We start from the raw sequence: 46,280 nt of genomic DNA on the forward strand, positions 1-46,280 counted from the left end.
GTGGAATCGGTGAGCTATTCCCAGCGTACAGCCAACAGGCTGGTGCAGCTCTTTGAAGAATATGGAGATAAACTGTTCGCTTCCGGCGATGACAGCGGCAGCTCAAATTCGTCAGCGCTGACGAATTTGACCTACAGTACGGTGATAATCTCGTCCGATTATTGGCCTCCAGGGTCGAGATGCATTTTAACAATAAGGTTGCTTGTAAAGATCCTTTTTTTTCAATCCACTTTTTCGAGCCATTGTAACCCAGCTTCTGTTGCCAAAGAACATGAAAAGTTGTCTGGAAAACGTGAAATTGAGGCCAATATAGATATTATCCGTCCTTGTAACGTGCTCATGGTTTAGGGTTTCTGCAATTGTTGAAAAAGCATTATTGAGCTTTTGGATAGGTTTTTTCATAAAAGGTGCATCCTTAGCGGCAAACATCATGGGGCCTGCTCCGATCAGCAGGCCGAAACAAAATTCGGCATTGATATGTTGACTGAAACTCTTGATTACTCTGACAGCCTCAAGGTTCAACTCTGGTTCGGGAAACCCGCAGTTAATAATAGCATACACTTTGACTATGTTTCTTACCCCTTTGTTTTCAGTATAATAACAATAGTAATCTTGTAAGAACCGTGTTAAAATACCCGGCAGGCAAAAAAAGTAGAGAGGAAAAGAAATAATGATAACGTCAGCCTTTGAAAGTGTTTCGAAAGCCTCAAGCAATTGATGGTGTGAAATGCATTGTCTGACGTCTATAAATGTTTTATTGAAGGCATTTGCGTCAATTCGGTTGCCAGCCATTTCTAGGAGTTTCGTAGAGACAGATTGATCTTTCATCTTAGGACTGGCACTGATTAAAACGATATTTTTCATAATAGATTATCCACCCTTCCAAGCTCCATTTTAGTCAATGCCTCAATGATGGTTTCAGGTGTTTCATCGTAGATGATAACCTCAATATTTCTGCGATGTTTTTTTGTAATATCAATAAAAAGCTGTTTATCATCTTCGGAAATTATGCTACCGTAGCCAATAATAACTGACTTGGGGTATGTGTCATACCTGGGCGGATGCATCGTTGAACCATCTGGTCTTATTTCAAAAAACGGCAACATATTGGGCAAGTATCTGTCGATAACATTTTTAATGTTTGCACTGAACTGTCCAAAGATTATGGGGTTTAGATAAATGACCACGTCGCTAGTCATAACGTTTCGGTTGATTTGGGCCATTTTGTCGTTGATAACACATTCCCCAGGTTTTTTGATCCAACAACCAAAGCAACCCATGCAAAAGGCCAGGTCATCCGTTCCAACCTCTAATATCTTGATTTCCAAACCCTGGGTATTCAGAAAAATTTCCAGGAGACTTTTCAGATTCTGATAGGTTTTAGTTTGAAACTCCTTATCCGAAATCAATAGGGCTTTCATTTAACTCACTCCTCAATCCCAACAATGTTTACGATGTCAACATTACAATAACACACTATGTTTCCGCTGTAAACATACCTATTGTTTTGTGGTATAATAATATTATGTTTTTGGAGAGGAAGTATAACCCCTTGGTAAATGAGAGTTATCATCATGAAAATTTAAAATCGGAATTGATTAAGAATGGTTTAAAGCTTTTGGATGAAGAAGGGTATGAAAACTTTTCACTGCGCAAAGTGGCAAAAGCTTGCGGTGTAAGTCATACTGCACCGTACAGGCATTTTAGAAACAAGGATGATTTGATCATTGCGATTACACTTAAGGCTGAGCATAAGTTTAACTCGAGCCTTCAGGAAGCAATTAATAGCTATCCGAATGACATTAAAAGCCAAATCAAAGAAATGGGTTATACCTATGTTAAGTTTTTTGTTGAAAACCCGGAATATTTAAGGTTGCTGTTTCGAAGCGACTTAAAAAAACATTTGAATAATGAAAATTGTAAAATCCTTAAAGATAACGTGCAGCCTTTCGGGACATTCTATAATACTATTGTGCGCTACCAATCGGAAAATCAAAGCAATGATGCAGGCAGTATCACTGACTTAAATGCGTTAGTATTGGCCTGTTGGGGTTTGGTACACGGTATTGCGGTCTTAATTTCCACAAAAGATTTTGTCTATGAAGGCGATTATCTAGAACTTACCCGAAAAATACTTTGGAGCGAAACATTTTTATAATTATAGAACGTCTCTCTTCGAGCCATGGTAAGCGCGCAAGTTCAACTAACACGACCGCCTGGCCTGAAGACTTGGGCGCGTGCAGTTTTCTTTAAAGACATCAACTAAATCTGTGAGGAGAAACCAATTGATTAAAATTACTGGCTTAAAAGTAGTGCTTACGTATGATTTGAAAATGTTGGAAGACATTGTGGCAAAAAGGTTGAATATTGAGTATAGCCGTATAGAGCGCATCAGTATTGCAAAACGAACGGTAAATGCTCGCAACAAACAGGACATTCATTTTGACATGACCGTTGTCGTATGTGTTTCAGGAGATGAAAACGAAGTAATTTCAATGAATAAGGACAAATTTATCTCCAAAGAAATAGAGTTGAATTATACCGTTCCAAAGGATAGAAAACTTAAAGAGCGTCCTGTAGTTGTCGGTTGCGGCCCGGCAGGGATGTTCGCAGCATTGATTCTGGCCAAAGCGGGAGCAAGACCCATTCTGCTAGAGCGGGGCCTCGATGTAGATAGCCGCAAGAGAAAGGTTTTAAAGTTTTGGGGGACCGGTATTCTTGATACCCAAACTAATGTGCAGTTCGGTGAGGGAGGAGCAGGTGCCTTTTCAGACGGTAAGTTGAAAATTGGACAGAAAAATCCACGTAAGATGAAGGTGCTCAGCGAACTTGTGCAGGCCGGTGCGCCGCCTGAAATTATGTATTTAAGCAAGCCGCATATCGGTACTGACCGTTTGAACGAAACTGTTAAGGGAATTAGGGAGCAAGTGATACGCTTAGGGGGCGAGGTGCGCTTTAACGCAACCGTAAAAGAAATACTGTTCAAGGATGCACAGGTAACAGGTGTGCGTTTTGAAGAAGAGGGTAATATAACTGAAGTTTCTACAGACAATGTTGTTCTGGCCATCGGACATAGCGCACGTGATACATTTGAGAGCTTGCTGAATAGCGGTGTTTATATGGAACAAAAATCCTTTGCAGTGGGAGTACGTGTTGAACATTCCCAAGAGATGATAGATAAAATTCAGTACGGCGACTTCGCCGGACACCCTGAGCTTGGCGCAGCTGATTACAAAATGGTAGTGCATCTGCAAAACGGAAGGGGCGTATATACTTTCTGCATGTGCCCAGGGGGGACGGTAGTTGCGGCAACTTCAGAGGAAAACGGTCTGACAACGAATGGAATGAGCGAATTCGCTCGGGACGGTAGAAATGCCAATACTGCGCTCTTGGTAACCGTCGAGAAGGAAGATTTCGGGAGCGAACATCCACTTGCTGGTTGCGCTTTTCAGCGCAGGATAGAGGCAGCAGCATTTACAGCGGGCGGCGGAGGGTATAAAGCACCGGTACAAAGGTTGGAAGATTTTCTCCAAAAGCGCAAAACAACGGCATTCGGGGATGTACTCCCTACCTATTTGCCAGGGACAGAGTTCGCCGTGTTGGATTCCTTTTTACCGGAATATATCACTGATTCACTAAGGCAAGGTATTTTGGAGATGGGCGCCTGGATGCCTGGCTTTGCCTATCCGGATGCATTGCTGACGGGGGCCGAAACTCGCAGCTCTTCCCCCGTGCGCATAACAAGAGGGGAGAGCTTAGAAGCCATTGGCATTAAAGGTCTTTACCCCTGCGGAGAGGGAGCAGGATATTCTGGAGGGATCATATCGGCTGCGGTGGACGGAGTGCTTTGCGCAGAACAAATACTGGGCAGTTAATTCTCTTTCTCATGCATTAACCGCATGGTGGGTGGATGTGGCTCGTCGATTACTCATCCTGCGACGGCGCTAAAGTACGTCACTGGAGGTTGTCATGTGTGACACAATGCTGGCTAAAGCAAAAAAAACTATCTCTAACGAGGTAGTTTTTTTGCTTTAGCGATACTTTGTAATGAAGTTACTGGGCCACATACTTTCGATGGTAAGCGTTTAAACTACAGACAGAAGTATTGATAAAAAGTGAAACCCCATATTTAAGTTGATTATTGGCAACAAATGAATGAAGATTTATTAAATAATGATTGATCAGAAATTTATCTAGACATGGAGGAATGATAATTGGATTATTAGTTATAATAAATAAAGTTGCTGATAAACGGAGGTGGATAATATGACAGTTGCTTCTCAAGTCAAACAAACTCTAGCAAGTTTGAAAGGGGCACGTGGAACTTTAAGAGTGTATAGTACCCAAACGAGAGAGGAAGAAGCAAGGTCTATGTATACAGATGCAATCGTAGTAACCAGTTCAATCATCGCGGATCTGGAAAACAGATTACAGACTCTTGAATTTGAGGAGCCCCAATATAAAGGAAACTAAAAAGGCAGGTATACTTATGAACGAATTGACGCAGATAATATTGAAGTCAATCGCTTTGTTTTTTTTGGTTTGGGCGGCAGTTAGGCTAATGGGTAAAAGAAATATGAGCCAGATTAATCCTTTTAGCTTTATTAGCTATATTGTAATAGCGATCGTGGCGACTTTAATGTCAATAAATCTCATTAATCTAGCTACTGGTTTTATCACATTAATCGTTTGGGCTGCGTTTCCAATTGCTCTCGATTATCTCTCAATCAAAAGCAGATTAATGCATCAGTTAATCAATGGAAAAGAAGCCGTGTTGATAAAGCATGGCAAGATAATGGAAGAGAATCTCATGCGTGTCCGAATGACGGGAGAAGACCTTTTAGCGCAACTTCGCTCTAAAAACGCTTTTAATATGGCGGATGTAGAATTTGCGGTAATGGAGACTAACGGTACTATAAATCCCTACTTTAAATCTGACAAAAAACCAGTTACAATGCACGATCTTGAAAAAATGTCCGCTCCTCAAGCTGAGCCTCAGACTGTGGTTTTAGATGGAAATATGTTAGAAGAGCCTCTGGCGTCCTTAGGTCTTAACCCGCAGTGGCTAAGTACTGAACTTGATAAAATGGGTGTTTCCCTAGAGAACGTATTTCTCGGACAAGTTGACTCATCGGGCGATTTATATGTAGACTTCTTTGACGATGCAGTGGAACTCCCTCAACCGAAGGTGAAAGAAATGCTCTATGCTACCTTTGAAAAAGCCCAGGCGGATCTATTAACTTTTAACCTCCAAACAGAAGATGAGAAAGCTAAAGAAATGTATTCTAAAAATTACCAAAGCCTTGAAGATCTTCTTAATAAATTACGTCCTTACTTATTGCATTAAGAGGTGCTGTATGTCAATTAAAAAGAAAAAAAAGCTTACACCTATCCAGCAAGAATACCAGCAATTTGCCCAAGAAAGAGAGCCTAAACGGCCGATCCTTTTTAACTGTGTTAAGGCATTTTTCGTAGGGGGATTTATTTGTACTCTAGGTCAAGCGATACAAATGATTTTTGTAAAGTATTTCCATTTTTCTCAAGAAGGTGCGGCAAATCCTACGGTGGCCGTAATCATTATCATTACGGTCTTGCTAACAGGGTTCGGTGTTTTTGATCATATTGCCCAATATGCCGGGGCAGGCACTGTTATTCCAATTACGGGTTTTGCCAACACTATGGCTTCAGCTGCTATCGAACATCGAACCGAAGGTTTTGTTCTGGGAGTAGGGGGTAATATGTTTAAACTTTCAGGCCCGGTCATCGTTTATGGCGTCTTCTCTGCCTTTGTCGTTTCTTTATTGGTTATAAGTTTAAGAGCATTGGGTGTGATGTAAATGTTAAAAGGTCATCAAACATGGGTTTTTGAGACAAAGCCAACGATTATTGCTTCAGCCGCGGTAGGCGGACCCTCTGAAGCAAAAGGTCCCCTTGCTTCAGATTTTGACCTCCTTCATGGGGATATCCGACTCGGCCAAGACAGCTATGAAAAAGCAGAACAAAAGCTTCAAGAACAAGCCTGTGAGACAGCCATCAAAAAGGCCAATATGAAAAAGGAAGATGTTCAATTTTTACTGAGTGGAGATTTGATCAACCAGATAGTTCCCAGCAGTTTTTCTGCTCGTACTTTATCTGTTCCTTTTCTAGGGCTTTATGGTGCTTGTTCAACTTCCATGCAAGGTTTGTCACTGGCTTCTCTTCTCGTGGATAGTAAATTTGCTAAGAATGCTTTAGTCTGCGTTTCAAGTCATAATGCAGCTTCGGAAAAACAATACCGATATCCCACAGAGTATGGTTCCCAAAAACCGCCTACAGCCCAATGGACTGTAACGGGGTCTGGTGCCGCTCTAGTTTCTGACCAAGGAGAGGGTCCTAAAGTAACTGCATCGACCATAGGACGTGTGATAGATATGGGCCTTTCTGATCCTTTCAATATGGGTGCAGCAATGGCTCCTGCAGCGGTAGATACCCTTGAGGCACACTTTAGGGACTTGGATCGAGACCCTAGTTACTATGATCTTATTGCCACAGGTGACCTTGGAAGAGTGGGACATAGAATTGCAGGTGACTTATTAAAGAAGCATGGCCTTAACATACCGGAAGAGATCTTTACAGATTGCGGCATCTTGATTTACAACAAAGATCAACCAGTTGTTATGGCAGGAGGAAGTGGATGTGGGTGTGCCGCAGTAACGACCTTTGGGCACTTTCTTAATCGCATGCGCAAGGGAGAGCTAAGGAAGATATTAGTCATTGCAACAGGTGCTTTACTTTCTCCGATGTCCTACCAACAGAAAGAAAGTATCCCTTCTGTTGCCCACGCTGTATGCATCGAGATTTAAAGGAGATGTGTTTAAATGGAAAAATTTATGTGGGCTTTTATTGTGGGCGGCATAATTTGTGTCATTGGACAGTTAATGCTCGACGGATTAAAGCTAACTCCGGCCCATACTACCAGCACATTAGTCGTTATGGGAGCGATACTTGGAGGTCTGGGTCTTTATGAACCACTAGTGAAATTTGCGGGTGCTGGAGCTACTGTACCTATCAGCAGTTTTGGCAATTCTCTGGTAAAGGGTGCTTTAAAAGAATATGAATCCTCTGGTATTATTGGGGTCCTAACCGGTATTTTTCAGATAACCAGTGCCGGTATATCTGCTGCCATAATTTTTAGTTTCATGGGGGCGCTGATATTTAAACCAAAAGGTTAAAATCCCGAATGAAGATGAAAGGAGGTGAAAATATGACTGTTGGAACACAGATGCAACAAGCTATCGCTACAGTTCAAAACGCAGCTGCCACTATGAAGACATTCTCTTTAGAAACTCAGGATCAACAAGCCAAAAAAACATTTGAACAGCTCGCCCAAACGTTTGATACTGCTCTTAATGACTTAAAAGGCAGAGAGCAATACATTCAAAATCAGGAACCTCAGTATAAACAATAAGGAACATACTCTTTAGTAAGAGCAGTACTTTTTTCTGCTCTTATTAGTTTATATTGTAAAATAATAAAATCGAGTCGATATGGTCATCAGATTCAGGTAGATAAGGGCTGTGTTTTAGATTGACGAGAAAAAGACGATCAGCGTTATATGCTCCTCCTACGGGGGAGCATTTTCATGTCTAAAAGAAACGTGACCGTCTTTTGGAGCTTTTGGGTTTAAAGTGGCAGAACTTGTTAATATCAGAACAAGGGTATTGAGAATATATTGAAATAATTGTAAGATTAATTTGAAATAAATGAAGGAGTAGATATGATGATAATTGAAACCATTCTGGATATTATTGGGAACACGCCAATGGTTAGTCTGAAAAAACTTACTGCGTTAAATATTTTCGCTAAGGCAGACTATCTAAACCCTGGTGGAAGTATTAAAGACAGAGTTGCCAAACATATGATTGAACAGGCGGAAACTAGAGGGGTTTTGAAGTCCGGTATGACAATAATAGAACCTACTTCGGGTAATACGGGGATAGGCATTGCTTTAGTCGGTGTTCAAAAAGGATATAGGGTAGTCATTGTTATGCCGGAAAATATGAGCGATGAAAGAAAAAAGATTATTTTGGCATTAGGTGCAGAGCTAATCTTGACCAAAGCGGAAGAAAGTATTGGCGGATCAGTTTTGGAAGTTAAACGACAAAAAGAAAAAGATCCCAATATTTTTGTTCCTCAGCAGTTTGAAAATCCCGATAACCCTCAGATTCATTACCTTACGACAGCTACAGAAATCTGGGAACAAATGGAGGGCAAAGTGGATGTTTTCGTCTCTGGGCTGGGTAGCGGAGGAACTCTGGCAGGAGTGGGAAGATTTATTAAAGAAAGAAACCCAAAGGCTAAAATAATTGCAGTAGAACCTAAAAATGTTTCTGCACTACTGGGTCATGAGCCGGGATTACATAAGATTCAAGGAATTGGTGACGGCTTCATCCCAAAAGTGCTCGATGTAAATCTAATTGATGAAGTAATTGAAGTTACAGACGATGACGCGATTAGTACCGCTAGAGACCTGGCCAGAGTTCAAGGTATACTGGTAGGGACTTCTTCAGGCGCCAATGTTTGGGCTTCTATCAAAATGGCTCAAAAGTTTGGCGCGGATAAAAACATAGTGACTGTTTTGCCTGACAGAGTTGAAAGATATTTTAGTACCTCGCTGATATAAAATCCTTAAGAATCTTTATTCACGCTAGAATCTTGCAGTTCTCCATTTCTAGGGAGAGCAGTCTATTATGTTCGAAATCGAAAGCCGGGAATTGATTTAGCTCCAATTCCCGGCTTTTAGTTCCCTTTGACAAGAACATATGTTTCATATTATAGTATTATTGTCAGGGGGTGTTGATCATAGATGTTTATAATAAGCTTACAGTCTTGTCTGATTCAGCTAAATATGATGTGGCTTGCACCTCTAGCGGTGTAGATAGAAAAGGGAAATTTGGCAGTATCGGAAGTGCGGCGAAAGCGGGTATATGTCACAGCTTTTCTGCTGATGGACGGTGCATATCTCTATTGAAAGTACTCATGACCAATGTCTGCATCTTTGATTGCAAATACTGTGTCAATCGCGTGTCAAATGATATTGAAAGAGTGGCATTTACACCTCATGAACTAGCAGAACTTACGATTAATTTCTACCGCAGAAATTACATTGAGGGATTATTTCTAAGCTCTGGAGTGATTAAAAGTCCCAATCATACGACGGAACAATTAATTAAAGCTCTAGAATTATTACGCAGTGTTTACCATTTCAACGGCTATATTCATGTCAAGGCTATTCCTGGAGCAGATAGCGAGCTTATAACACGCTTAGGACTTTTAGCCGATCGGATGAGTATTAACATTGAGTTGCCTTCTCAGGAGAGTTTGACGCTGTTAGCTCCTAACAAGACAAAGGAATCAATCTTGCGTCCGATGGGACTAATTACTGCTAAGATCCAGGAAAACTGTACAGATCTTGTGAAATACCGACATGCTTCCAAATTTGTGCCCGCTGGTCAGAGCACACAGCTTATTGTGGGGGCAACTCCCGATACTGACCATAAAATTTTAACACTCACTGAAGGGCTGTACAAAAAATACCATCTTAAAAGGGTTTTTTTCTCTGCTTACATGCCAGTCGCAGAGAATTCATTATTGCCTTCTATGGATACAAAACCGCCTCTCCTGCGAGAGCATCGGCTTTACCAAGCTGATTGGCTGCTGCGGTTCTACGGTTTTGAAGCTAAAGAGCTGCTTGATGAGCAAAATCCCAATTTCAATTTGCAAGTAGATCCCAAGTGCAATTGGGCTCTCAATCATCTGGAGAAATTTCCGTTAGAGATTAATAAGGCACCTTTTGAGATGCTGTTACGAGTACCGGGAATCGGCGTGACCAGCGCCCAGCGAATTCTTATGGCCAGGAGAAATAGTCCCATTGATTTTTCGGGTCTTAAAAAGATTGGTGTTGTACTGAAACGTGCGCAGTATTTTATAACCTGTAAGGGAAAGATTATGGACGGTCTGAAAGTGACTTCTGATGGAACTATTAGAGCGTTGATGGCCGATCAGTATAAGCTCCCGTCACCATACCCTGAGCAACTATCATTTTTTAACGAACCTTTCATTACTAGGGAGGATGTGCAACAATGCTTGACGGGACAGATTTGATATATGCTTATGACGGTAGCTTTGAGGGACTAATGTGTTGCGTCTTTGAAAGCTACCAGCGAAAGGAAATTCCCAGCGTCATTAGACCCCCTAGTGTTCAAGAGACTCTTTTTGATACGGCGAAATGGATTGAAACAGACGAACAGAAGGCAGACAGGGTTTATAACTCGATTCCTATGAAGATATCTCCTCAAGCCCAGGAGTTCGTGAAACTGGGTTTTTTAACATGTGATCCCCACAAAGAAATGCTAATCTTTCGCTTCTTGCGTTTGGGGTTTAAGCATGGAGGCAAGGTTATGATGATGCTCACCGATGATACGGTTTGTTCCCTCCAAAAAGCAGTACGCCACTTGACGTCAGAATCTCATAAGTTCAAAGGCTTTGTGCGCTTTTCCGTCTACGGTGAAGTACTTATAGCGGTAATTGAACCCAAAAACTATGTTCTTCCCCTTTTGTCACCGCATTTCTGTGATCGTTACCGTAACGAAAGGTTTATGATTTATGATAAAACCCATGGGATGGCCTTGATTTTTCAATCACAAAAAGCAGAGCTGATTTTTGTCGAAGAGTTAACCTTGCCGGATGTTGATTCGGCAGAGCTTGAATACCGTCGTTTATGGAAACAATTCTACAAAACGATTGCCATTGAAGGCAGGAATAACCCCCGGTGTCGAATGACTTTTATGCCGAAGCGTTATTGGAGTCAAATGACCGAATTTGACGAAATTGTTGGGTTAGCACAATGGCAAGTGGCGGAAACAGGAGCAAAAGAACCACAAACTTCACTTTGCACTCTGGATGCTCGATCTACCTATAAAATTAGCCCGGATTATAAGGTCACAAAAAAAGATTTATTTCATGTTTAATCGCTCAAAAGAACACCTTGCACGTTTTTAATGTGTTAAGGTTTTTTGTTTGCCAAAAATCCTTGAAGACGAGGGGATAAGTGAAAAAATTGGCAAATTAATTCCTGACCAAAACAAGGAATTTAACGAGTTTTGGCGAAATTATAAACTAAAGTATTTTTAAGGGGTTTAAGTTAAATGAAAAGGATTAACTCTCTGCATAAAACAACCTTAATCAGCATTATCGGAGTCTTCCTGTTAGTTGCGTCATCGATGCCTGCGCGGGCAGACAACTTACAGCAGCAATTAAATCAGTCTCAACAACAAGCCAATCAGTTAAATGGGGTTTTGAAGGCTCAAAAAGAAAAAGTTGCCGGTGCAACGACAGAGGTTATGGCCTTAAAACAATCCGTTGAGGTTTTAAATGACAGTATCGATCGGGAACAGGCAAAACTCACGGAGGAACAAAAGAATCTTAAAGATCTGGAAGATCAACAAAAAAAATTAGAAACTAAACGTCAGGAACACATTAAAGCTTTGGGACAAGTCTTAAGAAGTAACTACGAAGATGGAATGACTACATATCTGGCTGTCTTGTTTGAAGCCACCAGCTTATCGGATTTTATCGATCGGGCAGACAAGATTCAGATGATTGTCAGTAATCACGGTAAGCTTCAAGAGGAAATTATTAAGTTGAAAGAGTCCATGAATAGTCAAATGGGACTAATCGAAGAAAAAAAGGTAGCCATTCAGGCTTCAATTGAGGGTAAGACTGAAACACAGCAGGCTGTACAACAAGTTCTATCTAAGCAGCAAGCGGTACTTGATCAATTGAGCAAAGAAGAAAAAGCAGCCCTTAATGCTTCCTTATCGGCTAAAGCAAAGGTTAACCGAATACAACAATTAATTGAACAGGAAAAACTTGAAGCTGAGTATGCAGAAAAAGAGAAGAACTCCCCGGGAACATCATCGGGCGGAGGGGGAGTCGCTGGTACTGTCACTGTTTCGGGCGGAGCAAAACAAGTACTAAACTATGCTTCTCAATTTTTAGGAATAAAGTATGTTTGGGGCGGAACGACCCCCTCACCGGGTTTTGATTGTTCGGGATATGTGCAATATGTATACCGTAATAGTGGCATATCACTGAGTAGAACTTCAGAACAACAGTTTAAAAATGGAGTTTCGATTTCGCGATCAGATCTAAAACCAGGCGATTTAGTGTTTTTTGCCACATATTCTTCGGGAGCTTCCCACGTTGGAATTTACGTTGGAAATAACACGATGATACATTCGTCTTCTGGCGGGGTTTCCTACGATGACATGACTAGTTCTTATTGGGCAAAACGTTATCTTGGAGCTCGGCGTGTTATCGCTCCTTAACAATTAAATCAACTTTGGAGGTTTATATTTGAATGGGCTCAACTTATAGTACTTGAAGGAAGGCGTTTCCTGCGTGATATTGTATCAGCAGGATCGCTTTCTTTTTATCTTGAATTAGAGAGATAACTATAAAAACAAGGCACTCTTCTGTCTAGGAAAGAATAATTGTCGTTACTTGAAAGTATTCATTCGAGTAATTGTATTGTATTGATTGGATTCGAAGATAATATTTATATTTAAGTAATCGACGCAGGTTTTGTGTTAATTTTAGTTTAACCTGTATTTGTTATAAGGGTTAATTGACGTTCCCATTTTATGATATAATTAAGCAGTTTATTTTAGATATATCGACAAATGGATTTAAATAGGAGGATGATTCTTGAGAGTACTTGCTATAAATCCGGGGTCAACATCCACGAAAATCGCAGTTTATGAGAATTATACTTGTCTTTGGAAATATGGAATTGACCACCCTACCAGTGAGATCCAAACATTCTCACACGTAAGTGATCAATATGAATATCGAATCGAGCACATTTTAAAATTATTAAAAGAAAAAGGAATTCCATTGGAATCGTTTGATGGAATAGTTGGCCGAGGAGGTATGCTGAACCCGCTTGTTGGAGGCACTTACTTAGTTGATCAATATCTTGTTGATAGCTTAAAAAATGCGACTAGAGGAGAGCATGCCTCTAATTTAGGTGGTATTATTGCTTTTCACTTGGGACAGAGGATTAATGTCCCTGTCTATATAGTAGATCCCGTTTCCGTTGATGAAATGGAGCCGGTAGCCAGGCTTTCAGGATTTCCGGAGTTAGCTCGGTTAAGCCAATCTCATGCTTTAAATATGAAGGCCGTCGCTCGTAAGGCCGCTTGTATGCTGGGAAAAGCTTATCATGAGGTGAATCTGATTGTTGCCCATTTAGGCGGAGGAATTTCTGTATCACCCCATCGAAAAGGAAAAATGGTTGATGTGAATAATGCCAATAATGAAGGACCGTATTCTGTTGAACGGTGTGGAACCTTGCCTTGTTCTCAACTAGTCAAACTATGCTATTCAGGAAAGTATTCGGAAAAGGAAATGAACACAAAAATCCTTAAAGAAGGCGGTTTGTTCGCCTATCTTGGTACAAAAGATGCTCGAGAAGCTGAGAAACGTATGCATGAAGGAGACTCGTATGCCAAGCTGGTATTAGATGGCTTATGTTATCAAGTTGCTAAAGAAATCGGTGCAATGGCCACGGTGCTGGCGGGTGAGGTTGATCAAATCGTCTTAACTGGCGGGCTTGCTTATTCAGAGTTCATCACTCGAGAAATCATTCGAAGAGTATCCTTTATTTCCTCAGTTACAGTGATCCCTGGAGAAGAGGAAATGGAAGCCTTAGCTCTTGGTGCGTTGCGAGTCCTAAATGGCGAAGAACAAGCATTAACTTATAAATGAAACTTACTTCAGGCGGAGTTTAGCTGAACTTATCTAGGGACTTAGCGCCACTTATCCCCTGACGGCCATGGACGACTGAGTGTCGCTGTAGCCATCGGATAAATTATTAAAGGGTAATGAAAATGGGGTGTATAGAATGCGCTTTAGCGGGTTTGATGCTTTATTCGACAGAGCAAAGAGTTTAGGTAAGGCAAAGGTTGCCGTAGCTGCGGCCGCAGATAAAGAAGTCATGGAAGCTATCAAATTAGCGGTGAGAGAAGAACTAATTACTCCTGTTCTGATTGGCGATGTTGAACAAATCAAACAACTGGCGGTTGAAATCAAATTCAGCTTGGAAAGTGTCGAGTTGATTGATGAGCCAAATGCATTGGAGGCGGCAAACAAGGCAGTTGACATCATTGTTGATGGAGAAGCACATTTCTTGATGAAGGGGCTTATCAACAGTTCGGATTTTTTACGCGCTGTGCTTCGCTCAGAACGAGGACTTCGAACTGGGCGTTTACTTAGTCACTTGGCAGCGTTTCAAGTTCCTGGGTTTTCACGGTTATTGTTTGTTACCGACGGAGGAATGAATATCGCGCCTAGCTTAGCTCAGAAGAAGGAGATATTAGAAAATAGCCTATTATACTTGCAAGGTATTGGAATGGATTTGGTGAATGTAATTCTTTTGGCTGCCAATGAGATGGTGGATTCAAAAATGCCAGCGACAATGGATGCTCAGGCACTAGCTGACATGAGTCGAGCTGGAAAATTTCCAGGGGCAATTGTAGAAGGTCCGTTGGCTCTCGATGGAGCAGTAAGCGCAGTTGCCTTGAAACACAAAGGAATTAGCAGTCAGATTAATGGCGAGGTGGATTTGTTCTTGACTCCTACTATAGAAGTGGGAAATGTATTAGGAAAATCGATGGTTTATTTTGCCGGGGCGACTATGGCAGGGATTATACTTGGAGCTCAGGTTCCTATTGTACTGACATCGAGGAGTGACACTCCAAGAAGCAAGTTTATGGCCTTGACTATGGCTGCTTTAAGTCGAACAATACCCTAAATTGAACCATTATCTTATTGAGATAATCTGGCCTCTTACATTTTTTTGTTATCTGAGTTAAAATGCTTACATGGACAAGGTTTAGTAAAATTTTGATCATTTCCACTAAGGGGGGAGACTAGAGAAGGCATGAAAACATTAATGACAGGCAATGAGGCAATTGCTCGGGGTGTCTACGAATATGGTGTCAGCGTTGCTGCAGCCTATCCTGGTACACCAAGCACGGAAATCCTCGAAAATATTGCAAAATACCCAGAAGTTTACAGTCAGTGGTCGCCAAATGAAAAAGTAGCGATGGAAGTAGGAATTGGGGCAGCTATTGCCGGCGCTCGCGCCATTGTTGCCATGAAGATGGTTGGTGTTAATGTAGCCGCTGATCCGCTTTTTACAGTGGCTTATACAGGAACGCGCGCTGGCTTAGTATTGGTATCAGCTGATGATCCTGGAATGCACTCCTCACAAAACGAGCAGGACAATAGACTATACGCGGCGTTTGCCAAGATACCTTTGTTAGAACCCTCGAACTCCCAGGAGGCTAAGGACATGGTTGGCTTAGCGATGGATATTTCCGAAGCCTTTGATACTCCGGTTATGATCCGGATTACAACTCGCATAGCTCATTCCCAAAGTCTAGTAGAGCTGAACGATCCTCTAGAACGACAGGTAAAAACCTTTGAACGGAACCCACGTAAATACGTCATGCTTCCGGCAAATGGACGCGCACGACGTTTAGTGGTCGAAGAAAGGATGCATAAACTAGCAGACTATACCGAAACGGTGGCCGTCAATTATATGGAACTGCAAGACCCGACTATTGGTATCATCACTTCGGGAATTTCTTATCAATATGTCAAAGAAGCTCTTCCCACGGCGTCCATCCTCAAATTAGGATTAACTAATCCCTTACCGTCAGGCTTAATCAAAGAGTTTGCTGCAAAGGTAGATAAGCTTTATGTTGTCGAGGAATTAGAGCCTTATATGGAAAAGGAAGTCCGTCTTTTAGGAATCAATGTTATAGGGAAAGAACTCTTCCCTCCTTATGGTGAACTCTCCGTTCGTATGGTATCAGAAAAGATCAGCGGCCAACCCGGGATAACGGTGGCCCCTGCTTTTGACTCTCCGATTCGTCCACCTGTCATGTGCCCCGGTTGCCCACACCGAGGAATATTTTTTACCCTGAAACAACTTAAACTCATTGTTTCCGGTGATATTGGCTGTTACACTCTGGGAGCCATGGCTCCACTTGAAGCCATGGATACTACTATCTGCATGGGGGCTTCAATATCTGCAGGCCTGGGAATGATTAAGGCCCATCCAGAAATGGCAGAAAATATGGTTGCTGTGATTGGCGACTCAACTTTTCTGCACTCGGGCATTACCGGACTGATGGATGTAGTTTATAATGGAGCAAATCTAACTACTATTATACTGGACAACTCAATCACAGCCATGACAGGACACCAAGAAAACCCTTCTACAGGCAAGACTCTCATGGGTCAGCCAGCTCCTCAAGTTGACTTTGTTGCCTTATGTAAAGCCTTGGGAGTAAAGCGAATTACTGAGGTTGATCCTTTTGACTTGGCAAGAGTTAAGGAGACAATCAAGACCGAAGTTGCCGTTCCCGAACCCTCAGTGATCATTGCCCGACGTCCATGTGCTCTTATTATCAAAAATACAGAAAAACCACTCCGAGTCCAAGACTGCAACGGTTGTAAAATGTGCTTAAAGTTAGGTTGTCCAGCAATCTCCTTTGATCAGGAAAACAAAACAGCCCAAGTTGACCAAGCCCAATGTACAGGGTGTGGAGTGTGTATTAATGTCTGTAAATTTAATGCCTTGCGAAAGGCGGGTGATGATAATGCCTAAAATAATTAATGTTTTACTCGTGGGAGTCGGTGGCCAAGGAACAATTTTAGCCTCCAAAGTTTTAACTCATGTTGCTATTGCTGAGGGTTACGAAGTTAAAATGTCAGAGATCCACGGTATGGCCCAACGGGGTGGATCAGTAGTAACTCAAGTCCGAATGGGAGAAGGCGTCTACTCTCCGGTCATTGAACCGGGGGAAGCGGACTTCATCGTGGCCTTTGAGCAGTTAGAAGCTTATCGGTGGGCTCATTTCTTAAAAAGAGACGGCGTCATGATCGTTAATACTCAAAAAATTGTACCTTTAACAGTACTCATCGGAGCTACAACTTACCCCGAAAATATCCTTGATGACCTTAAAGAGCGAGTAGGCCGTTGTATCGGATTGGACGGATTAAAATTAGCTTCCGAAGCTGGCAATGCCAAAGCCACGAATGTTGTGCTGATGGGGGTCCTCTCTAAATACATGGATTTCCCAGAAGATTCTTGGAGAAATGCCCTTGTGGAAAGAATCCCAGCTAAGCTGCTGGAATTAAATCAGAGAGCTTTTGCTTTTGGGGTTGCCGAGGCAAAGTAGGACTTATTAAAAGAATAACAGTATTAAAAAAAACGAAGAACTACCTCGTAAGAGATTGTTCTTCGTTTTTTTACCTGTGATGACCTACTTTTCCAGGAGCTATGCTCTGCTCCAAGTATCCTTGGACCTGGAATTTACATTTTGTTATATATTAAGAGTAATTAAAGAGGAATTTGTATTCATTTGTAGAAATTTAGAACATAAAGGCAGGTACAATTTCGTTTCAAATACTTTTTTGGAGTGAATTCATCTTAGTTATTTCGTTAATAAAGGAGTGGTTATTCTTGGCTGGCAAAATAAAAGAAATAATTGACAGAATCATTCAAGAAAGGTCAAAAGGTAATCCTGCTATTGCGGAAATGACAAAAGCCAAATTTATTCTAAAAGGGGTTAATCCAAACAAGTTTAGTAAGTGTTCTGAAGATGATCCGGTAATTATCGAGAAACTTATTACTATTGCCAGACAATTAAATGCAAGAGAAATAGAGGGCAGTAGAAGCAATATGAAATCTGTGTTTTCAGCGAAATCTAGTGAAGAAGAAGCAGTGTTAGATATTAAAAAGCAGTTAGAAGGTATTGGTGTAAAACTACTAATATATTTTGCTTCCTCCAACTTTGACCAGGACAGGCTGAGCAATTCAATGCAAAAAGCATTTAAGGACTGTATCGTATTTGGATGTTCTACAGCAGGTGAAATAGTAAATAGACATTTTTTAAAAAACTCTGTCGTTGCAATGGCTTTCAATTCGAAAATTTTTTCGGATGCTAAAGTGGAAGTGATTGAACAAATGAGCGAAAATCTAAGCGTGGAAGCAGCCTTTAAATCATTCGAACAATATTATCAGGAGAGTTCCTATAAAATGGAAGCATCAAGATATGTTGGGTTAGTATTAATTGACGGTATAAGTATGAAAGAAGAAAACGTAATGGATCAAATTGGTAACAGGACGAATGTCTATTTTATCGGAGGCTCTGCAGGAGATGATCTCAAATATTCAAAAACATTCGTTTATGCAAATGGCAAAGCCTATACCGATTCCGCAGTCCTTGTTTTATTAAAGATGAACGTTGATGCTGAATTTGGAATTATAAAAACTCAAAGCTTTAAAGCCTTAGATCATGTTTTAATCGCAAATAAAGTTAATGAAGCAACTAGAGAAGTCATTGAATTTAATAACAGGCCTGCGATATCGGCCTATGCAAGTGCTGTACATGCATCTTCAGTTGAAGAAGCACAGAACTATTTCATGTCCAATCCTGTTGGATTGGTTATTGGAGAAAATAATATCTTAGTAAGAACCCCACTACTAAGGAATGGGACCAGTATACAATTTGCATGCAAAATACTGGAAGGGATGGAGGTTAAATTACTTGAATCAACGAATATTATTGAAGATACGAAGAATGCTTTAGAAAAGAAAATGAATGAATTTGGTAAGATAGAAGGAATTATTAATTTTCATTGCATAATGCGTACCCTTGAATTAGAAAAAAAGAATTTAGTTAAGGAATATGGAGAATTATTCAGCGGTGTACCGACGATAGGTTTTTCTACTTATGGTGAGGAATATATCGGTCACATTAACCAGACTTCAACTATACTTGTTTTTAAAACTGGTAGCAAACCATCTAATTATCACGAAGTTTTTACCCCCATAGAAACACATAAAAACCTTACACACATGAAACGAGATAACGAAAGATTAATTAATGAAAATAGTTACTTGCAAAAGGAGATATTTGGATTAAATCAACAACTAGAGGAGACAACTGCAGCTCTTAAACAGTTTAATATCATACTAGAAGAAGAAATCAATGAGCGAACAAAAAGAGAGCAAGAAATAACTTATTTAAGCTATCATGATAAACTAACAGGACTTTATAATAGAAGGTTTTTTGAAGAAGAGATTAAAAGATTAGATAACAATAGAAATCTTCCTATTTCTATAATAAATGGGGATGTGAATGGTCTAAAGCTTCTAAATGATACCTTCGGTCATGATAAAGGGGATGAACTTTTACAGAAAGCAGCAGCAGCTATTCAAAGTGCGTGTAGGGCAGATGATATAGTTGCCCGTTGGGGAGGAGATGAATTTGTCGTTCTCCTTCCCAAAACTGACATGGATGAAGTGGGTAAAATAGTTACAAGAATTAAAAACCAGTCCTCAAATGAACACGTTAATGGTATAAGTGTAAGTATTGCATTTGGTTGGGCAACAAAGATAAGACCAAATGAGAATATCCTAAAAGTCCTAAAAAGCGCTGAAGATTATATGTACAAATATAAGATTCTTGAGAATGAAGGAATATAGCTTTTTCATTGTGACAAGGCACGTTGGCGTTACTTCAATGTAAGTGTTTTTCTGCTAAGTTTAGTGCTGAAAATCGTTGAGTTTAACTAGCTAATATCATCCCTCGGGGTGAAATTCCAGTGATTGGGGTAATATGGCTAACCCTCCGCATGGCCTTGGGATCTTTGATTATAGTTTTATAAAGTACATCAATAGATTAGTAAACTGGTTAAAATACAATGATCACGATTTTTGGTCGTGGTCATTTTCTAATAGCTCAAAACGAACGATTTTGGATTTTTTAGAAATATAATGAACCATGTTATATGATGTACAGTGTACATAAAATGACATATGTACATAGTAGTTTCCAGTTAAATTAAAGTCTACAATTGAGGTACAATTAAAGAATTTATTCTAGAAGATTATAGATTATTAATGGGGCTCGCCAAAAAGGTGAGCCCTTATTTTATGAGGAGGAATTTAATGATTAACGAGAACAAGATTAATTATCAGATGAGTTTACATATATTGATGATGCTCAAGGATAGTGTCAATAAATGTTCGCAAAAACCATCAGAATTCCTAAAGGCAGTAGCGTTTTGTTGAACGAGTACGGAGAAACGAACTGATTTTAAACGAATGATCGAAGACTGTAAGGCTGGTAAGATAGACATGGTGGTCACTAAGTCCATTTCTAGATTTGCAAGAAATACCATGGACTGTTTGAATTAGGTCAGGCAATTAAAAGAAAAGATATTGCAGTATACTTTGAAACTGAAAACATCAATACTCTCGATACCACGGGTGAAGTATTGCTCAGATTCTCAGCAGCTTAGCGCAAAATCAAGGATTCTGAGGAAGAAGCTCTGAAAAATAAGTTAGAATAGGAAATGGCTCGATTAGATAAATTAAGCCTTGTGAGTTTTCCCTATTCAGGTCACATCCTGTCCCTGAGGCATGGATAGTGCCAGCCAGAGCCAGGGTATAATGAACATGATAGAAGCTACGACTACCCAATCATCGTTCGCGGATAAGAGCTTTTAATCGATGAGTTAACTTCATTGACTGAGGAAGGTATTGTAACCCTTTCTCGAAAACGGACACTCTAGAGTTAGCTCGTTTTTCTTATCATTGAATTTTCCTCGCATTTATTCCACAAAAAAACCTGTATGGTTAATAAGATACTGGCCTACACAAAATATAGCAGTCGTTTATGAGACGGAAATATGAAAATTATTCTTTACCGATCGTTCTAAAAATGTTATTATTACTATTAACAGGAGGGAAAGTAATGGGACGAAGCAAGGAATTTGAGGAAAGTGTAGTTCTCCAGAAAGCCATGGAATTATTTTGGAAACAAGGCTATGAAAAGACATCTTTGAGCGACCTGGTAGAGCATATGGGAATCCATCGTAGAAGTTTGTATGATACCTTCGGTGATAAGCATACATTATTTTTAAAAACGATAGATTTCTTCGGAGAATTTATAAAATCCAGACTAATATCTGAAACTTCACGCGCAGAAACGGCAAAACAAGCGATACAGTATATCTTTGACTTTGTGATTGAAGGAAATGGAGATAGACCATTGGGTTGCCTATTTGTAAACTCAGCAACTGAGTTGGCTCCCCGAGATGATGTTGTAAATGAAAAGACGAAAGAAGCATTTATGCAAACAGAGCATTTTCTTGCGGAGCTTATTCGCAAAGGACAGCAAAGAGGTGAATTTCCTTGTGATTATGATGCTGAAGTTTTGGCAGAAACCTTGAACAATACTTTGATTGGGATTCGGGTACTTGCAAGAACCTCAGCTAACAAAGAAAAGTTACATCGTATAGCAGACTTTTCCTTAGCAATACTAAACAAATGAGGTTTTTTTTTATATAAATTAGAATGAACGTTCTCAAAAACACGCTTGGCACCTCCATTAACTTAGACCTCATTAATTGGAGGAAATTTAGATTTCGGCGTGTTCAAAGGAATAGCGGCAATGGATGCCGGTGAGATGGTTAGATACGCAATCAAGGGTTTGAAACAGGATCGCTTTGAGATCCTGCCGGGTTTTAGAAGTACGCTGAAGTTCGTGAGTCGGGTTGCACCCCAGTTTATGTTAAATCTGCTTAGCAAACCCGTTGTTAAAATGCTGACTCAGACCAAGGGTAATTGATGCCTGTAATAATGGAAAGAAAAAATTTATGCGTAGGAGCAAGTTCAATGAAAACAATATATGACCAAACAAAATTAAAAGGAAATAAGGTATTTGAGCCATTTGAATTGGCAGGTATAACATTTCCTAACCGAATTATTAGATCGGCAACTTATGAAGGAATGGGCGATGAAAATGGCAAGCCTACAGATCAATTATTAAAAAAGTACGAAGCATTAGCTAAAGGCGGTGTTGGTGGAATTATTACTGGCTTTATTGGAGTGAGTCAGCAAGGAAGGTCTTCAGGTTTTCATATGTCAATGCTTGATAAAGCTGAAAATGTTGAGGCCTACAAAAAATTAACGAAGAGAATGCATGAAATGGGAACCCCTATTATTGCACAACTTAATCATTGTGGCGGTCAGACAAAAGAAGAAAGTACCCATATGCCGGTTGTTGCACCTTCTAAAATATCTGACTATAAAGCAAAAGAAATAACTAAAGCTGAAATTTTAGAAGTAATAGAAGCGTTTGTTCAAGGAATAAAAAATGCAAAAGAAGCAGGTTTTGATGGTGTACAAATTCATGTGGCGCATGGATACTTACTTTCAGAATTTGTATCGCCCAGAATGAACAGGAGAAAAGATGAGTGGGGAGGAAGTACAGAAAACAGATTTAGAATTGTTAAATTGATATTTGAAAAAGCTAGGAAGGAAGTTGGAGATTACCCAATCCTTGTAAAATTAAATGGATATGAAACATTAAAAAATGGTATGACAATTGAAGAGTCTATAAAAATTGCTAAACTATTAGAGCAGGTGGGATGTGACGGAATTGAAGTCTCAAATGGAACAGAAAAAGCTGGACTGGCGACAATTCGCGGGCAAGTGCCGTGGAAAATTTTAATAGCCCAAAATAAGAAGTTAAATAAAATGCCTGAATTTATGAAAAATTTCGTTGGTATAGTCGTAAAAAAAACACTACCACAACCTCAGCCGAAAAACTTATTTAATTTGGAAGCAGCCATGTCAATCAAGAAAGCTGTAAATATTCCAGTAATTCTAGTAGGAGGAATAACGAAATTAGAAGAAATAGAAGACGTAATTAAAGATAAAATTGATGCGGTTTCCATGTGTAGGCCATTTATAATCGAATCAGATTTAGTGAATAAATTCAAAACAGGAAAACAGACACAGTCAAAATGTATACAATGCAATTTCTGTATAATCGGCACGCTAAGGGGACCGTTTAGATGCTACTATGGAAAGCTTCCAGTAAGCAAGTCTTAGCATTTACAAGATAATTGATTTTTCATATTTCATCTAGGAGACTCCGTTGTGAACCTTTGAGTAAAAAAATTGGAGAGTGTATTTATGGTTGTGATTTGTCAGATGTCATGACCCTAAATATAATTTTTAGATATGTTTTAAAAAAATAATTCGAAGGAGCGAGTTTAATGAAAACATTATTTGACCAAACACAATTAACAGGAATGAAGCTGAAAAACAGATTTGTCCGTTCGGCAACCTATGATGGGGCGTCAGATAAACAAGGGCACACAACAGAAAAACTACTACATGGTTATGAAAATCTTGCAAAAGGAGGGGTCGGTACCATTATAACCGGACTAACCAATGTGACTGATGTAGAAAAGTTAGTGCCAGGACAAATGGGAATTTACAACGATTCATTTATTGGTGAATATCAAAAATTAACTGACATAGTTCACAAGCATGATACAAATATCATTGTTCAACTCGTTTGCAATGGTGCCCAAAATCCCAGTACTGCCGATGGATTATTGTGGGGACCAAGTGCAGTGGCGGATTTGGTATTCGGAACAGTACCAAAGGAAATGACAAAAGAGGATATACTTGGTATGCAAGATGCTTTTGCCAATGGAGCTATTAGGGCTAAAAAAGCGGGCTTTGATGGTATACAGATTCACGTCGCTCATGGATATCTTTTGAGCAGATTTCTAACTCCATATTACAATCGAAGAACAGATAAATATGGCGGTAGTATGGAACATAGGACAAGAGCAGTACTGGAAACTTATCGACGTATTAGAGAGGCTGTTGGAGTAGAATTCCCTGTTCTGGTTAAAATCAACTGTGATGATTTTATGGACCAAGGAATGACTTTTGAAGAATGCAAGTATGTGTGCAAAATGTTTGAAAAAGCAGGAGTGTCCGCTATAGAAATAAGCGGAGGCCTCGCATCATCCAGGCATAATGAGGGAACGATTAGGAAAATCACTTCGGAAACTGAATCATATTTCAAACAATATGCAGCAGAAATTGCAGAAGAAATCGATATACCGGTTTTATTAGTGGGTGGAAATCGAGACTTTAACAAATTAACAGATATTATAAATCAAACAAAAATTGAGTATATTTCGATTAGTAGGCCTTTCATACGGGAACCTGAGCTGATTAATCGTTGGATCAGTGGAAATAGGACACCTGCGAAATGTATTTCTTGCACCAAGTGTTTTGGTAATGAAATAAAATGCATCTTTAATCATTGAATGTGAAAGTAGCTTCGGCTTTGTCATTTCCTAACCACCGGTAAGATTTTATCTGTACCCCGGCTTATGGTGCCGTCTGAAACATCTATACCATAGATTTCTCGAAGCAAAGCTAGGTTCATAAGTCAAAATGAAACCTTGAAGGAAATTATAAACGCAAATAATTAACGGATATTTAAGCGAAACTCACTGTGTCCAAAACCTGCCTATTTTTGCTGCAGGTTTTTATTTTTTAACAAGAGAAGAAAGAGTGCTTATACTGAGTTGAAATATATCTTGATTTGGTTTTTGCTTGGGTTGTGGAACATTTATAATGATCACGTAGACACTTTAAAGGTAAAAGGTGGTAGAAAAAACTTTGAGATTGGAAGATGATTATTCAAAAAAAACCCTCCCGGCCATAGACTACCAGCTTCAAACAGCATTATTATTGTACACGCAAGGCACCCTGGTCATGGCAATATGACTATAAAAAATATAGCTCTTTCATCGTGACAGGGCACGTGAAGACAGTAATAGCTCTGTAACGGGTTGACTGAAATCTTGATATCAGAGAGTTTAGAAGGCATATAGTCTTTGAGTATGTAGCGTATAGGGAAATATATTTGATTTGTATTCGCCAGGGTCTTTTTATTACGCTCTGGTATTTTTATAATAATTTGTATTTATAGCAGGAATAATTAGGAAAAGCGTTGAATTCTATGTTTAATAAGATGATTGGAACATATTACGATTACCAAGTGATATTTTACACGAATTACCAATTGTAAAAGATTGGGATGACAGTTACAATTGGCTAGACATCGGTTTGAGTGACAGTTGATTTGCTTAGGACTGATACGGTAGAAACATGAACTTTGGCTCCATCGTATCAAAAAAGGCCAGACCCAGATACATAAAGGGCATTATTTGGTTTTACTTTTTCGATTATTCTAAACACAAATAATACGAAACGTTTACAAGGGAGGAGGAGGTGCCTTGAATATTGATACCATGACAATCCTATTCAATATATGTTTACTAACGGGGTTTGCTGTACCAATTCTAAGTCTGTTAACAGGTGTATTCGGGTCAATACTCGATATGGATTTTGACTTAGATACAGATCATGATTTTGATGGACTCGTACCATTTAATTTAATGTCTACTTGTTTTGCATTGATTGTTTTCGGGTCACTCGGAAGATTGTTTGCGCCATACATGATCAATACGTTATTCACAGTAGTAATTATTACGTTGTTAGCGTTAGTATCATTTGTCGCTTATAGAGTGTTATACAAATATGTGATAGTTAAGTTAAAACGTAATAATCCTTTAGCAATAACGAGTGATGATATAGTAGGGTCTGTAGGGAAATTAACGTTGAGGGTGACAAAGGACAGTGATGGTGTTGTATCAGTTTTGGATAGTACAGGAGCCTCCATATCCTACAGGGCTAGGGTATGTGATTTCTATAAGCTTGACGATACTGGGAGGATAGACCAAGGAACAGAAGTTGTAATCACTGGGGTTGATAAAGTTGCAAATATTTATTATGTGCATCCGTTATATGAATAGACAAATGAAGTGGAGGTAGATTTAATGTTTAGTTCGGTCATTGGGGTTGTAGGGATAATTTTGTTAGGTCTTATTTTGATCATCGTGGCGGTATTGAGCACTTGGAAAAAGATACCATCAGACAAAGCGGCTGTAATTGTAGGGTTAGGCAAGCCTAAGGTAGTTACTGGTGGTGGTACTATGGTAATCCCGATTATACAGAGAATGGATGTCATTACACTAGAGAACATTATGTTTCCAGTAGAAATCAGACAAACTAAGACGGCATTAGGGGTACCACTTAATGCAGAGGGCATCGTTGTAATTAAGGTTAAAAATGATCAAAATAGTATTTTAGCAGCTGTGCAACAGTTTAATTCTGCAAAAGAAGAACAAACCTTAACGACAATCAGAACCCAGGCATCTGAAATATGTAAAGGTAAGCTTCGTGAAATTGTATCATCCATGAGTGTCGAGGATATCTACAATGATAGGGAAAGTTTTTCAGCTAAAGTACAACAGGTAGCGGGAACTGAACTGGGTGAAATGGGTCTTGAGCTCAAATCATTTACGATCAATGATATTACGGATGATGAAGGATATATTGAGGCTCTAGGTAAAGAACAAATCGCAAAGGTTAAATCAACAGCGGCTATTGCTGAAGCTGAAGCGGCTAAAGAACGTGAAATTCGTACGGCAGACGCTCTTAGAGAACAGCAAATTAAAACGGCAGAGGCTCGTAAACTGGGTAAACAGGCAGAGCTGGGGGCAGAGGCCCAAATTGCTGAGGCAGAAAAAGATAAAGAGTTAAAAATACTTGCGTACAAGAGAGACCAAGAAACACAGAAAGCCGTAGCGGATGCGGCCTATCAGATTCAGAGTAATATTACATCTAAAGAAGTTAAGAATACTGAAATGGATGCACTTGTGCTTGAAAAACAACGTGATAAAGAAGTAGCTGAAGCACAAGTACAGGTACTGATCATCACTGAAGAAAAGAACATTGAGCTTGCTAAAAAGAGGGCTGAGAGAAAAGAAGCTGAGCTATCAGAGACAGTTGTTAAGCCTGCTGAAGCAGCTAGACAAAAACAACTATTAGAGGCAGAAGGGAGAAAGTTTGAGCAAGTTAAAGCGGCCGAAGCCGAGGCGGAAAAACTCCGCTTAGAGGGTGAGGCTCAAGCTAGTGTCATTGAAGCTGTGGGTAAAGCGGAAGCTGGCGCCATAAGGGCTAAGGGGTTAGCGGAAGCTGATGCACTTGCGGAGAAGGCTGAAGCACTTGCAAAAATGAACGAGGCTGGTAAACTCCAGATGGTTATTGAGAAACTTCCTGAAATCGCTAGAGCAGTCGCTGAGCCTCTATCTAGAATTGATAAAATCACAATCATTGGTGGCGGCGGCGGTTCAGATGGAACATCTGAAGTATCGAGATACACAGTGGGAGCACTTAAGGCAGTAACAGAGTCCCTAAAGGAAACGATTGGGTTTGACCTTATGGATGTAATGAAGGCAAACACATTCGATGCTAAGACAACCAAGAACCTTAACATTGACGTAAAGGGTCTGCCAGAGGGTCTAGGATTAAGCAACGAGACTATAAGTGCTACTGTAGATAAAGTATTCGACGATACTAAGTAAAAAACCAAAGCTTAATAAAAAGTGTTAATAAGTAGGGTATTCCCTAGGTAATTGAGTATGAAGAAGCTTGTCAATGTAGAGTAGTTAGTATCATATTATCATATCCGTATAAGCAAAAAGAAACTGGAACACTGCTAAGCGCTCCAGTTTTTTTCTTATACCTCTTTTGACGTCTGCGAATCTTCAGTGCTACTATGCTCTTGTAAACGTCCTGCCCGTCGGACTGCGTCCCGGAGCAAAAATTCGATATGTGCATTGGCACTTCGGAATTCATCGGCTGCCCAGCGTTCTAAAGCTGCATAAAGTTTAGGATCAAGGCGTAAGGGGAATTGTTTTTTTGTTGCCATAGTTATCCACATCCAATATCAAGCTGCAAATTCTTTGTACTGTCGGAATGCATAAGTCGCTTAGTGCAGCAAATTTTCACATCAATACATGGTTCCAGTATTAATGACAGGTTGGCTTGAACGTTCAGAAACGATGGAAACGAGCAGGTTATTAATCATAGCGGCCTTGCGCTCTTCATCAAGTTTTACAACACCATCATTTTCGATTCGTTCAATAGCCATCTGAACCATACCGACGGCGCCCTCGACAATAATTTGGCGTGCAGAGAGGATGGCAGTAGCTTGCTGTCGTTGGAGCATTGCGCCTGCAATTTCAGTCGCATAGGCTAAATGAGTAAGACGAGCTTCGGTCACTTCCACTCCCGCAAGTTTAAGTCGTTGTTGGAGTTCGTTCATCAATTCAGTGGATACTTCTTCAGGATTACCCCTTAAAGAAAAACCTTTACCTTCAAAATTATCATATGCGTAACGCGTTGCTACGTGGCGCAAGGCAGTTTCACTTTGGATTTCTACAAATCCTTCATATTTCTCAACATCAAGAGTTGCCTTGGCGGTATCAACGACCCGAAAGACGACGACTGCGGCAATTTCAACTGGATTACCTTCAATGTCATTGACTTTGAGAGTTTTGCTGTTAAAATTTCGAACCCGTAAAGAAACTCCTTTGCGTATAGCTAATGGAACACTTAACCATAAGCCAGGTTCGCGGAGCGTACCGAGATAGCTTCCAAAAAAGACCAGGGTATAGGACTTATTCGGTTGAACGACGATAATTCCAGTCGCCAGGAAGAGGGACAGAATAATTAGAGGGATACCCACCGCCAATTTTCCCTGGACAACTAAGGCAATTCCACCGATCAGAAGGGCAAGCATAAGAATCAGAGCAAGATAACCATTGACAGCCCATGCTTTCTTTTCAATCATTTTAATTCCTCCTTGAATTCATATCGATATTAATATGATATCACATTTGTCCAATATGTAAAGTGTTCTCTGTGGTTTCTTAAACTGAAAGATTTACCATTAAAGGGGAACATGACTTATGTATAAAGGACCGAGGCATTATTTCGCCCCGGTCCTTTATAATGTTGGTTTTGAATAAAACTAGTTAAAGCAATGATAGAAAATGAAAAGAGTTGCTTTTAAGAAGTGACGTTCATTTTGGTTGAATTCTGCCAGAGTATCAAAAAATGCCTTCAGATTGTCTGTAAAACTATAAAGAATCCCTCGTCTTGAACGGCATCAACGAGTCTTTTTACATACTGGGAAGAAAATTCGTGACACCAATCGGGTGGTAGAAGCCCAACAGTATGAATTAAAGTATTTTAAAAAGAATGGTATTAGGGAAATATTATGAGTATAAATCCTTAAAAAGGTCATTTTAATAGTGAAATAGCAGAAGAGGGGGAATAACTTATGCCTAAAATACCTCAACCAACGTTTCCAGCACAACATCAGGAACAACAACCGGGAATTGAATCCTTAATGAATCCTTTACCTGTGGCGGAGGATGTAAGTTATGTCGGCAGCAATAAGTTAAACGGAAAGGTTGCCATTATTTCGGGGGGAGACAGTGGAATTGGTCGTGCAGTGTCCATAGCTTATGCCAAAGAGGGTGCCGATCTTGTACTTGTCTACCTGAATGAACATGATGATGCTAATCAGACAAAAGCACGTATAGAGCAATTGGGTCATCGTTGCATTATTATGGCAGGGGATATTGGGGACGAACTTTTTTGTCAGCAAGTGGTCAAGCAGACGCTTGAAACCTTTGGGAGACTTGATATCCTAGTCAACAATGCAGGAGAACAACACCCGCAAAACAGTTTGTTAGACATCACAAGTGCGCAACTCGAAAGAACTTTTCGAACGAATATATTTGGTTACTTTTATCTAACTAAAGCCGCTTTGCCCTACCTGAAAGCGGGGAGTGTGATTATCAACACTGCTTCCATTACCGCGTATGAAGGGCATGACCAACTCATTGATTATTCTGCAACTAAAGGGGCAGTGGTTTCATTCAACCGTTCTCTGTCAGAATCACTTTGTAAATTGGGGATAAGGGTTAATGGTGTCGCGCCAGGTCCAATATGGACGCCATTAATACCAGCTTCTTTTCAAGCAGACCATGTGGCGACTTTCGGAAGTACTACTCCTATGCAACGTGCAGGGCAACCGAAAGAGCTTGCACCAGCCTATGTATTTTTGGCCTCGGCTGATTCCTCTTATATGTCTGGACAGGTGCTTCACATCAATGGGGGTACAATTATAAACAGTTAAACTTGAATTTTACTGCTTAGAATAATCTGAGATCTTAGATTTATGGAGCATCGTTCACAGGCTGTAGTTTTCGTTATAGTATTGCCTTCTTTAGGGCAGTGAGTCTAAAATGTCGATGGAAGTGTATAAAGCAAAATGAATTATTTGAGTCACGAATGACTGACAAAAGTCCTTCGTGACTTAGTTTTTTAAAAAAGATAAATTAAGTGAGACATTGAGCAGAGAAATGATCTTCAGAAATTTAGAACAAAACGAGTAAAGTTATTTGAAAAAATCCAAAACAAATCAAGAAAAGTTCAAGATAAATGCAGTTTGGCTATCTTCTAAAGAACTTCAGTTGAAATTATGCTTCAAGAGATGATTTAAGAGCTACTTTAATCCACTCTTGGCATTGAATTTGCATTATATCAAAATGTAGTTCATTAGAGACTTGAAGTCATTCAAACATGGGGGGTAGATCGGATTGATCGCGTGGACTCTAAATCCGCGTAGGCGGGTGAAACTCCCGTACTCCTCGCCAATTAATTCAGGGGGTATGCTTTAGTGAGCATTACATGGACAATGATCCAAAAACAACGTTTACAAGAACTAAACGCTAGTGAAATATTGCAAGAGATGTGTTTCGAGTCTCAGCATGAACGGGATCGAGCCTATCAAGAGCAAGAGCATCTTTTGGTGGTTAGAGGAAAACAGAAGTTACTGGAACTGTTAGAAACTACAAGACGTCCTGCTTTAAGTGTACTTGAACAACAACTCGTAGAAGCTTTAACACAAAAAGGATTCGTTCAAGTTGTCACTCCAACGATTATCTCAAAAACAGCCTTAGCAAAGATGTCAGTGTCAGATGATCATCCGCTTTTTTCTCAAGTCTTTTGGCTGGATTCTAAACGATGTTTACGTCCGATGTTGGCCCCTAATCTATATACCTTATGGAAAGATCTATTGCGTTTATGGGAAAAGCCAATCCGTATCTTTGAGATCGGGACTTGCTACAGGAAGGAATCCAAGGGTGCCTTACATCTGAATGAGTTTACAATGCTTAACCTGACGGAATTAGGCTTGCCTGAAGATCAGAGGCATCAACGATTGGAAGAGCTTGCTTCTCTGGTCATGGATACCGCGGGGATTGTCGATTATCAGTTGGAATCAGAATCATCCGTTGTTTATGGAGATACTTTAGATGTTGTTAAAGGGATTGAATTAGGTTCAAGTGCCATGGGTCCACATGCGCTTGATGATCAATGGGGAATTTTTGATCCATGGGTTGGAATAGGATTTGGTTTAGAACGTTTACTAATGATTAAGGAAGGTTCCCAGAATGTCCAAAGCATGGGTAGAAGCCTTACTTATCTTAATGGTGTGCGGTTAAATATCTAATGAACTGAGAGATACAGATGTAAGGCTTTACGATCGGTGCATTAGAATTGACTAAGTGTTTTAGAGAAAATTCTAATTTGAATGGGAGGATCAATAATTTTATGACTGAACCAATTATGATCGAACCCTCCATATCGATGGAGCATATCGGACGCATCTACAAAATGATCAGTGAAATTCCTTTCTTTAATGAGGGCAGAATTAGTGCAATTGAAATCTTGCCCGGTGGACTAACGAATAGCAACTATAAGGTAACAATTAGTGAAGTGACCTATGCGGTTAGACTTGCCGGAGCAGGCACTATGGAATACCTGAATCGTCCTGCTGAAAAGCATAACGCACAGCTTATGGCGGATATTCAAATCAGTGCGCCCATTATTTACTATGATGAAACAACAGGAAACCAAGTATGTAAGTATATAGATGATTGTATTACGTTACATATTAAAGACTTCCAAGAGGAAGAACGTTATCTTAGTATGGCAGCCCATGTTTTTAAAAAGTATCATGATTGCCAGAAGGAATTTATCTCTGTTTTTAACCCCTTAAAAGAAATTGATGCTTATATTCAATTATTAGCAGAGAAAAACTTTGAATTTTATGAAGGTGCCGAAACCATGAAGGAAAAAGTTGAAGAAATTAAGTTACTCTTTAAGAATAATCCTCCTCCTCAAGCCCCATGTCACAATGATCCACTTTGTGAAAACTGGTTAGACGATAAAAAGAATTTCTATCTTATTGATTGGGAATACGGCGGAATGAACGATCCGTTGTTCGATTTAGGAGCACTGGCGATTGAAGCAGAACTAACTGATGAGCAAGAACGCTTTTTCTTAAAGGAATATTATGGCGGGGACTTGACAGAGAAACAACTGGGCTCTCTTATTATTAATAAATTTCTGTGCGATGCATTATGGTCCTATTGGGCAGTACTGCAAATTGCTATGGGTAAATCTCGAGAAGAGTATTGGCCATATGGTTTAAACAGATTTAATCGAGCTTACGCCCTAATTCACAATGAAAGCTTAGACCGAGCTATCAAAGCTAATCAATAGGTAGAATATAGACATTCATTTACTGCATTCCTCTGATATTTATTAATGGCCCGGTGTTATTTACCGGGTCTCTTTTTATTTGATGAAATGATTAAGTACAAGATAAGTTGATATGAGTTAATAATGACTTAAGAGGAGTGCTACCCGACTTGACTACGGATGTTTTCGACCTGTCATGAATAAAATGACGCCCGATCCAGGCATGAATGAAGCTTTGAAAATGAGAGATATCCGTTATAACAGAAGGCTTCACAGAGTTCGCAAGGATAATGTCAGTATCTAAATATTGCATGCTTATCTTGGCATAAAACTTGCAACTATATTAGATTCAAAGCTGAATATTGAATTTATTAAATTATAATGTATCAACTCATAGCCTAACCATAGTAGTACATGACCAATAATATGTAATACTCGATGAAAAAGAAGGTGACTTAATGGCAGTGAATTCGGCGACTAACCCAAAATTAGATGAAATATTGATCAAAGCTACTAAGGAGATCCCTTTAAACCAAGATGAACTTCTTTCTTTATTAAGAGTATCGGATGAAAAAGAATTAACTCAGGTGTTTGAAGCAGCTAGGCTACTTCGGACTCGTTACTTCCTTAATAAGGTATTCAGTTATGGTTTTGTGTATTTCTCAACTTATTGTCGAAATGAATGCGCCTTTTGTTTTTACCGTAAGTCAAACAAATCGTTGCAGCGTTACCGTAAAACGGATTTGGAAATTATGAAGACTGCTTTTAGTCTGATAGATTCAGGAGTTCACTTGATAGATTTGACCATGGGAGAAGATTCTTACTTTTTTCAAAACCAAGGTTCGGGTTTTGCTCATATGATTAGAACTGTGGAAATGATTAAGAAAAGCACAAGTATTCCAATTATGCTTTCAGCGGGAGTTCTTCCAGAAGATGTTCTATCGGAATTTAAAGAGGCTGGCGTCGATTGGTATGCTACTTATCAAGAAACCCATAACCCCAAATTGTACAGTCGGCTTAGACTTGGTCAAAGCTATGACGAACGAATGAATAGAAAAACAGACGCGCAGAAGATGGGGTTTCTCCTAGAAGAGGGATTACTTACCGGAGTGGGGGATACGGACGAAGATTTGGTTAATTCGTTTGAGGAAATGAAAAAGCTGGGGGCAGACCAACTGCGAGTAATGAGCTTTATCCCTCAGAAAGACACCCCAATGCAACACTTTTCTGCAGTACCTCGAGCGCGCGAGTTACTTGTAATAGCAATCATGCGTCTGGTATTTCCGGATCGTTTAATTCCTGCCTCCTTGGATGTGGATGGCTTGAACGGCCTAGCGGAACGTCTAAACGCTGGAGCTAATGTCGTCACTTCAATAATACCCCCTGAGTCTGGTTTAGCTGGGGTGTCTAATCATTCGTTAGATATTGAAGACGGGAATCGGACAATTAGTAAGATTACTCCCATCCTGGAGAAGTGTGGGCTTGTTATGGCAAGCCGTCAGGACTACAAAGATTGGATTCTTATGCGTCAGAATAAGTTTAGTATTTCGAGAAAGGAAGCCTGTGCATGCGAGTAGCAATTGTGGGTGGAAAGTTGCAAGGGGTAGAGGCAGTTTATCTAGCAAAGAAAGCAGGATGGGAAGTTGTCCTTGTTGATATCAACGATTGGGTGCCGGCGGCAGAACTATGTGACGAATTCTGTGTTTTCGATGTCACAAAAGTTGTCAACTGGATTCCCTTCTTAAGGGACATAGATCTGATCATTCCCGCTTTAGAGAATCAAGAAGCTTTAGACAGCTTAGTAAGAAGCTCACAATATGCAGGTGTTCCCATGCTTTTTGATAAGAATGCTTATGAAATATCTTCTTCTAAAATCAGTTCCAACGAAATGTTTGCTCGTACAGGGGTTCCCGCTCCAACCCCATGGCCGGAGTGCGGTTTTCCTATCATCGTTAAGCCTTCCGGAGCTAGCGGGAGTGAAGGGGTACATAAAGTAAGAAGTGCTGCAGAATTTCAGGACCTATTTGAAATGGGTTTAACCGACTCAGTGATCGAAGAGTATCTGGAAGGACCTTCATATTCGTTAGAGGTAATCGGTTTCTCAGGAATTTATAAAGTCTTGCATATCACAGAACTCCATATGGATGAGAAATACGATTGTAAACGTGTTATCGGTTCAGCAATTCTCCCAGCTCAACTTAGAGAAGAGTTTGAACAGATTGGAATAAATCTGGCCCGTAACCTCAAACTGAACGGGATTATGGATATTGAGACAATTCTGCATCAAGGCAAGTTAAAAGTCCTAGAAATTGATGCCCGTCTTCCGAGCCAGACGCCAGTGTCTGTTTTTCATGCAACGGGAATTAATATGCTGGAGATCCTTGGTCAGGCTTTCGTCGAAGGTAAGCCTTGGCAAGAGTTTGAGGTTAGTGATAAACGTGGAGTGATTTACGAACACATCCATGTCTGGAATGACTGCCTTGAGGTTTGCGGCGAACATATTATGACCGACTCTGGTCCACTCCACCTGTATCCGGACTTCTTTGGAGCAGATGAAGCACTTTCCAACTATATACCTGGCAAAATTGATTGGGTAGCAACTTTAATAATTAGTGGAAAGAACCTTCAAGCTGCCTGGAAGCAACAAGAGGTTGTTATCCAAGCTATTAGGAATGAATGGGGAATCCGAAAATACTATGACAGATGTGAAATGGATGAGGAAACCACTGATATAAAATATGCCTCAGGGAGTTGATCATATTGACGCGGCTAAAGGTGGAGGATGTCGTTGAAATCCCCCAGACGTTGGAGGAATACAACTTAGAATTGATTAGAAAAACAGGTTGCTCTTTAAGAGAAATCTCTGCCCGTGCAGCAGGGCTTGGAGTCAGTGGAGAGTTATCTCATCACCACTTAAAAGTAGCAGTGATTCCGATGTCCTGTGGTCAAGGAATCATTGAGGGATTCGCGGAGTCCGTAGCAAGTATTATAAGTTATTTAGGATTTAATGTTGTAATTACTCAAAGCTGGGATGCTGGCGGAGTTGCAGAGGCAGTACAAGGTGGTTCAGAAATCTTATTCATGGCGGATGATGAACGCTTCGTTGCCGTCAATGTGCGTTCGGGTAAGGTTTCAGATAATGGTGATGCAACAGGAAGAGGGTACGCGACAGGGCTAGAACGGATGTGTAATGGGTTAGAAGGCAAAAAGGTATTGGTAATTGGGGCAGGCCCAGTGGGACATGGTGCAGCAACAGCCCTTGCCCGTTTGGGAGCTGAGGTTGGTGTTTATGACATTGAGGGATCATCAAGCGAAAGGTTATCCAAGGATTTAGAGAAACTGGGATATACCGTTGAGATCGAAACGAATTTATATGAGGCTTTAGATCACTATCGCATTTTTCTAGATGCTTGTCCTGCCCAAGATGTCATTTTAACGAAATATATTACCAAAGAAACTATGATTGCAGCTCCGGGAATACCCCTTGGAGTCGAGGCGTCTGGGGTCGGGCAGGTTTCAGCCAGATTGCTTCATGATCCTTTGCAAATAGGCGTGTCTACCATGATGTTCGACGTATTACAGAGGTGACTTATTAGGGTGGAGTCCTGCTCCCCTAAAGTCTAGTCAGACTATACAGAGCTTAGCACCGCTTAAACTGTTTAACTCGTATCACATGAATTGCTGGATTGATTGGAGTGGGATCAGTGACAGTAGATGCATCAAAAAAGAAGCGTTTTTATCGCAAGAATGTAGATTTTTTCAAATTCGTTGAGAGGCTTAAGTTATGGCCGTCCAGAAGTGGAATTCTGCATGGTGTTAAAACTATGACAATCAGAGGAAATACTGCTGAAATCGTTACGCATTGCAATGAAAAGTTTCAGATCTATAATTCTAAACATAGTCGTGCAGCACGTTGTCTTCGTAATAAATTGTTTTTTCATGCCTGTACTGCCTGTAAAATCCCAGGGTGGAAATTAGAAAAATATTCCTCAACCCATGTTAATCAAAACTATGGATCGCGCTTATAGAGGTCAGTCTTAGGGTGTGTTTTAACAACAATAATGCTTGTTCTTATCCATCAGTTAAAGTGCAAGCTTTATTATAAAAGCCTTACCTATACAGCGGAAGGTTTTTCTCAGGGACTAACTCTTTGTTTATGGTACTTATTACTTGAAAAAGAGGAGGAAATTAAGGAATGTCTAACTATGCGGATCTTGCACAAAGTGTTATTGAGGGTCAAAAGGATAAGGTAAAGGAACATGTTCAAAATCTAATTGCAGCAGGTAACAGTCCTTTAGAAATCGTAAACGAGGGTTTAATTGCTGGAATGAATGTTGTTGGGGTTCGATTCAAAGCTGGGGATATGTACGTTCCTGAAGTTCTCATGGCAGCTAAAAGCATGACAGGCGGACTAGAGATTGTTAAACCCTTAATCGCTGCTGCCGACCAAAAAAGCAAAGGGAAAATTCTGCTGGGAACGGTAAAAGGGGACCTGCACGACATTGGTAAAAATCTTGTTGGTATGCTGATTGAAAGTGGAGGTCTTGAAGTTATTAATATGGGAGTAGATATCTCGGCTGAAGATTTTATTGATGCCATTATTGAGCATGAACCCGATATTCTTGCCCTGTCCGCTCTTCTAACTACAACGATGCCAGCTATGCAAGATATCATTGAAATGTTACAAGAAGAGGAACTCAGAGACAAAATAAAAGTAATTATTGGGGGAGCCCCGGTTTCTCAGGAGTATGCTGACACGATTGGTGCGGACGGTTATGCCCCGGATGCAGGCTCGGCGGTTGAACTTTGCAAGAGACTTTTGGCATCCAAATAAATAGGAGCAATAATTGATAAATGGGTATTTAAGGGGGTGATTTCTCCGCGCAATTAGAGTTTCAGGTATACCAAACTTGTATCTTAGAGCTCTTAAAATATATGGAGGTGATTTTTTTGACATTCAGAGGTATACATGCTGGTTCCACCCGAATGGATGGAATCGGGCTGAATATGTTTACCAACGATGAGCTGTACGATGTCCATTTGGCTACACTAGACCTGCTTTGGGATGTCGGGGTAAAAGTTGAAAGTGAAGAGGCACGTGAAATATTTTATAGTGCCGGATGTACTCTTGACAGGAACACAAACATTGTCAAAATACCAGCGCACTTAGTAGAGGATGCTATTCGTTCAATACCTAAGACATTTAGAGCTTGTGGAAGAAAGCGCGAAAATGATTGGCTGAATGAAGGAAATCGGACAGGTTTTGTTAACTTTGGAGAAGCTATCCGAATGATTGACCCTTATACTCGGAAACTGAGAAAACCATTCAAAAAAGACGTTGATGATGTCACTCGTTTCTGTGAGGCAATGGATCAGATTATTGTCTTTGAAAGAGCTTTAGGGCCCTCAGAAGTTGATCCGGATGTTGCTCAAGTGCATATTGCAGAATCCTTCTATAACTTTTCGACGAAGCACGCCTATATCGGTATGAATCGCCCTGAAAACATGCGCGCAGTTGCAAAAATGGGCTATGTTGTTTCTGGTGGAGAAGATAAATTCCGTGAAAGGCCCCTTTTCTCACAAAGTACAGATCCAGTGGCTCCCCTTGTTCATGCTAAGGGTGCAACAGATACACTGCTTCAAGCAATTCGCTTGGGCGTCCCAGCTAAAATTAACTCTATGGGTCTTGCTGGCGGAACAACCTGTGTACACCTCGCAAGTACACTAGTGACACATAACGCCGAAATTCTAAGCATGTTTGTCTTGGGTCAGCTTGAAAAAAGAGGGTATCCGATGGTCTATGGAACTTCCACAACCATGATGGATCTGAGAACAACCGTTGCTTGCGTCGGAACTCCAGAACTGGCTCTCTTCAGCGCAGCCTGTGCCAAACTCTCACAATTCTATAATATTCCTGTCTGGGTAGCCGGTGGATAGACGGATAGCAAAGTACCGGATGCCCAAGCAGCTCATGAGTTTACCCTGACCGCTTTATTACCAGCGTTAGCAGGCGCTAACATGATATATGGTCTAGGGATGCTCGAAGGTGGCTTAACTTGGGACTACGCTCAAATGGCTATGCAGAATGAAATGGCTCGCATGATTATGCATACCATTAAAGGAATTCCGATAAGTGATGAGAAAATGGCCTTGGAAGTTGTCCGTTCGGTAGGTATCGGCGGAGAATTCATTAGCCATGATCACACTTACGCACATTTCAAAGAGCTGTCTAAAACGGAATTGTTAGATCGCAGAAATCGAGAGAACTGGGAAGCAGCTGGCAGTAAGGATATTGTCGAAACTTCCTATGCAAAATCGATTGATATTCTTGAGAACTACGAAAATCAAAATCCTCTTCCGGAAGATATCCAACGCCAGTTAAAGGAAATTGTCTTAGAAGCAGAAGCAGAAACGACAGAGATTAAGGCGAAGGAAAAAGAAGCTAGAAGAAGACCGCGAAAACCCAAATTCTAAGCAAAAAACAAGGAGCTGTGAGTATTCACCAGCTCCTTGTTTTATTAGTTTCTGCCTCAATATCCAAATCAGACTTTGGGCCGTAAATCCGTGCAAAATCTGGGCTTTCGAGAAATTAGCAAACCCTAGTTAAGCTCGCTGTGCGCTGATGGGCAGTATTTCCGAATCAGACGATTCGCTTTACTTTGACTGATGTCCAGAACCTTAGCCACTTCGTAAGAACTTCCAAAATTCTTATAGGCTTGAATGATCAAGTTCTTCTCAACATTACAAATGGCATCATCGAGGGAAAGTGGTTGCCTAGGCTTCTGAGGGAAAGTTTCTGCTTGAGGCTCCGCCATGGTTTGGAAGGATTGGGGGAGGTCACATTCATCAATGACTTTGTCTTGGGTTACTACAGTAAGACGTTCAATAATATTCTCAAGTTCTCGAACATTCCCAGGCCACGGGTATTGTTTAAATAGTTCGTAGCATTTCGAACTGAATTCATGTTCGAGTTTATACTTCTTATTAAATTTAGCTAGAATAAATTGAGATAAGGGAATAATTTCTTCTCTTCTGTCTCTTAAAGGAGGAAGAGTAAGTTCAAAGATATTCAGCCTATAATATAAGTCTTCGCGAAAAGTACCTTTTTTAATCATCTCTTGTAAGTTACGGTTTGTGGCTGCGATTACTCTGCACTGGACTTGCTGAATCTCGCGGCCTCCTACCTTAAAGTATTGGTTTTCATGAAGAACCTGTAATAGTTTGGCTTGCATTCTTGGAGAAAGTTCGGCAATTTCGTCCAGAAAAAGGGTTCCATCATTGGCTAACTCGATTAAACCTATATTGCCCTTGACGTTGGCTCCGGTAAAAGCACCTTTAGAATATCCAAACATCTCGGCCTCCATGAGTTCTGAAGGAATGGAAGCACAATTAACTGTAATGAATGGGCCGTCTTTGTAGGGGCTCTGATTGTGAATATACTTAGCCATATGTCCTTTTCCTGAGCCAGATTCACCCAGCAGAAGTACGGTTGAATTTACGGCTGAAATGCGCCGGACAAGTTTGAGCAGAGATTCCATTTTTGGGCTTTGACATATAAAGTCGGGAATGTTCATTTCTTTTTTTCGAAGGACTTCCACTTCCATTTTATAGCGTTTTAGCAACTCTATGCTTTTATCTAGTTCATGCTTCATTCCTTCTGACTCTGTAACATCTCTGGAATTCTCAATGATTAGTTCGATGTTACCTTCAGAGTCAAAGACTGGGGTTGCAGTTGTGAGTAGCGTCTTTCCAGTACATGTTTTTTGTTCAAGGGTTATGCTCATTTTTTTATCAATTGCAATGGGACTAACCCGAGGACCCCAATATTTCTTTTCGGATATCTCACGAGATTTTTTACCAATAATTTCAGATGCTTTTACCCCATAATGCTTCTCACAGACATTGTTAACATAAATGACAATACCCATAGCATTTGTAACATAGATTTCATCATGGGAATTGTCTAAGATTTTCTTTAAGGTATTAAAATCGAGTTCTGTAGTTCCTGAATCCAAACTAATGACCTCCTTAAACTCGAGTTCATGGTATGGTTATAGAATAGATAGAAAATCTTCTCAAATACAGATAGATAAGTCTGTAATGGATTCTGACAATCTAACATTAATTTCGTCATAAAATGAGAATATCCTCTTGAATCCTTAAATAATAACTAACATCTCAATTATACAATAAAAATCCTCATAGCATAGCCTGGCATTTTATCATTCTATAAATAGATTTGACTTAACGAGTCAACCATGACTTGCTATGAAGTAGGCTGATTTCACAAATATCTGATAATTAAGCAGTTTCTCAGGATTTAATACTCATGTGAAGAATGGCATGGTTTTTGCATTATTCATATAATTATCAATCGGTGTCAGGTAAATGAGAGTAGTGAAGGTGAGGTGAAACCTAATTCTCTAACAATGTAAACAAGGGAGAGGGGCAATTTTACCCAAAATAGTCCATGAGATCAACATACTATGATGCGACTATTGTAGTTTACAAGGTGTTAGAACTATCGTAACGGGCGGGTAAAGGTACGTAATGTATTAATTATGCGTGAGGAGGGAATTTATGGCGTTAAATACTGCGAAAAATGTCCAAGTGATGCAAACAGCTCAGGAACTTGGTCATGCCAAAAAAGGACTTATCTATGGCGTAATTTCTGGTGCCACATGGGGGCTTGATGGAGTTATTCTTGGAATGGCGTTGGCCATGGCGCCGTTTACCGGTGGAGCTACTCTTTCTGTTTATGCAGGTTCTTTAGCAGGCGCAGCAATGCATGATGGTTTTGCTGGTTTTTGGCTCTTTTTCTATAACCTTTTTACCGGAAGAGCAAGTGAATATTTCCGGACGTTGCGTACTCGGCCAGGAAAAGTTGTCGTTTTAGCGGCACTTTTTGGGGGTCCAATAGCTATGTCGGGATATTTGTTAGGAATAAACATGGCGGGAGCTTCTTATGCCTTGGCTATAACGGCTATGTACCCTGCGGTCGGAGCTATTCTTGCGGTCTTTGTTTTAAAAGAAAAGATTATCCCAAGAGTTTGGGCTGGGATTATCCTTTGTGTTGGTGGTGCTGTTGTAGTGGGATATGTTCCACCAGCAGGTGATTTCCCTGATTTCTATTTAGGACTTGCATTCTCTTTGCTTGCTACATTAGGCTGGGGGATGGAAGGCGTACTTTCAACCTATGGAATGGATATGGCAGATCCAGATATTGCGATTGGAATCCGCGAGGCTACATCGTTTTTTGTTTATCTCATCGGAATATTACCTATTGCGGCTGGGGTTGTTGTTTTTTGGGATGCCTTTAAAGAAGTTAGCGTTTATTATGTCGCAGTTGCGGGTGCACTGGGGGCATTATCCTATGTTTGTTGGTATAGGGCATTGAATATGACCGGGGTAGGTCGAGCGATGGCTCTCAATGTAACATACGCCTTGTGGGCTGTTTTCTTTAGCTGGCTATTAATTCCTGGTTTTGAGCTTACTGTTACTCTCGTCGTTGGGGCTGTCATTATTACCCTGGGAACTATTTTGGTCACAGCAAATCCCAAAGAGCTCTTGAAATTAAGAAAAGTATAAGAGGGGGATTATTGATGAAACTACCAATGCGTTTTCGAATGCTGCATTTGCTTTCGAAAAATGAGAGCTTATCTGAAATAACCATGCAGGAAGCACTGAGACCAGAGTATGGTCAGGAAGGCCAGTTCAAAGAGGCCAGTATCGATAACCACTTTCAATCTATGTTAGCAGTAGGTCTTATTGAGATTAAGGAAGTTTCGATTGGTGCTAATGGGAAATTAACACATGAGTATAGAATTACGGACTATGGGACTGGACGATTAAGTTATTTGCCCAAAGAGTGGCAAGGAATGTAATCCGATTAGATATAGAATCAAGAGAGGTCGGCTCGAGATGGTACTGAACAGTCTTATTGATTAGAAGTTTCAAGTGTACATTATTCAAAAATGGCTAATGGATGATTCCTTAGCCATTTTGTCAATTTAATGCTCTCCTTCAAGGAATCTTTTGTTTGATGGAGATGTAGGTGAAAAATTATGGGTAATACATGACTTATTATAAGTCATGCAGACTCAAGATTCGGAAATTAATTGTGAGATTTGGATTCAATCGTGTTCTGATATAGAGGTATTAAGTGAAAATTGGTTCGCTAAGTCACAGATGACTTGATTAAATATGCTTTTTCCGCGGTTTTCTTGATCTGATTGGTTTAAATAAGATACTTATGAAAATGGCATAGTTTTTGCATTAGGATGAGTATGTACTATAAGTACGTAAAAGCAAGAGACGACGCTGAGCAACAACGATGTATTCCAAGAGATAATTGATTAGTGAAAGGAGCAAAACACAATGACTATAAGAGCAGATCTTGTAGCACTGGGAATGGTGGAAACCCGTGGAGTTGTAGGTGCCATCGAAGCGGCTGATGCTATGGTCAAAGCAGCTAATGTCACCCTAATTGGGAAAGTAAAAGTAGGAGGAGCCTTAGTCACTGTCATGGTCAGGGGAGATGTAGGAGCCGTAAAGGCCTCGGTGGATGCCGGAGCTGCCGCTGCAGAGCGAGTCGGAGAACTCATCAGCTGTCACGTTATTCCGCGCCCACATCAGGAACTCGAAGCAATTTTACCTAAGCTACCCGTAATCGAAGAAAAAGCTAAAACGAAAAATGTTGATAATACAAAATAAACCGTCGGAACTAAGGAAAATGTCCGGCATTAATAGGGAGGGAAACCATGATAGAGCCCATTAAGCCAAAAGTATTAGCAGTCAGATTAATACCTAATGTGGCCCCTGATCTCGCCGAAAAATTGGGACTAACTGGCTATCAGCGTTCCATCGGCATGATCACTGCTGACATCGATGATTCAACTTACGTAGCCTTAGATGAAGCTACTAAAAAAGCTGAGGTAGAGGTTGTCTATGCCAAAAGTTTTTATTGCGGAGCAGCTCGAGCCTCAGGTCCATTGTCTGGAGAAATCATTGGAATCTTAGCCGGTCCGAACCCAGCCGAAGTGCGTGCCGGAGTTGATGCCTGCATCGACCACCTTGAAAATGAGTGTTTCTTCTACACCTGTGATGGAGGAAAAACCGCGTGGTTTCCCCATACTGTTTCCCGGACCGGAAGCTACCTGTCTAAAATAGCAGGGGTTCCAGAAGGGCAAGCTCTGTCCTACCTGATTGCGCCACCGATCGAGGCAATGTTTGGTTTAGACGCTGCCTTAAAAGCTGCGGAAGTCACAATGCAAGCCTTCTACGGACCGCCAACCGAAACGAACTTCGGGGGTGGACTTTTGACCGGTTCACAAAGTGCCTGCAAATCAGCTTGTGATGCTTTTCAGAGAGCTGTGATTGATGTTGTTGAAAATGGTCTTAAATTCTAGCAAGGGGAGGTGCTCCTTGATAATGGAACTTGACCGAGACTTGTGTTCCTTACAAGAAGTCCGAAATTTAGTGCGAGCTGCCCGAAAGGCCCAAGAAACCTTGATGAATTTCACTCAAGAACAAGTAGATAAAATCATTGATATGATGCGTGAAGCAGGGGAAGCAAATGCAGCACGATTGGCTATGATGGCAGTCTCTGAAACAGGAATGGGAAATTACAACGACAAATGTTTTAAGAACTATTTTGCTTCACGGACCCTCTATGACTATATAAAACCCATGAAAACTGTGGGCATTATACGAGAAGACCATGACAAAAAGCTTTGGGAAATCGCTGAACCTGTGGGAGTCATCGCCGGAATCATCCCGACCACCAATCCTACCTCAACCGTTATCTACAAAGCCATGATCGCCCTCAAAGCCCGCAACGCGATTGTTTTTTCTCCGCACCCAAGCGCCGTACGCTGTACGAATGAAGCGGCAAAAATCATGCACCAAGCAGCCGTCGCAGCAGGGGCCCCTGAAGGAGCCATAGGATGCATTATGAATCTATCAATGGGTGCCACTAACGAACTTATGAAACACCCAAGTGTTGCCATGATCTTGGCAACCGGCGGAAGTGCACTGGTCAAGGCAGCCTACAGCAGCGGAAAACCTGCTCTGGGCGTCGGCCCCGGAAACGTACCTGCCTTCGTAGAGCGAAGTGCCGATCTTGCCAAAGCCGCTGAATACATCATTATGGGAAAAACCTTTGACAATGGAACTATCTGCGCTTCTGAACAAGCTATTGTCGCTGAAGAATGTATTGCCGACGATCTTATTACCCACCTTAAACGTCAGGGAGCCCATTTCCTCGACCCCGAGGAAGTAGTGAAAGTCTCTAAAGTTGTTATGTTAGCAAACGGGGGAGTAAATCCTAAGGTTGTGGGGAAAGAACCAAAATTCATAGCCCAACTCGCAGGAATCAACATCCCAGACCAAACAAAATGCTTAATAGCTCCCTTGTCGGGGGTTGGACCCCAGTGGCCCTTATCCTACGAAAAATTAACCACAGTCTTAGGCTTTTACCGAGTTGCAGATTGGCATGAAGGATGCGACCGTTGCTTCCAACTCCTGGAAGCGGGCGGAGTGGGCCACAGTCTCTCTATGCATTGCAACAATGTAGAAATCATTCGTGAGTTTGCCCTCAAGAAACCTGTCAACCGCTTGCTCATCAATACCCCGGCGGCCATGGGCGGCGTTGGAGCGACTACGGGGTTAGCACCATCCTTCACATTAGGGTGTGGAACCTGGGCTGGATCCAGCGTCTCAGAAAACGTTACGCCCCTGCACCTGCTAAACATTAAACGGGTTGCCTGGCATTTGGGAATACCAGACCGTAAACCTGTCGAACCCATGACCTCTGGGGGATGCAATGAGAGAGCCCAAACTCAAGTTGATGTCCAATTAGTTCAAGAAATCATTAAACAAGTTATGCAACACTTAAATAAGTGAAAAGCTAACGCATAAGCCACGAACCACGAACACCGAATATCGAACTACGAAATGGGAGGGAATAAAATGGCACAAGATCGAAGTGTAATAGCACTAGGAATGATAGAAACCAAAGGACTAATCCCGGCGATCGAAGCAGCTGATCAAATGTTAAAAGCGGCCAATGTCACATTGTGCGGAAAAGAGCACGTCTCTGGTGGATTGGTCTCAGTCATGGTGCGAGGGGATGTTGGAGCTGTCAAAGCTGCCGTCGATGCCGGAGCTGCAGCAGCCCAACGAGTCGGAGCACTCCTCAGCGTACATGTTATACCGCGCCCTCATCAGGACGTTGAGTACATTCTGCCAGTCGGTGATAACAAAAGTTATGGAGATAAATAAGTAAACGTCAAACGTTCGAGCCAGAAGTAAAAGGAAATATTCTGATCTCTGGCTTCTGACCTCTGACTTCTGTAATGAGGTGAGGACTTGATCGTCACAGAGTATGAACTAAGAGCTAATTGGCATAAAACCAAGGATAAGCTGATCATCTTGCCGCCCGGAAGTGTAATTACCCCATCTGCAAGGGATTTTATCCGTTCTAAGGGAATCGATGTTCAAATTGAAGGGAACGGTCTTCAGGACATTCATAAGAAAACCTTTTCCAGTGCAAACCAAAGCATCGATAGAAGCAACAGACTGCAATCCTTTCAAGAACCAAATGTACTTCGTGAAACTCGAACCCAAGCTATTGCTCAAGCTCAAACAAGTATTTCTTCGGGCGTTAAACCCGAACACATGACCCATTTGCGTACTGGGGCCTTAGTTGCCAAGACACATCCGGTGATTGCCTACCGAGGGCAATTGGACCTGTTTCAATGTGAACTTGTCGAAGCCCAAGGCTTTTTCCTGCAGGCAGGGGAAGAGG

The 46,280-nt window shown here is 40.7% G+C and carries 44 protein-coding genes and 3 pseudogenes; 42 read left to right on the plus strand and 5 right to left on the minus strand.

From position 1 onward, the window contains the following. Positions 1-150, plus strand: a pseudogene (locus M8E35_RS23475) (DUF3102 domain-containing protein); the annotation flags it as partial. A gap of 36 nt (positions 151-186) precedes the next feature. Here M8E35_RS23475 and M8E35_RS23480 read toward each other — a convergent pair. Both M8E35_RS23480 and M8E35_RS23485 read right to left on the minus strand, forming a co-directional pair. Beyond that, positions 187-864 carry a flavodoxin family protein gene (locus M8E35_RS23480; RefSeq protein WP_252473214.1) on the minus strand — a complete coding sequence of 226 codons (678 nt, stop codon included), beginning with the start codon at positions 862-864 and terminating at the stop codon, positions 187-189. Continuing rightward, the gene (locus M8E35_RS23485; RefSeq protein WP_252473224.1) at positions 861-1,421 is read right to left on the minus strand and encodes an NAD(P)H-dependent oxidoreductase; all 561 of its coding nucleotides are present in this window, start codon (positions 1,419-1,421) and stop codon (positions 861-863) included. Before M8E35_RS23485 ends, M8E35_RS23480 begins: the two co-directional genes overlap by 4 nt. Positions 1,422-1,552: 131 nt before the next feature. On the opposite strand from M8E35_RS23485, the gene M8E35_RS23490 reads away from it, so the two are divergent. The 25 genes from M8E35_RS23490 (at position 1,553) to M8E35_RS23605 (ending at position 27,435) form a co-directional block, all read left to right on the plus strand. Next, a complete protein-coding gene (locus M8E35_RS23490; protein ID WP_252473226.1) occupies positions 1,553-2,158 on the plus strand; it encodes a TetR/AcrR family transcriptional regulator in 606 nt (201 codons plus the stop codon). 127 nt (positions 2,159-2,285) lie between these two features. Then, positions 2,286-3,875: an NAD(P)/FAD-dependent oxidoreductase gene (locus tag M8E35_RS23495; RefSeq protein ID WP_252473228.1), complete on the plus strand. Its 1,590-nt coding sequence runs from the start codon at positions 2,286-2,288 to the stop codon at positions 3,873-3,875. 391 nt (positions 3,876-4,266) lie between these two features. Next, positions 4,267-4,473: a DUF1657 domain-containing protein gene (locus M8E35_RS23500; protein ID WP_252473230.1), complete on the plus strand. Its 207-nt coding sequence runs from the start codon at positions 4,267-4,269 to the stop codon at positions 4,471-4,473. 16 nt (positions 4,474-4,489) lie between these two features. Continuing rightward, entirely contained in the window at positions 4,490-5,347 is an 858-nt protein-coding gene (locus tag M8E35_RS23505; protein WP_252473232.1) for a DUF421 domain-containing protein, read from the plus strand. Between the two features lie 10 nt (positions 5,348-5,357). Then, positions 5,358-5,837, plus strand: a complete 480-nt coding sequence (gene spoVAC / locus M8E35_RS23510) for a stage V sporulation protein AC (RefSeq protein ID WP_252473234.1) — start codon at positions 5,358-5,360, stop codon at positions 5,835-5,837. Beyond that, positions 5,838-6,842: a stage V sporulation protein AD gene (gene spoVAD / locus M8E35_RS23515; protein ID WP_252473236.1), complete on the plus strand. Its 1,005-nt coding sequence runs from the start codon at positions 5,838-5,840 to the stop codon at positions 6,840-6,842. Between the two features lie 15 nt (positions 6,843-6,857). Further along, entirely contained in the window at positions 6,858-7,211 is a 354-nt protein-coding gene (spoVAE, locus tag M8E35_RS23520) for a stage V sporulation protein AE (RefSeq protein ID WP_252473238.1), read from the plus strand. A 32-nt stretch (positions 7,212-7,243) separates the two neighbouring features. Next, positions 7,244-7,447 (plus strand): DUF1657 domain-containing protein, encoded by a 204-nt coding sequence (locus M8E35_RS23525; RefSeq protein ID WP_252473240.1) that lies wholly within the window; start codon positions 7,244-7,246, stop codon positions 7,445-7,447. Positions 7,448-7,759: 312 nt separating this feature from the next. Then, positions 7,760-8,662 carry a cysteine synthase A gene (cysK, locus tag M8E35_RS23530; protein ID WP_252473242.1) on the plus strand — a complete coding sequence of 301 codons (903 nt, stop codon included), beginning with the start codon at positions 7,760-7,762 and terminating at the stop codon, positions 8,660-8,662. A gap of 179 nt (positions 8,663-8,841) precedes the next feature. After that, positions 8,842-10,143 (plus strand): putative DNA modification/repair radical SAM protein, encoded by a 1,302-nt coding sequence (locus M8E35_RS23535; protein ID WP_252473307.1) that lies wholly within the window; start codon positions 8,842-8,844, stop codon positions 10,141-10,143. Continuing rightward, positions 10,122-11,009: a TIGR03915 family putative DNA repair protein gene (locus tag M8E35_RS23540; RefSeq protein ID WP_252473244.1), complete on the plus strand. Its 888-nt coding sequence runs from the start codon at positions 10,122-10,124 to the stop codon at positions 11,007-11,009. Before M8E35_RS23535 ends, M8E35_RS23540 begins: the two co-directional genes overlap by 22 nt. A gap of 177 nt (positions 11,010-11,186) precedes the next feature. Then, the gene (locus tag M8E35_RS23545; RefSeq protein ID WP_252473246.1) at positions 11,187-12,368 is read left to right on the plus strand and encodes a C40 family peptidase; all 1,182 of its coding nucleotides are present in this window, start codon (positions 11,187-11,189) and stop codon (positions 12,366-12,368) included. Between the two features lie 379 nt (positions 12,369-12,747). After that, positions 12,748-13,809 carry a butyrate kinase gene (buk, locus tag M8E35_RS23550; RefSeq protein WP_252473248.1) on the plus strand — a complete coding sequence of 354 codons (1,062 nt, stop codon included), beginning with the start codon at positions 12,748-12,750 and terminating at the stop codon, positions 13,807-13,809. Positions 13,810-13,945: 136 nt separating this feature from the next. Then, positions 13,946-14,854, plus strand: coding sequence for a bifunctional enoyl-CoA hydratase/phosphate acetyltransferase (locus tag M8E35_RS23555; RefSeq protein ID WP_252473250.1), 909 nt, complete (start codon positions 13,946-13,948; stop codon positions 14,852-14,854). 129 nt (positions 14,855-14,983) lie between these two features. Beyond that, entirely contained in the window at positions 14,984-16,720 is a 1,737-nt protein-coding gene (gene iorA / locus M8E35_RS23560) for an indolepyruvate ferredoxin oxidoreductase subunit alpha (RefSeq protein ID WP_252473252.1), read from the plus strand. Continuing rightward, a complete protein-coding gene (locus M8E35_RS23565) occupies positions 16,713-17,294 on the plus strand; it encodes an indolepyruvate oxidoreductase subunit beta (protein ID WP_252473254.1) in 582 nt (193 codons plus the stop codon). The genes iorA and M8E35_RS23565 overlap by 8 nt, the downstream gene beginning before the upstream one ends. Positions 17,295-17,578: 284 nt before the next feature. Next, positions 17,579-19,606 (plus strand): sensor domain-containing diguanylate cyclase, encoded by a 2,028-nt coding sequence (locus tag M8E35_RS23570; RefSeq protein ID WP_252473264.1) that lies wholly within the window; start codon positions 17,579-17,581, stop codon positions 19,604-19,606. A 465-nt stretch (positions 19,607-20,071) separates the two neighbouring features. Next, a complete protein-coding gene (locus M8E35_RS26605; protein ID WP_289710990.1) occupies positions 20,072-20,194 on the plus strand; it encodes a hypothetical protein in 123 nt (40 codons plus the stop codon). Between the two features lie 33 nt (positions 20,195-20,227). Beyond that, positions 20,228-20,320, plus strand: coding sequence for a recombinase family protein (locus M8E35_RS27245; protein WP_464244764.1), 93 nt, complete (start codon positions 20,228-20,230; stop codon positions 20,318-20,320). Positions 20,321-20,879: 559 nt separating this feature from the next. Continuing rightward, positions 20,880-21,458, plus strand: a complete 579-nt coding sequence (locus tag M8E35_RS23580) for a TetR/AcrR family transcriptional regulator (protein ID WP_252473266.1) — start codon at positions 20,880-20,882, stop codon at positions 21,456-21,458. A 99-nt stretch (positions 21,459-21,557) separates the two neighbouring features. Beyond that, positions 21,558-21,755: a hypothetical protein gene (locus M8E35_RS23585; protein WP_252473268.1), complete on the plus strand. Its 198-nt coding sequence runs from the start codon at positions 21,558-21,560 to the stop codon at positions 21,753-21,755. A gap of 47 nt (positions 21,756-21,802) precedes the next feature. Then, positions 21,803-23,023 carry an NADH:flavin oxidoreductase gene (locus M8E35_RS23590; RefSeq protein WP_252473270.1) on the plus strand — a complete coding sequence of 407 codons (1,221 nt, stop codon included), beginning with the start codon at positions 21,803-21,805 and terminating at the stop codon, positions 23,021-23,023. 167 nt (positions 23,024-23,190) lie between these two features. Further along, positions 23,191-24,264: an NADH:flavin oxidoreductase gene (locus M8E35_RS23595; protein WP_252473272.1), complete on the plus strand. Its 1,074-nt coding sequence runs from the start codon at positions 23,191-23,193 to the stop codon at positions 24,262-24,264. A 978-nt stretch (positions 24,265-25,242) separates the two neighbouring features. Beyond that, the gene (locus M8E35_RS23600) at positions 25,243-25,821 is read left to right on the plus strand and encodes a hypothetical protein (RefSeq protein WP_252473274.1); all 579 of its coding nucleotides are present in this window, start codon (positions 25,243-25,245) and stop codon (positions 25,819-25,821) included. Positions 25,822-25,845: 24 nt separating this feature from the next. After that, complete coding sequence (locus M8E35_RS23605) at positions 25,846-27,435, plus strand: flotillin family protein (RefSeq protein ID WP_252473276.1); 1,590 nt, start codon at positions 25,846-25,848, stop codon at positions 27,433-27,435. A 155-nt stretch (positions 27,436-27,590) separates the two neighbouring features. Here the strand turns inward: M8E35_RS23605 and M8E35_RS23610 are convergent, their stop codons facing one another. Both M8E35_RS23610 and M8E35_RS23615 read right to left on the minus strand, forming a co-directional pair. Beyond that, a complete protein-coding gene (locus tag M8E35_RS23610) occupies positions 27,591-27,782 on the minus strand; it encodes a type II toxin-antitoxin system antitoxin (protein WP_252473278.1) in 192 nt (63 codons plus the stop codon). A gap of 81 nt (positions 27,783-27,863) precedes the next feature. Beyond that, positions 27,864-28,706, minus strand: a complete 843-nt coding sequence (locus tag M8E35_RS23615; protein WP_252473280.1) for an SPFH domain-containing protein — start codon at positions 28,704-28,706, stop codon at positions 27,864-27,866. 492 nt (positions 28,707-29,198) lie between these two features. On the opposite strand from M8E35_RS23615, the gene M8E35_RS23620 reads away from it, so the two are divergent. From M8E35_RS23620 to mttB, 9 genes and pseudogenes are all read left to right on the plus strand, one after another. Further along, positions 29,199-30,062 (plus strand): SDR family oxidoreductase, encoded by an 864-nt coding sequence (locus tag M8E35_RS23620; protein WP_252473282.1) that lies wholly within the window; start codon positions 29,199-29,201, stop codon positions 30,060-30,062. Between the two features lie 543 nt (positions 30,063-30,605). Next, entirely contained in the window at positions 30,606-31,439 is an 834-nt protein-coding gene (gene pylSc / locus M8E35_RS23625; protein WP_252473283.1) for a pyrrolysine--tRNA(Pyl) ligase large subunit, read from the plus strand. Between the two features lie 101 nt (positions 31,440-31,540). After that, positions 31,541-32,494, plus strand: coding sequence for a choline kinase family protein (locus tag M8E35_RS23630; RefSeq protein ID WP_252473285.1), 954 nt, complete (start codon positions 31,541-31,543; stop codon positions 32,492-32,494). 437 nt (positions 32,495-32,931) lie between these two features. Then, positions 32,932-34,050: a methylornithine synthase PylB gene (pylB, locus tag M8E35_RS23635; RefSeq protein ID WP_252473287.1), complete on the plus strand. Its 1,119-nt coding sequence runs from the start codon at positions 32,932-32,934 to the stop codon at positions 34,048-34,050. Next, complete coding sequence (gene pylC, locus M8E35_RS23640; RefSeq protein ID WP_252473288.1) at positions 34,041-35,228, plus strand: 3-methylornithine--L-lysine ligase PylC; 1,188 nt, start codon at positions 34,041-34,043, stop codon at positions 35,226-35,228. The genes pylB and pylC overlap by 10 nt, the downstream gene beginning before the upstream one ends. Before the next feature lie 5 nt (positions 35,229-35,233). Continuing rightward, on the plus strand, positions 35,234-36,061 hold the full coding sequence (gene pylD, locus M8E35_RS23645) for a 3-methylornithyl-N6-L-lysine dehydrogenase PylD (RefSeq protein WP_252473290.1): 828 nt from the start codon (positions 35,234-35,236) through the stop codon (positions 36,059-36,061). A gap of 116 nt (positions 36,062-36,177) precedes the next feature. Then, on the plus strand, positions 36,178-36,501 hold the full coding sequence (gene pylSn / locus M8E35_RS23650; RefSeq protein ID WP_252473292.1) for a pyrrolysine--tRNA(Pyl) ligase small subunit: 324 nt from the start codon (positions 36,178-36,180) through the stop codon (positions 36,499-36,501). A 167-nt stretch (positions 36,502-36,668) separates the two neighbouring features. Then, the gene (locus tag M8E35_RS23655; protein ID WP_252473294.1) at positions 36,669-37,307 is read left to right on the plus strand and encodes a cobalamin B12-binding domain-containing protein; all 639 of its coding nucleotides are present in this window, start codon (positions 36,669-36,671) and stop codon (positions 37,305-37,307) included. A 173-nt stretch (positions 37,308-37,480) separates the two neighbouring features. Continuing rightward, positions 37,481-38,947 (plus strand): annotated as a pseudogene (gene mttB, locus M8E35_RS23660) ([trimethylamine--corrinoid protein] Co-methyltransferase). Positions 38,948-39,072: 125 nt separating this feature from the next. Here the strand turns inward: mttB and M8E35_RS23665 are convergent. Next, positions 39,073-40,488, minus strand: a complete 1,416-nt coding sequence (locus tag M8E35_RS23665) for a sigma-54 interaction domain-containing protein (RefSeq protein WP_252473296.1) — start codon at positions 40,486-40,488, stop codon at positions 39,073-39,075. Positions 40,489-41,053: 565 nt separating this feature from the next. On the opposite strand from M8E35_RS23665, the gene M8E35_RS23670 reads away from it, so the two are divergent. The 7 genes and pseudogenes from M8E35_RS23670 to M8E35_RS23700 all read left to right on the plus strand — a co-directional run. Continuing rightward, positions 41,054-42,061, plus strand: a complete 1,008-nt coding sequence (locus M8E35_RS23670; protein ID WP_252473297.1) for a DMT family transporter — start codon at positions 41,054-41,056, stop codon at positions 42,059-42,061. Between the two features lie 14 nt (positions 42,062-42,075). Then, positions 42,076-42,357 carry a hypothetical protein gene (locus M8E35_RS23675; RefSeq protein WP_252473299.1) on the plus strand — a complete coding sequence of 94 codons (282 nt, stop codon included), beginning with the start codon at positions 42,076-42,078 and terminating at the stop codon, positions 42,355-42,357. A gap of 493 nt (positions 42,358-42,850) precedes the next feature. Continuing rightward, positions 42,851-43,186 carry a BMC domain-containing protein gene (locus M8E35_RS23680; protein WP_252473301.1) on the plus strand — a complete coding sequence of 112 codons (336 nt, stop codon included), beginning with the start codon at positions 42,851-42,853 and terminating at the stop codon, positions 43,184-43,186. A gap of 47 nt (positions 43,187-43,233) precedes the next feature. Beyond that, positions 43,234-43,881 (plus strand): ethanolamine utilization microcompartment protein EutL, encoded by a 648-nt coding sequence (gene eutL / locus M8E35_RS23685; RefSeq protein ID WP_252473303.1) that lies wholly within the window; start codon positions 43,234-43,236, stop codon positions 43,879-43,881. 22 nt (positions 43,882-43,903) lie between these two features. Then, positions 43,904-45,376 carry an acetaldehyde dehydrogenase (acetylating) gene (locus M8E35_RS23690; protein ID WP_252473305.1) on the plus strand — a complete coding sequence of 491 codons (1,473 nt, stop codon included), beginning with the start codon at positions 43,904-43,906 and terminating at the stop codon, positions 45,374-45,376. A gap of 66 nt (positions 45,377-45,442) precedes the next feature. Continuing rightward, positions 45,443-45,754, plus strand: a complete 312-nt coding sequence (locus M8E35_RS23695; protein WP_229247492.1) for a BMC domain-containing protein — start codon at positions 45,443-45,445, stop codon at positions 45,752-45,754. Positions 45,755-45,841: 87 nt separating this feature from the next. Beyond that, a pseudogene (locus tag M8E35_RS23700) lies at positions 45,842-46,280 on the plus strand (phosphate propanoyltransferase); the annotation flags it as partial.

The sequence above is a fragment of the Desulfosporosinus nitroreducens genome (assembly GCF_023897015.1).
GTDB classification, from domain to species: domain Bacteria; phylum Bacillota; class Desulfitobacteriia; order Desulfitobacteriales; family Desulfitobacteriaceae; genus Desulfosporosinus; species Desulfosporosinus nitroreducens.

Excerpts from the sequence above, each read along its gene's own strand:
- M8E35_RS23485 (WP_252473224.1), bottom strand. The coding sequence starts at position 1,421 with ATGAAAGCCCTATTGATTTCGGATAAGGAGTTTCAAACTAAAACCTAT.
- M8E35_RS23525 (WP_252473240.1), top strand. The coding sequence starts at position 7,244 with ATGACTGTTGGAACACAGATGCAACAAGCTATCGCTACAGTTCAAAAC.
- M8E35_RS23605 (WP_252473276.1), top strand. The coding sequence starts at position 25,846 with ATGTTTAGTTCGGTCATTGGGGTTGTAGGGATAATTTTGTTAGGTCTT.
- M8E35_RS23540 (WP_252473244.1), top strand. The coding sequence starts at position 10,122 with ATGCTTGACGGGACAGATTTGATATATGCTTATGACGGTAGCTTTGAG.
- M8E35_RS23670 (WP_252473297.1), top strand. The coding sequence starts at position 41,054 with ATGGCGTTAAATACTGCGAAAAATGTCCAAGTGATGCAAACAGCTCAG.
- M8E35_RS23545 (WP_252473246.1), top strand. The coding sequence starts at position 11,187 with ATGAAAAGGATTAACTCTCTGCATAAAACAACCTTAATCAGCATTATC.
- M8E35_RS23565 (WP_252473254.1), top strand. The coding sequence starts at position 16,713 with ATGCCTAAAATAATTAATGTTTTACTCGTGGGAGTCGGTGGCCAAGGA.
- eutL (WP_252473303.1), top strand. The coding sequence starts at position 43,234 with ATGATAGAGCCCATTAAGCCAAAAGTATTAGCAGTCAGATTAATACCT.
- M8E35_RS23655 (WP_252473294.1), top strand. The coding sequence starts at position 36,669 with ATGTCTAACTATGCGGATCTTGCACAAAGTGTTATTGAGGGTCAAAAG.
- M8E35_RS23695 (WP_229247492.1), top strand. The coding sequence starts at position 45,443 with ATGGCACAAGATCGAAGTGTAATAGCACTAGGAATGATAGAAACCAAA.
- M8E35_RS23610 (WP_252473278.1), bottom strand. The coding sequence starts at position 27,782 with ATGGCAACAAAAAAACAATTCCCCTTACGCCTTGATCCTAAACTTTAT.
- M8E35_RS23480 (WP_252473214.1), bottom strand. The coding sequence starts at position 864 with ATGAAAAATATCGTTTTAATCAGTGCCAGTCCTAAGATGAAAGATCAA.
- M8E35_RS27245 (WP_464244764.1), top strand. The coding sequence starts at position 20,228 with ATGATCGAAGACTGTAAGGCTGGTAAGATAGACATGGTGGTCACTAAG.
- pylB (WP_252473287.1), top strand. The coding sequence starts at position 32,932 with ATGGCAGTGAATTCGGCGACTAACCCAAAATTAGATGAAATATTGATC.
- M8E35_RS23500 (WP_252473230.1), top strand. The coding sequence starts at position 4,267 with ATGACAGTTGCTTCTCAAGTCAAACAAACTCTAGCAAGTTTGAAAGGG.
- spoVAC (WP_252473234.1), top strand. The coding sequence starts at position 5,358 with ATGTCAATTAAAAAGAAAAAAAAGCTTACACCTATCCAGCAAGAATAC.
- iorA (WP_252473252.1), top strand. The coding sequence starts at position 14,984 with ATGAAAACATTAATGACAGGCAATGAGGCAATTGCTCGGGGTGTCTAC.
- M8E35_RS23690 (WP_252473305.1), top strand. The coding sequence starts at position 43,904 with ATGGAACTTGACCGAGACTTGTGTTCCTTACAAGAAGTCCGAAATTTA.
- cysK (WP_252473242.1), top strand. The coding sequence starts at position 7,760 with ATGATAATTGAAACCATTCTGGATATTATTGGGAACACGCCAATGGTT.
- M8E35_RS23630 (WP_252473285.1), top strand. The coding sequence starts at position 31,541 with ATGACTGAACCAATTATGATCGAACCCTCCATATCGATGGAGCATATC.
- pylC (WP_252473288.1), top strand. The coding sequence starts at position 34,041 with ATGCGAGTAGCAATTGTGGGTGGAAAGTTGCAAGGGGTAGAGGCAGTT.
- spoVAD (WP_252473236.1), top strand. The coding sequence starts at position 5,838 with ATGTTAAAAGGTCATCAAACATGGGTTTTTGAGACAAAGCCAACGATT.
- M8E35_RS23620 (WP_252473282.1), top strand. The coding sequence starts at position 29,199 with ATGCCTAAAATACCTCAACCAACGTTTCCAGCACAACATCAGGAACAA.
- M8E35_RS26605 (WP_289710990.1), top strand. The coding sequence starts at position 20,072 with ATGATTAACGAGAACAAGATTAATTATCAGATGAGTTTACATATATTG.
- M8E35_RS23680 (WP_252473301.1), top strand. The coding sequence starts at position 42,851 with ATGACTATAAGAGCAGATCTTGTAGCACTGGGAATGGTGGAAACCCGT.
- M8E35_RS23595 (WP_252473272.1), top strand. The coding sequence starts at position 23,191 with ATGAAAACATTATTTGACCAAACACAATTAACAGGAATGAAGCTGAAA.
- M8E35_RS23590 (WP_252473270.1), top strand. The coding sequence starts at position 21,803 with ATGAAAACAATATATGACCAAACAAAATTAAAAGGAAATAAGGTATTT.
- M8E35_RS23615 (WP_252473280.1), bottom strand. The coding sequence starts at position 28,706 with ATGATTGAAAAGAAAGCATGGGCTGTCAATGGTTATCTTGCTCTGATT.
- M8E35_RS23505 (WP_252473232.1), top strand. The coding sequence starts at position 4,490 with ATGAACGAATTGACGCAGATAATATTGAAGTCAATCGCTTTGTTTTTT.
- spoVAE (WP_252473238.1), top strand. The coding sequence starts at position 6,858 with ATGGAAAAATTTATGTGGGCTTTTATTGTGGGCGGCATAATTTGTGTC.
- M8E35_RS23555 (WP_252473250.1), top strand. The coding sequence starts at position 13,946 with ATGCGCTTTAGCGGGTTTGATGCTTTATTCGACAGAGCAAAGAGTTTA.
- M8E35_RS23580 (WP_252473266.1), top strand. The coding sequence starts at position 20,880 with ATGGGACGAAGCAAGGAATTTGAGGAAAGTGTAGTTCTCCAGAAAGCC.
- M8E35_RS23675 (WP_252473299.1), top strand. The coding sequence starts at position 42,076 with ATGAAACTACCAATGCGTTTTCGAATGCTGCATTTGCTTTCGAAAAAT.